At 64.2% G+C, this 55,026-nt stretch carries 54 protein-coding genes (1 of these 54 only partly in view); 13 read left to right on the top strand and 41 right to left on the bottom strand.

Features of this window, described 5'->3' with window-relative positions; translation table 11 throughout:
- The 3 genes from acs to pip all read right to left on the bottom strand — a co-directional run.
- Positions 1-1,968 (bottom strand): acetate--CoA ligase (acs, locus tag ACP153_RS17280; protein WP_424972262.1); only part of this gene is annotated, 1,968 nt, incomplete at its 3' end.
- A gap of 399 nt (positions 1,969-2,367) precedes the next feature.
- Positions 2,368-3,714: an ABC transporter substrate-binding protein gene (locus ACP153_RS17275; RefSeq protein WP_424972261.1), complete on the bottom strand. Its 1,347-nt coding sequence runs from the start codon at positions 3,712-3,714 to the stop codon at positions 2,368-2,370.
- A 62-nt stretch (positions 3,715-3,776) separates the two neighbouring features.
- Positions 3,777-4,763 carry a prolyl aminopeptidase gene (pip, locus tag ACP153_RS17270; protein WP_424972260.1) on the bottom strand — a complete coding sequence of 329 codons (987 nt, stop codon included), beginning with the start codon at positions 4,761-4,763 and terminating at the stop codon, positions 3,777-3,779.
- Between the two features lie 64 nt (positions 4,764-4,827).
- Between pip and ubiG the strand changes: the two genes are divergently transcribed.
- Entirely contained in the window at positions 4,828-5,577 is a 750-nt protein-coding gene (gene ubiG, locus ACP153_RS17265) for a bifunctional 2-polyprenyl-6-hydroxyphenol methylase/3-demethylubiquinol 3-O-methyltransferase UbiG (RefSeq protein ID WP_424972259.1), read from the top strand.
- An 85-nt stretch (positions 5,578-5,662) separates the two neighbouring features.
- Complete coding sequence (locus ACP153_RS17260) at positions 5,663-6,217, top strand: tetratricopeptide repeat protein (RefSeq protein WP_424972258.1); 555 nt, start codon at positions 5,663-5,665, stop codon at positions 6,215-6,217.
- A gap of 53 nt (positions 6,218-6,270) precedes the next feature.
- On the opposite strand, the gene ACP153_RS17255 is transcribed toward ACP153_RS17260, so the two are convergent.
- The 19 genes from ACP153_RS17255 to bchF all read right to left on the bottom strand — a co-directional run bounded on the left by ACP153_RS17255 (position 6,271) and on the right by bchF (position 26,983).
- Positions 6,271-6,864 (bottom strand): VPLPA-CTERM sorting domain-containing protein, encoded by a 594-nt coding sequence (locus ACP153_RS17255; protein WP_424972257.1) that lies wholly within the window; start codon positions 6,862-6,864, stop codon positions 6,271-6,273.
- A gap of 154 nt (positions 6,865-7,018) precedes the next feature.
- Complete coding sequence (locus ACP153_RS17250) at positions 7,019-8,236, bottom strand: glycerophosphodiester phosphodiesterase family protein (protein WP_424972256.1); 1,218 nt, start codon at positions 8,234-8,236, stop codon at positions 7,019-7,021.
- A 91-nt stretch (positions 8,237-8,327) separates the two neighbouring features.
- Complete coding sequence (locus ACP153_RS17245) at positions 8,328-10,151, bottom strand: ABC transporter ATP-binding protein (protein WP_424972255.1); 1,824 nt, start codon at positions 10,149-10,151, stop codon at positions 8,328-8,330.
- Between the two features lie 74 nt (positions 10,152-10,225).
- Positions 10,226-10,609, bottom strand: coding sequence for a c-type cytochrome (locus tag ACP153_RS17240; RefSeq protein WP_424972254.1), 384 nt, complete (start codon positions 10,607-10,609; stop codon positions 10,226-10,228).
- A 100-nt stretch (positions 10,610-10,709) separates the two neighbouring features.
- A complete protein-coding gene (locus tag ACP153_RS17235; protein ID WP_424972253.1) occupies positions 10,710-11,150 on the bottom strand; it encodes a c-type cytochrome in 441 nt (146 codons plus the stop codon).
- 92 nt (positions 11,151-11,242) lie between these two features.
- Positions 11,243-12,457, bottom strand: coding sequence for a 5-aminolevulinate synthase (gene hemA / locus ACP153_RS17230; RefSeq protein ID WP_424972252.1), 1,215 nt, complete (start codon positions 12,455-12,457; stop codon positions 11,243-11,245).
- A 206-nt stretch (positions 12,458-12,663) separates the two neighbouring features.
- A complete protein-coding gene (puhE, locus tag ACP153_RS17225; protein ID WP_424972251.1) occupies positions 12,664-13,449 on the bottom strand; it encodes a putative photosynthetic complex assembly protein PuhE in 786 nt (261 codons plus the stop codon).
- Positions 13,449-14,570 carry a magnesium-protoporphyrin IX monomethyl ester (oxidative) cyclase gene (acsF, locus tag ACP153_RS17220; RefSeq protein WP_424972250.1) on the bottom strand — a complete coding sequence of 374 codons (1,122 nt, stop codon included), beginning with the start codon at positions 14,568-14,570 and terminating at the stop codon, positions 13,449-13,451. The genes puhE and acsF overlap by 1 nt, the downstream gene beginning before the upstream one ends.
- Positions 14,567-14,863, bottom strand: a complete 297-nt coding sequence (locus ACP153_RS17215; RefSeq protein WP_424972249.1) for a hypothetical protein — start codon at positions 14,861-14,863, stop codon at positions 14,567-14,569. The genes acsF and ACP153_RS17215 overlap by 4 nt, the downstream gene beginning before the upstream one ends.
- Positions 14,864-14,865: 2 nt before the next feature.
- Positions 14,866-15,300: a photosynthetic complex assembly protein PuhC gene (gene puhC / locus ACP153_RS17210; RefSeq protein WP_424972248.1), complete on the bottom strand. Its 435-nt coding sequence runs from the start codon at positions 15,298-15,300 to the stop codon at positions 14,866-14,868.
- A gap of 57 nt (positions 15,301-15,357) precedes the next feature.
- Positions 15,358-16,026 (bottom strand): photosynthetic complex putative assembly protein PuhB, encoded by a 669-nt coding sequence (puhB, locus tag ACP153_RS17205; protein ID WP_424972247.1) that lies wholly within the window; start codon positions 16,024-16,026, stop codon positions 15,358-15,360.
- Between the two features lie 23 nt (positions 16,027-16,049).
- The gene (gene puhA, locus ACP153_RS17200; protein ID WP_424972246.1) at positions 16,050-16,820 is read right to left on the bottom strand and encodes a photosynthetic reaction center subunit H; all 771 of its coding nucleotides are present in this window, start codon (positions 16,818-16,820) and stop codon (positions 16,050-16,052) included.
- 24 nt (positions 16,821-16,844) lie between these two features.
- Positions 16,845-18,290, bottom strand: a complete 1,446-nt coding sequence (locus tag ACP153_RS17195) for a PucC family protein (protein WP_424972245.1) — start codon at positions 18,288-18,290, stop codon at positions 16,845-16,847.
- Entirely contained in the window at positions 18,287-18,970 is a 684-nt protein-coding gene (gene bchM, locus ACP153_RS17190) for a magnesium protoporphyrin IX methyltransferase (protein WP_424972244.1), read from the bottom strand. The genes ACP153_RS17195 and bchM overlap by 4 nt, the downstream gene beginning before the upstream one ends.
- 94 nt (positions 18,971-19,064) lie before the next feature.
- Positions 19,065-19,964 (bottom strand): ferredoxin:protochlorophyllide reductase (ATP-dependent) iron-sulfur ATP-binding protein, encoded by a 900-nt coding sequence (bchL, locus tag ACP153_RS17185; protein WP_424972243.1) that lies wholly within the window; start codon positions 19,962-19,964, stop codon positions 19,065-19,067.
- A 31-nt stretch (positions 19,965-19,995) separates the two neighbouring features.
- Positions 19,996-23,583 carry a magnesium chelatase subunit H gene (locus ACP153_RS17180; RefSeq protein ID WP_424972242.1) on the bottom strand — a complete coding sequence of 1,196 codons (3,588 nt, stop codon included), beginning with the start codon at positions 23,581-23,583 and terminating at the stop codon, positions 19,996-19,998.
- Positions 23,573-25,156 (bottom strand): ferredoxin:protochlorophyllide reductase (ATP-dependent) subunit B, encoded by a 1,584-nt coding sequence (gene bchB, locus ACP153_RS17175; protein WP_424972241.1) that lies wholly within the window; start codon positions 25,154-25,156, stop codon positions 23,573-23,575. Before bchB ends, ACP153_RS17180 begins: the two co-directional genes overlap by 11 nt.
- A 58-nt stretch (positions 25,157-25,214) precedes the next feature.
- Complete coding sequence (locus ACP153_RS17170; protein WP_424972240.1) at positions 25,215-26,498, bottom strand: ferredoxin:protochlorophyllide reductase (ATP-dependent) subunit N; 1,284 nt, start codon at positions 26,496-26,498, stop codon at positions 25,215-25,217.
- Complete coding sequence (bchF, locus tag ACP153_RS17165) at positions 26,495-26,983, bottom strand: 2-vinyl bacteriochlorophyllide hydratase (RefSeq protein ID WP_424972239.1); 489 nt, start codon at positions 26,981-26,983, stop codon at positions 26,495-26,497. The genes ACP153_RS17170 and bchF overlap by 4 nt, the downstream gene beginning before the upstream one ends.
- 104 nt (positions 26,984-27,087) lie before the next feature.
- Between bchF and ACP153_RS17160 the strand changes: the two genes are divergently transcribed.
- The 6 genes from ACP153_RS17160 to idi all read left to right on the top strand — a co-directional run bounded on the left by ACP153_RS17160 (position 27,088) and on the right by idi (position 33,612).
- Positions 27,088-28,101 (top strand): cobalamin B12-binding domain-containing protein, encoded by a 1,014-nt coding sequence (locus tag ACP153_RS17160; RefSeq protein WP_424972238.1) that lies wholly within the window; start codon positions 27,088-27,090, stop codon positions 28,099-28,101.
- 43 nt (positions 28,102-28,144) lie between these two features.
- Entirely contained in the window at positions 28,145-29,575 is a 1,431-nt protein-coding gene (ppsR, locus tag ACP153_RS17155) for a transcriptional regulator PpsR (protein WP_424972237.1), read from the top strand.
- A 104-nt stretch (positions 29,576-29,679) separates the two neighbouring features.
- On the top strand, positions 29,680-30,585 hold the full coding sequence (chlG, locus tag ACP153_RS17150; RefSeq protein ID WP_424972236.1) for a chlorophyll synthase ChlG: 906 nt from the start codon (positions 29,680-29,682) through the stop codon (positions 30,583-30,585).
- Position 30,586: 1 nt separating this feature from the next.
- Positions 30,587-31,888 (top strand): BCD family MFS transporter, encoded by a 1,302-nt coding sequence (locus tag ACP153_RS17145; RefSeq protein ID WP_424972235.1) that lies wholly within the window; start codon positions 30,587-30,589, stop codon positions 31,886-31,888.
- Between the two features lie 12 nt (positions 31,889-31,900).
- Positions 31,901-33,085 carry a geranylgeranyl diphosphate reductase gene (locus ACP153_RS17140; protein WP_424972234.1) on the top strand — a complete coding sequence of 395 codons (1,185 nt, stop codon included), beginning with the start codon at positions 31,901-31,903 and terminating at the stop codon, positions 33,083-33,085.
- Positions 33,082-33,612 carry an isopentenyl-diphosphate Delta-isomerase gene (gene idi / locus ACP153_RS17135; protein ID WP_424972233.1) on the top strand — a complete coding sequence of 177 codons (531 nt, stop codon included), beginning with the start codon at positions 33,082-33,084 and terminating at the stop codon, positions 33,610-33,612. The genes ACP153_RS17140 and idi overlap by 4 nt, the downstream gene beginning before the upstream one ends.
- A gap of 136 nt (positions 33,613-33,748) precedes the next feature.
- On the opposite strand, the gene dxs is transcribed toward idi, so the two are convergent.
- From dxs to ACP153_RS17065, 14 genes are all read right to left on the bottom strand, one after another.
- Entirely contained in the window at positions 33,749-35,677 is a 1,929-nt protein-coding gene (gene dxs, locus ACP153_RS17130) for a 1-deoxy-D-xylulose-5-phosphate synthase (RefSeq protein ID WP_424972232.1), read from the bottom strand.
- Positions 35,678-35,871: 194 nt separating this feature from the next.
- Positions 35,872-36,978 (bottom strand): photosynthetic reaction center cytochrome PufC, encoded by a 1,107-nt coding sequence (gene pufC, locus ACP153_RS17125; RefSeq protein WP_424972231.1) that lies wholly within the window; start codon positions 36,976-36,978, stop codon positions 35,872-35,874.
- Positions 36,978-37,970: a photosynthetic reaction center subunit M gene (pufM, locus tag ACP153_RS17120; RefSeq protein ID WP_424972230.1), complete on the bottom strand. Its 993-nt coding sequence runs from the start codon at positions 37,968-37,970 to the stop codon at positions 36,978-36,980. Before pufM ends, pufC begins: the two co-directional genes overlap by 1 nt.
- Positions 37,971-37,973: 3 nt before the next feature.
- Positions 37,974-38,813: a photosynthetic reaction center subunit L gene (gene pufL / locus ACP153_RS17115; RefSeq protein ID WP_424972229.1), complete on the bottom strand. Its 840-nt coding sequence runs from the start codon at positions 38,811-38,813 to the stop codon at positions 37,974-37,976.
- 140 nt (positions 38,814-38,953) lie between these two features.
- Complete coding sequence (pufA, locus tag ACP153_RS17110) at positions 38,954-39,103, bottom strand: light-harvesting antenna LH1, alpha subunit (RefSeq protein ID WP_424966062.1); 150 nt, start codon at positions 39,101-39,103, stop codon at positions 38,954-38,956.
- 14 nt (positions 39,104-39,117) lie between these two features.
- Positions 39,118-39,267, bottom strand: a complete 150-nt coding sequence (gene pufB, locus ACP153_RS17105) for a light-harvesting antenna LH1, beta subunit (protein ID WP_424966063.1) — start codon at positions 39,265-39,267, stop codon at positions 39,118-39,120.
- Positions 39,268-39,389: 122 nt separating this feature from the next.
- Positions 39,390-39,614, bottom strand: a complete 225-nt coding sequence (gene pufQ / locus ACP153_RS17100; protein ID WP_424966064.1) for a cytochrome PufQ — start codon at positions 39,612-39,614, stop codon at positions 39,390-39,392.
- A 14-nt stretch (positions 39,615-39,628) separates the two neighbouring features.
- Complete coding sequence (gene bchZ, locus ACP153_RS17095) at positions 39,629-41,095, bottom strand: chlorophyllide a reductase subunit Z (protein ID WP_424972228.1); 1,467 nt, start codon at positions 41,093-41,095, stop codon at positions 39,629-39,631.
- A 76-nt stretch (positions 41,096-41,171) separates the two neighbouring features.
- Positions 41,172-42,761, bottom strand: coding sequence for a chlorophyllide a reductase subunit Y (gene bchY, locus ACP153_RS17090; protein ID WP_424972227.1), 1,590 nt, complete (start codon positions 42,759-42,761; stop codon positions 41,172-41,174).
- Positions 42,754-42,933: a hypothetical protein gene (locus ACP153_RS17085; protein ID WP_424972226.1), complete on the bottom strand. Its 180-nt coding sequence runs from the start codon at positions 42,931-42,933 to the stop codon at positions 42,754-42,756. Before ACP153_RS17085 ends, bchY begins: the two co-directional genes overlap by 8 nt.
- Positions 42,920-43,927: a chlorophyllide a reductase iron protein subunit X gene (locus ACP153_RS17080; RefSeq protein WP_424972225.1), complete on the bottom strand. Its 1,008-nt coding sequence runs from the start codon at positions 43,925-43,927 to the stop codon at positions 42,920-42,922. The genes ACP153_RS17085 and ACP153_RS17080 overlap by 14 nt, the downstream gene beginning before the upstream one ends.
- Positions 43,924-44,862 (bottom strand): chlorophyll synthesis pathway protein BchC, encoded by a 939-nt coding sequence (gene bchC, locus ACP153_RS17075; RefSeq protein ID WP_424972224.1) that lies wholly within the window; start codon positions 44,860-44,862, stop codon positions 43,924-43,926. Before bchC ends, ACP153_RS17080 begins: the two co-directional genes overlap by 4 nt.
- A gap of 138 nt (positions 44,863-45,000) precedes the next feature.
- Entirely contained in the window at positions 45,001-46,125 is a 1,125-nt protein-coding gene (locus ACP153_RS17070) for a methyltransferase (protein ID WP_424972269.1), read from the bottom strand.
- 9 nt (positions 46,126-46,134) lie between these two features.
- Complete coding sequence (locus ACP153_RS17065) at positions 46,135-47,013, bottom strand: polyprenyl synthetase family protein (protein ID WP_424972223.1); 879 nt, start codon at positions 47,011-47,013, stop codon at positions 46,135-46,137.
- A 111-nt stretch (positions 47,014-47,124) separates the two neighbouring features.
- On the opposite strand from ACP153_RS17065, the gene crtD reads away from it, so the two are divergent.
- Together crtD and crtC are read left to right on the top strand one after the other, a co-directional pair.
- Positions 47,125-48,696 (top strand): 1-hydroxycarotenoid 3,4-desaturase CrtD, encoded by a 1,572-nt coding sequence (crtD, locus tag ACP153_RS17060; protein WP_424972222.1) that lies wholly within the window; start codon positions 47,125-47,127, stop codon positions 48,694-48,696.
- Entirely contained in the window at positions 48,663-49,535 is an 873-nt protein-coding gene (gene crtC, locus ACP153_RS17055; protein WP_424972268.1) for a carotenoid 1,2-hydratase, read from the top strand. The genes crtD and crtC overlap by 34 nt, the downstream gene beginning before the upstream one ends.
- On the opposite strand, the gene ACP153_RS17050 is transcribed toward crtC, so the two are convergent.
- Entirely contained in the window at positions 49,532-50,146 is a 615-nt protein-coding gene (locus ACP153_RS17050) for a LysE family translocator (protein ID WP_424972221.1), read from the bottom strand. The two genes, crtC and ACP153_RS17050, sit on opposite strands and share 4 nt — an antisense overlap.
- Positions 50,147-50,268: 122 nt before the next feature.
- Between ACP153_RS17050 and ACP153_RS17045 the strand changes: the two genes are divergently transcribed.
- Positions 50,269-50,454 carry a PLD nuclease N-terminal domain-containing protein gene (locus tag ACP153_RS17045; RefSeq protein WP_424972220.1) on the top strand — a complete coding sequence of 62 codons (186 nt, stop codon included), beginning with the start codon at positions 50,269-50,271 and terminating at the stop codon, positions 50,452-50,454.
- Here ACP153_RS17045 and ACP153_RS17040 read toward each other — a convergent pair.
- From ACP153_RS17040 to ACP153_RS17025, 4 genes are all read right to left on the bottom strand, one after another.
- Complete coding sequence (locus ACP153_RS17040; protein WP_424972219.1) at positions 50,451-50,903, bottom strand: MarR family winged helix-turn-helix transcriptional regulator; 453 nt, start codon at positions 50,901-50,903, stop codon at positions 50,451-50,453. The genes ACP153_RS17045 and ACP153_RS17040 overlap by 4 nt on opposite strands.
- 70 nt (positions 50,904-50,973) lie before the next feature.
- Entirely contained in the window at positions 50,974-51,459 is a 486-nt protein-coding gene (gene tspO, locus ACP153_RS17035; protein ID WP_424972218.1) for a tryptophan-rich sensory protein TspO, read from the bottom strand.
- 6 nt (positions 51,460-51,465) lie between these two features.
- Entirely contained in the window at positions 51,466-52,554 is a 1,089-nt protein-coding gene (crtB, locus tag ACP153_RS17030; RefSeq protein WP_424972217.1) for a 15-cis-phytoene synthase, read from the bottom strand.
- A complete protein-coding gene (locus ACP153_RS17025) occupies positions 52,551-54,128 on the bottom strand; it encodes a phytoene desaturase (RefSeq protein WP_424972216.1) in 1,578 nt (525 codons plus the stop codon). The genes crtB and ACP153_RS17025 overlap by 4 nt, the downstream gene beginning before the upstream one ends.
- A 113-nt stretch (positions 54,129-54,241) precedes the next feature.
- Here ACP153_RS17025 and grxC point away from each other — a divergent pair, with 113 nt between their 5' ends.
- The gene (gene grxC, locus ACP153_RS17020; protein WP_424972215.1) at positions 54,242-54,499 is read left to right on the top strand and encodes a glutaredoxin 3; all 258 of its coding nucleotides are present in this window, start codon (positions 54,242-54,244) and stop codon (positions 54,497-54,499) included.
- A protein-coding gene (locus ACP153_RS17015) for a carbon-nitrogen hydrolase family protein (RefSeq protein WP_424972214.1) crosses the window boundary here: on the top strand, positions 54,499-55,026 show its 5' portion. Its footprint extends 303 nt past the window's final position; the window shows 528 of its 831 coding nt (coding positions 1-528); its start codon is at positions 54,499-54,501; its stop codon lies beyond the right edge, outside the window. The genes grxC and ACP153_RS17015 overlap by 1 nt, the downstream gene beginning before the upstream one ends.

Raw genomic sequence — 55,026 nt, 5'->3', positions numbered from 1 at the left:
CTTATTCATTCTGTTTTCGATGAGGTCATCGACGACGGAGGGGTCTGCGAGTGTTGAGGTGTCTCCGAGGGCTCCGAAGTCGTCTTCGGCGATTTTGCGCAGGATGCGGCGCATGATCTTGCCGGAGCGGGTTTTCGGCAGGCCCGGGGCCCATTGGATCAGGTCCGGGGCGGCGATCGGGCCGATCTCGGTGCGGACCCAGGTGCGCAGCTCCTTGCGGAGCTCCTCGCTGGGCTCTTCGCCGTTCATCAGCGTCACGTAGCAATAGATGCCCTGGCCCTTGATCTCATGCGGGTAGCCGACCACGGCGGCCTCGGCCACCTTGGCATGGGCGACCAGCGCGCTTTCGACTTCGGCGGTGCCCATCCGGTGGCCCGAGACGTTGATCACGTCATCGACCCGGCCGGTGATCCAGTAATAGCCATCCGCGTCCCGGCGGCAGCCATCGCCCGAGAAGTAGTAGCCCTTGTAGTCGCTGAAATAGGTCTTCACGAAGCGCTCATGGTCGCCGTAAACCGTGCGCATCTGGCCGGGCCAGCTGTCCTTGAGGCAGAGCACGCCCTCGCATTCGGTCGTGGTGATTTCCTCGCCCGTGGTGGGCTCGAGCACGACGGGCTGCACGCCGAAGAAAGGCGTGGTGGCCGAGCCGGGCTTCAGGGCCGTGGCCCCGGGCAGCGGCGTCAGCAGGTGACCACCGGTCTCGGTCTGCCACCAGGTGTCGACGATCGGGCATTTGCCCTTGCCCACATGGTCATTATACCAGTTCCAGGCCTCGGGGTTGATCGGCTCGCCCACGGTGCCCAGCACTTTCAGGGTGCTCAGATCGCATTTCTCGACGAATTCCGGCCCCTTCGCCATCAGCGCGCGGATCGCGGTGGGGGCGGTGTAGAACTGGGTGACCTTGTGCTTGTCGCAGACCTCCCAGAAGCGGGACGCATCCGGATAGGTCGGCACGCCCTCGAACATCACCGTGGTGCCGCCATTGGCGAGCGGGCCATAGACGATGTAGCTGTGGCCCGTGACCCAGCCCACATCGGCGGTGCACCAGTAGATATCGCCCTCATGCACGTCGAAGACGTATTTCTGGGTCATCGCCGCATAGAGCAGGTAGCCACCCGAGCTGTGCACCACGCCCTTGGGCTGCCCGGTGGAGCCGGAGGTGTAGAGGATGAACAGCGGATGCTCGGCCTCGACCTCGACGGGCATGTGGTGGTCGGAGGCCTCCATGGCCATCTCGTTATAGTCGAAATCGCGCCCATCGACCCAGGTGGTCTGACCGCCGGTGCGCTTCACGACCAGCATCTTGACGCTGTCCTTGGTGTGCAGCAGAGCCGCATCGGCGTTGGATTTGAGCGGGGTCTGACGGCCGCCGCGCGGTGCGTAATCGGCGGTGACCACGACCTTGGCATCGGCGCCGTTCACACGGGCGGCCAGGGCGTCGGGGGAGAAGCCCGCAAAGACGATCGAATGGATCGCGCCGATCCGCGCGCAGGCGAGCATCGCATAGGCCGCCTCGGGGATCATCGGGAGATAGAGGATGACCCGGTCGCCCTTGCGCACGCCCATCTCCTCGAGAACATTGGCCATCTTGCAGACCGAGGCATGCAGCGCCTTGTAGGTGATGTGCTGGGCCGGCTCCTCGGGATCATCGGGCTCGAAAATGATCGCCGTCTGATCGCCGCGCGTGGCCAGATGCCGGTCGATGCAATTGGCCGCCACGTTCAGCGTGCCGTCCTCGAACCACTTCACATGCACATCGTCATGGGCAAAGGACGTGTCCTTCACCTTGGTGTAGGGCTTGATCCAGTCCAAAGACCGACCATGCTCCCCCCAAAAACCCTCAGGATCAGAAACCGACAACGCATACATCGCGTCGTACTTGGCGGCATCAATATGCGCAGACGCGGCGAATTCCGCCGGTACTGGCTTCACGATATCACCGCCTTCGATTGGTTTTTGCTCGGTCATCTGGCTCATCCCCTCCTGAGACACTGCGTCCACAATTCCTGACACAGGCGTAACACGCTTTGTGAAGCTCACAACAAGCTCCTGTTTTTGGGCAGTTTTTCTGTGAAGAAATTCCGGCGTGAAGGCCGAGTTTGTAAATTTTTTTGCGCAGCGGTGAATTTGGCTGCAATTCAAAGGGCTTGAGAGAAAAGTCAACGCGGCGAAGGCTTTGCAGCCGCGGATCGAAATATGGCGCGTTGCCGCAGTTAGGGCTAACGCGTCGGGCGCTTAAGTCGCATGTAAGGATTTCTGGGTATGCCCCCCGGAGGAAACCATGTTGATTTCAATCAATCGATTTCGGGCTGGAAACAGTTTTCGGGCAGGGGAAAAGCGAATCTGTCAGGTTCGCGAGACGGTGATTCAGGCGCGCCACCAGCGCTGACCCATGCGGGCATGGCCCGTGGACCAGGGTTGCGCCTGAGGCTCGGGTCGTCCGATCCAGTCCGCAACCACCAGATTGGCCTCGGAGAGCAGGGGCACGTAGTCCCGCTGCGCCGGGGTCTCCGAACCTGTGGTCGGCGCGGTGTCCTCGCCGCCAAAAAGCGACAGCAAGGTCCAGGCATGGGTCGGGCGCGTGGTCAGCCGGGCCACATGGAGGTCCACCGCCTGCCCGGGTTCCGCCAGCCGCATGGGATGGCCGAGCGCGGCCATCTGCTGACCGATCTGGGCGACGAGACGGGCGCCCTGCTCCCCCAGATCGCCATCAATCGAGAGGGTCAGGCCTCCGGGCGCCATCGCGCCGCCGGGCGCGGCCGGTGCCATGGGCATCGCCGCCAGGCACAGACGCGGATCACCGGCTGTCAGCGCCTGCCGGTCGAGCCCGTCATGGAGCGCGGCCATCACCGCGTCCGCGCGTTCCGCGGCACAGCCCACCCCGGGTGAAAAGCGCAGCGCATCCGTGGCCGGGATCGCGATGGTCTGGGCGCGATGGGCCCGTTCCAACCGCTCCGACAAGGGCTGCGGAAGGCGATCCACCACATCCACGCGGCCTTCGGCAAAGGCGCGGGCCCGGTCTTCGGCGCGGGGGATCACAAGGATCTCCACCGTATCGAACCAATTCCCCTGGCTCGTGCGTGGATGCCCGGGCACCCGCTCGACCAGAAGGCGGGATGCTCCGTCAAAGCTCGCCACACGGTAAGGACCCGTTCCTGCACCGCTGCGAAACACCTCCGCAGCGCTGTGGCGGGGCCCCATGATCAGAGCCGGATCGCTCAGCAGATAGGGGAAATCGGCGTTGGCCCGGTGGAGGACGACCTCGAACCGGTGCGGCCCGCGTAGGCGCATCTCGGCGATCAGGCTGCGGATGCCATAGCCCGCATCCCCAGGCGCCTTGTGCAGATCCAGGGACGCAATGGCGTCGGCGGCGTCAAAGGGATGCCCGCTGTGAAATCGTGCCTCGGGGTCGAGGTCGAGCGTCCAGACGCGTCCTGCCTCGGACGGGGTCCAGCTCGTGGCCAGCGCCCCGCGCAAAAGGCCATCGGGCGCGATCTCGGTCAGCGTGTCAAAGGCCAGTCCCGCGCCAGAGACCATCTGGAACAGCCCGGGCCCAAAGCGTGGATCCCAATGGGCCGGGGCCGGCCCGCCGCTCAGCCCGATCCGCAGCCGCCCGCCGCGCCGCGCCCCCGCGGCGACAGGCATGCCCCCTGCCGCAAGCAAGGCGGCGGCAAGACCGGTCTGCAGGAGTTTCCGTCGGGTGCTGTGATCCATGTCTCTCACGCGCGGCAATCGTTACAGGGCCATATAACGCTTTTTCAGATGATTCCGATAGATCACACCGCAGCGCGCCGTCCGTAGCGCAGCCGGTCCATCACCCGCACCAGTTCGGCACTGATCCCCGCCTCCGAGAGCGCATGCCCCGCCAGCGGGATCATCCGCAGATCCGCATGGGGCAAGGCATCGGCGATTTTCCAGGCCGAGGCCGGGGGACAGATCATGTCGAACCGCCCCTGCACGATGGTCACCGGCACACTCGCGATCTTGTGCAGATCGCGCAGGATCTGACCGTCCTCCTCCAGAAACCCCTTGTTGAGGAAGTAGTGGTTCTCGAGACGCGCAAAGGCGCGGGCATATTCCGCCGGGCTTTCGCCGGTCAGGCCTTCGGAATGGATCGAGGCCAGCGCGTTCTCCCAGGCGGACCAGGCCCGGGCAAAACGGGTCTCTTCCATCATGTTGCCGCAGAAGAGGCGCTTGTTATAGGCGCTGATCAGGTCGTCTCGCTCTTCCTCGGGCACGAGGGAGACGAAGCGTTTCCACACATCGGGCCAGAACTGTGCCGCACCGCCGCCATAGAACCAGTCGAGCTCGGCCTCGGTCATCAGGAAGACGCCGCGCAGGATCAGCTGTGTCACCCGTTCGGGGAAGGTCTGCGCATAGATCAGCGCAAGCGTCGCGCCCCAGCTGCCGCCGAACACGTCCCAGGCCGGGATGTCGAGGGTCTTGCGGATCGTCTCGATATCATCGACCAGATGCCAGGTCGTGTTGGACTCGACCGAGGCATGGGGTCGTGACCGTCCGCAGCCGCGTTGATCAAACAGGATGATGCGATAGCTGTCCGGATCGAAATAGCGCCGCATGGCCGGGCTGCAGCCACCGCCGGGCCCGCCATGGAGCACGACCACAGGCAACCCCTGGGGGTTCCCGCATTGCTCCACATAGATCCGGTGACCATCGGAGACGGGCAATACCCTCTGGTCATAGGGATCGAGGGGCGGGTACAGATACTCCGCCGCGCGTTTTTGGCTCGCCGCTCTGCTCATTACTGCCCTATATACAAATCGTCTCCACCCAGCCCATCCTTCGCAAGTTGCAACAGAGAAGTCCATGACAACCGTGACAGATACCGTCGATGCCTCCGAAGTCGCCAAGTTCGAGGCCATGGCAGCGGAATGGTGGGATCCGATGGGCAAGTTTCGTCCGCTCCACCTGATGAACCCGATCCGGCTGGACTACATCACCCGCCAGATCGCCGCGGAATACGGGCGCGATCTGAAGGATCCGGCGCCGCTCAAGGGCTTGCGACTCCTCGACATCGGCTGTGGCGGGGGGCTTTTGTCCGAACCCATGGCGCGGCTCGGGGCGACGGTGGTGGGCGCGGATGCCGCTGCGGGCAACCTGCCCGTCGCGCGCCTCCATGCGGAGCAATCGGGGCTCGAGATCGACTATCGCCACACCACGGCGGAGGATCTGGCAGCAGCAGGCGAGCAGTTCGACGCGGTGCTGAACATGGAAGTGGTGGAGCATGTGGCCAATCCGCAAAGCTACCTGAGCGCCTGCAACCAGCTGCTGAAACCCGGTGGGATCATGTGCTGCTCGACCCTGAACCGCACCCCTAAAAGCTTTGCGCTGGCCATTGTCGGGGCGGAATACGTCCTGCGCTGGCTGCCCAAGGGCACCCATGACTGGCGCAAATTCATCACGCCTGACGAGCTGTTCAAGCTGTTATCCGAGGCCGGGTTCCAGCCCGTGGACAAGAAGGGCTTCGTCTTCAACCCGATCGCACAGAGCTGGTCGATCTCCGAGCGGGATCTGAGCGTGAACTACGTCACCGCCGCCCTCCGCCCCATCGTCTGAGCCTGCGCAAAAAGGGTCGTACGACCAAAGTCAGGGCGACGGACACCCGCCGGGCTGCTACCCTTCTGTGCCAGAGGGGTTTGATATGCGACTTTTGACTCTGACAGTTTCGGCACTTCTTCTCGCAGGCGCGGCGTGGGCGGAGCCCCCGCAGACCGTCGAGGATGACCTCGGGATCCTGAACCCGCAGGATACGGGACGCGAGATGCTCACCCGCAAGATCGAGATGGGGGTGATCGATTCCGTGACCTGCTCGCTCGGCATCAACGTCACCAAGAACGACAATCACGAGCTTGCACGGCAGCTTACCCGGCGTTGCGCCGAGGCGGGCTATGCCAAGGCGATGACCTGGATGAGCCAGCTCGAGAACAACGGGCTGGGCGGCGACTACAACCCGGATGCCTCCGCTGAGTGGGACCGCAGAGCCGCGGAATCCGGCGATACGGTGGGCAAGTTCAACCACGGGCTCAACCTGATGCGCGGCCATGGCACGGCCCGCGACGAGGCGCTCGGGCGCAGCTATGTGGATCAGGCCGCCAAGGAGGGTCTGGAGATCGCCAAGCGCCTGCAGGGCGCGGATTACAACCTCGACGAGGTCACGCCAGACGCGGATAACTGGAAATACGGGCCGCTCTTCTAAGTGACCTGCTGCGCAGGGCCCACCCCCGACGGGAGCGGGCCGTGTTGTAGGTTCTAGCCGCGCTTGCGCCGGACCAGCCCCAGGGCCAGCAACCCTGCGCCCAGCAATGGCAGACCCGCGGGGAGCGGGATCGGCGCGACCTCCTCCCCATTAAACAGAACCTCTCGGATCTCGATCCGCGAGTTGTTCAGCAGGCTCAGCACATCCAGTTCCACTTTGCTGACGCCAAGAACCTCACCGGCGAACTCATAGGTCTCACCCGCCACCTGTCCGACCGGCGCGATGAACACGGCAGAGGTGGAGATCAGCGCATCCGCCGCATCGAAGAAGCGCAGCTGAAACGTCTCGACCCCTTCGGCCAGCACATTGAGATCGTTGAAGAGGGTGAAGCTCTCCAGATTGAACTCTCCGATCAGGTCCAACGTGATGGTGCCCGTGACACCGGTCTGCCCGGCAAAGCCGTTGAAGTTGGAGCTGTCACCATCGGCAATCTCGGCAATGTTCGCGCCGAAGCCTGCGCAGATGGCCTCGCAGATGGGGACATCCGTGGAGGCGGTGATCTGGGTGGGCCCCTCGATCGTGGCCGCGCTGGCGGCTCCAGAGACAAAAGCCAGCAAGGCGGCGGCGGCAATAGGGGCGAAACGCATCAAGTAAACTCCTAAAATCTTCCAAAGGCGAGACTAGGGCCCAGCCACAAACCTGACAAGAATTAGGCGCCGTGCTGCCACAATAGGCAGTGCACACAAAGACAATCCCCCGCCTGTCGCCAAGCGGGGGATGATCGGGAAACGATAGGGTCGGTCAGTCGAGACCCATGCAGCTCGCGTAATAGGTCACGGTCGCGGGCCAGTCGGAAAAGATCCCCTCGACCCCCACATCCTGCGCCAGCACATCGATCAGCTCATACATCACACCATCGCTTGTGGTGAGATCGGAGATCGACTGGTAGTACCAGCCGCCCCCAGCGGCCAGCGGGCCGGAGCGTTCGATGGTCCAGGTGATGATCTTCAGCCCGGCGTCCTTGGCCTCCAGCGCGAGGGTGGAGGGTACGATCCCATCATCCTCGGAAGTGGTCACGAGCATCCAGGTCGGCGGGGCGATGTAGTTGATGCCCATCGCCTTGAGTTCGGCCATAGTGTTCGGCCAGGTGGCGGCATCCATGGGCGAGTAGCCGTCGATGTTGTACTCATCCATCAGATAGACCGCCTGGGCGCCAAACTCGGGCTCGGCCTCGATCCAGTACCGGATATCTTCGAGGTTGAAGCTCTGCAGCCAGACATCGGAGGCCGGGATCCCGGCGGCCTTGTACTCATCCACCAGCTTCTGGGCATAGTCCTGCTGGGTGAATCCGTTGAAGGGCATCTCCACCGAGGGGGTCTTCAGCTCGGGCGTGAACTTCGCGCCGAGGCTTTTGAAGAGCGCGATGGACTCGGCATGGGTCATGATCCCCGTGGGCTCGCCCGCATAGAGATCCGTGCGCCAGCCCGCAGTCCCGTCGAGATAGCCTTCGACCGTGGTGGCGGCGCGGTTGGCGGCGTCCATCTTGGGAGTAAGCGTGCGGAATTCGGCCAGCGTCAGTTCCGAGGTCCGGCACTCCGCCGCGGCCGGGCTGTCGCCATCGGCCGGCGTGAACGGCGTCACGCAGGTCTCGGCCAGTGGCGTGGCGAGGATGTTGGTGGTCGTGTGCAAATCGTTCTGAGCGTGGCGGCAGACCAGCTCCAGATCCGATGTGAAGGTCACGTCACATTCGAGGATCCCAGCCCCCATCCGCGCGGCGGCCACGTTGGATTCCACCGTGTGCTCAGGAAACTGCATCGGCGCGCCCCGGTGCCCGATGGAAAAGAGCGTCCGCTTCGGCTCCTGACCCATGCAGGCAGCGAGTTGATCCTTGAGCGGGCTCTCGACCATCCGATCGATCAGGTAATATGGGCGCGGGCCCAGTTCGATGACATCCGCCATCTCGGCCAGCGCTGGTGCGGTGGCGAGTGCGGTCGAAAGAAGTGTCACAATACGCAGCATTCAAATCCCCTGTCTTGGTGCGACGCTCAGGTTTGAACGCCTCGGTGTGACGGGCAGGTGACGAAGCGATGAAGTCTGAACGACAGCGCTGTTATTTCGAATAGCTTTGCTTCTGGCTCTCAAAGAGTTGGGCATAGAGCCCGCCCTCCGCCAGAAGGGCCTCGTGTGTGCCCTGCTCCACCAACGCGCCGCTTTCCAGCACATAGATCTGATCCGCGTCGATCACCGAGGACAGGCGGTGCGCAACCATGATCGTTGTCTTGCCCTTGGCCAACCGCCCCAGGGCGCGTTTCACCCGGTCTTCGGTCTTCTGGTCGAGCGCAGAGGTCGCCTCATCCAGCAGGATGATTGGAGCGTCCCGCAGGAAGGCGCGGGCAATCGCGATCCGCTGCTTCTGCCCCCCGGAAAGCTGGGAGCCCTTGGGCCCCACGGGCAGATCCCCGCGCTCGGCGATGATCTCGGACAGTTCCGCCGCCTCGGCTGCGGCCTGCACCTCTGCCTCGCTCGCCGTGGGTTTCACGTAGCGGATGTTCTCGGTGATCGAGCTGTTGAAGATCACGATATCCTGCGCCACCACCGAGAAAGCGCCGCGCAGGGCCGCGATCTTGATCTGATCCACCGGAGTGTCGCCGATCCGCACCTGACCCTCTGTGGGATCATAGAGCCGCCCCAGAAGGCTGAGCACCGTAGTCTTGCCCGACCCGGTCGGCCCGACAATCGCCGTCACCTTCCCGCCGCCAAAGGTCAGGGACAGATCCCGGAAGAGTGGCCGGTCGGCCTCATAGCCGAAGGACACCTGGTCAAAGACCAGATCCGCACCGGTTTCAAACTGCTCGGTGGCCTCCGGCGCATCGATGATCGAGGGCTTCTCCTCATAGAGTTCGCGCACCCGGGACAATTGCACCAGCGCGGCCTGAAGCGAGACCGTGAATTGCGCGATCCGACGGCCCGGATCGAAGATCAGCACGAGCCCGATCAGAAACGCGATGATCCCGGCGCCATCCACCTCGAAATTTGCGCTCAGCACCATGTAGCCGCCGCCACCGATCACGAGCATATAGGCAAAGGCCGCCGCGAAATCGATGCAGGGGAGAATCACAGCCTGCGCCATGTTCCGCCGGATCGTCAGGCGGCGCAGGCGCTTGGTGGACACCAGCAGGCGGTCCTGCTCCACGGTTTCCTGCCCGGCGATCTTGACCGTTCGCATGCCCGACATGGTCTCGTCGATGGTCGCGAGATAGTCGCGCATGGCGGTCTCGGTCTGGGCCTGCACAAGCTTCACTTTGCGCGACACGAACTGCATTGCGATGATGATGACCGGCACCACCACCGCCGCGCCAAAGAACAGGATCGGCTGCTGCCACGCGAGATAGATCGACACGATCACAACGGTGGCCACATCGCGGCCCGCCTTGACCGAGGTCTGGCCGACAAACCGGCCGACGCCTTCCACCTGTCCAACCAGTTTCTGGATCAGGGTCGCGGGCGGAGTTTTCTCGAAATAGGCGAGATCGAGCTCCATCAGGTGCTGGATCAGGTCCTGCCGCAGCTTGGCCACTGCATCTGCCGCGATCCACGTGCTCAGGCGGGGCACGACATAGCTCATCACGCCGCGGAAGGCGAAAACGCCGAAGACCGCCAGACAGACCATCACGAGATCTTGGGCCGAGCCGCTCTCGAAGATCACGCGCAGCCCGCTTTCAGTCAGACGCAGGAATTGCTGATAGACCGCGCCCTGGGCGATCACCATGAAGAAGACGAGGATCAGCCAAGGCAGCTTCTCTCGCAGATACCCCTCCCAGAACCAGCGGATATTGGCCTTGTCCTTGGGCGTGAACATCTTCTCCTTTGGCTTTCGGGCCTTGGAGGTCTCGCCGGAGGGCGTCGTCTGCGGGGTCGGGCTGGGCTCTGCCATGGATCGGCTATCGCCAAGGGGCGCGCCACTGTCAAGCCGCGCAAGGTCGCGCCGGGGGCTGGGCGCCGCTCTGCTCAGCGGGTCGCGAGATAGGCGAAGATGTCCCGCGCGGCCTCAGGGCTCGGCACCCGAACCAGCATCAGCCCCCGTGCCCGGGGCTCCCCCAGATAGGCGCGCAGGAACCCCACCGGATCCTGAACATAGGCGGTGAAGTTTGTCTCGTCCCAGACAAGGCCCGCCGCCCCGGCGGCCCGAAGCGCGTCGGAATACCGAACCCCGTCCAAGGCGGCGGCCCGGCGCCCCGCAATCCCGTGCAGGCTCGGCCCCGCGCGCGAGCTCTCTGGCTGCGCCTCGGTCACATGGCAGGTCATGCAGGGGCGAAAGGCGAGGGCGCCGGCCTCCGGATCGCCCTCCATGGCTTGCGCTGGCGCGATGGTCAGCGCCAGAAAACCGGTCACTCTGATCAGAACAGGCACACGCATTCCTCAACGCCCCCTCTCAAACGCAACACGCCCGGCGCGAGGGCCGGGCGTGCAAACCTTGGTCAGATCGCGGCGATTACTCGGCCAGCGACTTAAGATAGGCGTAGAGGTTGATCGCGTCTGCTTCCTTGCGGACCTTGAAGGACATCTTCGAGCGCGCCTTGGCGTCGCCGGAGACTTCGCGGATCTTCGCGGTGGGGTCCTGCACATAGGCCACAAAGGTTGCTTCGTCGAAGACGAGGCCGGCATCGCCCGCAGCCACATGGCCGTCGGAATAGCGGAAGCCTTCGACCTTGCCGGCGGTCGCGCCTGCAACGCCATAGAGGTTCGGACCGGTCTTGGCCGCGCGGCCAGCCAGCGTGTTGCCATCCGCATCCTGAACCACATGGCAGGACTGGCACTGGCGGAACGCCTTCTCACCGGCGGCGGCATCACCGCTCGCGGCGGTGTGGCCATCGGCGAAAGCCGGAGCGGAGAGCAGGGCCAACGTGGCGGCAGCTACGAAAGTCGTTTTCATGTTTCCCTCCCGAGGGGCAAGTTAACCGTATGGCGGCAATACGCCCGAAACAGGCGTGAAGTTCAACCACACTTATGGACTATAGCCCGCTCTTAGGCGACGGCCTGCGCGATCGCGCATTGCTTCCACAAAACTTCGAGAGCGCTGACCAGATGCTGCAGATCCGCCTCCGTGTGGTTCGGCGAAGGGGTGAAGCGCAGGCGCTCGGTCCCCTTCGGCACGGTCGGATAGTTGATCGGCTGCACATAGATGCCGAACTGCTCCATCAGGATATCCGACAGCTGGCGGCATTTGACCGGGTCCTTGATCATCACCGGGATGATATGGCTCGGATTGTCCAGATGCGGGATCCCCGCCCGGTCGAGCATGGCGCGGAACTGGGCCACGCGCTCTTTCTGGGCCTCGCGCTCGACATTGCTCTCCTTGAGGTGCCGGATCGAGGTCTGGGCCGCCGCCGCCACCGCCGGGGGCAGCGCCGTGGTAAAGATGAACCCGCTGGCAAAGGAGCGGATGAAGTCACAGAGCACGGTGGAGCCGGTGATATAACCGCCCACCACGCCAAAGGCCTTGCCGAGGGTCCCTTCGATCAGGGTCACGCGGTCCATCACGCCATCACGCTCGGCGATCCCGGCGCCGCGCGGGCCATACATGCCCACCGCATGGACCTCGTCGAGATAGGTCATGGCGCCGTATTTGTCGGCCACATCGCAGATCTCGGCGATCGGAGCGATATCGCCATCCATGGAATAGACGCTCTCGAACGCCACGATTTTGGGGCAGTTCGCGGGCAGGGCCGCGAGCTTGGCGTCGAGATCCGCCACATCGTTGTGCTTCCAGATCACCACCTTCGCCCGTGAGTGGCGCATACCTTCGATCATCGAGGCGTGGTTGAGCTCATCGGACAGGATCACGCAGTCCTTCAGGCGTGCCCCCAGAGTGCTCAGCGCCGCCCAGTTGGAGACATAGCCCGAGGTAAAGAGCAGCGCGCTTTCCTTTCCATGGAGATCGGCGAGTTCCTCTTCGAGGAGGCGGTGGTGGTGGTTCGTGCCCGAGATATTCCGGGTCCCGCCCGCTCCGGCGCCGCATTGACCGATCACCTCTTGCATGCGCGCAACCACTTTGGGGTGCTGGCCCATGCCGAGATAGTCATTCGAGCACCAGACGGTGATCTGCCGCTTGCCATCCTCGGCATGGCATTGCGCTTTGGGGTGTTGACCGCATTCACGCTCAAGTTCGGCGAAAATCCGGTAGTTGCCTTCGTCCTTCAGCTGATCGAGCTGGGCGGCAAACAAGCGGTCAAAATCCATGGGCGTCCTCACTCCGTCTTATCCGGAAAATCTTACAAGTTAGACACTTTTAGTGTCAATTAAAACTTACACACCCAAAAGTACCGGTTTCACAGAGAAAGCGCGCGGCCAGACAGACCGCGCGACGGCACCCACAGGTTGGACATGATTTGAAGGGTGTATCCGCCACAGACGCCGAATCGCTGCGGCAGGTCAGGGCTGTCGGATCAGCCCTGCTTCTCCTTCGCCGCCGGCATGAGCCAGCGCCAGAGCTTTTCATCGGGGAGGGGCACGACCATCAGCCAATGCTCCAGGAGCGCCAGCGCGGTGAAGACCGCAAGCAGGGTGAAGCCCACCGCGGAGGCCTCGGTCTCGGCGGCGTAGAGCCGCTCGAACCAGCAGGTCATGGCGAAGGTCAGCGCGGTCACCGAATAGGGAAAGAGCCAGTTGATCGGGCGCAGCCGGAAATGGCTGGGCAGATGGGCGAGCGGCGTGGGCAGGAACTCTGTGTTGATCTTCCGCACGCCGAGAAACAGGTTCAGCTTGGCGCTGATCCGGGCCACGAAGAGGACCGCGAAGGTCCAGAACCCGAACTTGTTCTCCGCCCCCCAGGCGGTGATCCCCATCACGATGACCACCGTCAAGAGCAGCATCTCATGATAGGCGATGGTGCCCCAGGCGCGGAAGAACCGCTCCCATTCCGGGCAGCCCTTGGGGCAGACATAGCTGTTCGGGCCGGTGATCACCCCGGCCAGAAACGCATGCTCGATCCAGCCCCAGAGGAGGAGGGCCGAGCCAAAGGCGATCCAGACCCCGGCCACGCTGGGCTGCGTGAGGGTGCTGGAAAATCCGTAGATCCCGACGAAGAACGCCGGAGCCGTCAGGATCACCGACCGCAGATGGGCCTGGGGCCCCCGGCGGTCGGCGTTCTTCACGATGCACAGGATCGCCCCGGTGGCGAACCACCAGACAAACATGGCGCATAGCGCGACGATCCAGGGCGATGCGAACATCAGTAGGCGGGCTCGAGACGGGTGTCCGCGGGCACGTCATGCTTGATCGCCGGGATGGTGTAGAGCGACACGAAGGCCAGCGCCGCACGCGCCCCCGCCGAGGCCTTGCCAAGCAAGCCCCCGAGCCCGCCCTTTTCATTGGCCGCCGCCATATCGCGGGAGGCTTTCTCCATCCGCTTGAGGTTCGGCATCCAGCGCGGGTGATCGATGTCTAGGGTGATCGGGTAGATCTGCTTGGAAATCTCGGAGGTCTTCTTGAACACCTCCTGCCCGTACCAATCCGTATCCACGCCCAGCGCCTCATGGAAGGCGGGCCGCTGGTGATCGCGCACATACATGGTCGAGTAGACCGCCGTCAGGAAGAACTTGATCCAGAGCACATTGCGGCCCCGGGTCAGCTTCGGATCGCTCTTCATCAGAAGGGCGAAGGCCTCGCCGTGGCGGAACTCGTCATTGCACCACTCTTCGAACCACTTGAAGATCGGATGGAAGCGCTTGTCCGGGTTCTCCTGCAGGTGGCGGAAGATCGTGATGTAGCGCGCATAGCCGATCTTCTCGGACAGGTAGGTCGCGTAGTAGATGAATTTCGGCCGGAAGTAGGTGTATTTCTTCTGCTGGGTCAGGAAGCCAAGGTTCACCGCGATGCCCGCCTCGCGCAGGGCGTCATTGATGAAGCCCGCATGGCGTGCCTCGTCCCGGGCCATAAGCTGGAAGAGCTGGGTAATGTCCTTGTTGGACCCGCGGCGCTTCATCTCCTTATAGAGCACGCAGCCCGAGAACTCGGCGGTGCAGGAGGAGATCAGGAAGTCGATGAACTCTTTCTTGAGCTCGGGTTCCATCCCGTCCCAATCGACCGTGTCCCAGTCTTCGTTCTTCTTGAAATGGCCCTTGTTCGGGTCGCTCACCATCTCGGCGATGAGCGGATCCCACTCGTCGCGGATGTCTTCGACCGAGATCGCATCCATCTCGTCGAAATCCGTGGTGTAGAAGCGCGGTGTCAGCAGAGTGTCCTGCATGGCCACATCGGTGGCCTTCTCGGACGTCATCTGGTCGTCGACGACACCGTGGTTGGAGACGGGAGAGTGATGGCCGTTCAGGCGCTCCGGGGTCTGGACGTTCATAGCGTGACCTCCTCAGAGAAAGAAAATTCGCAAAGTTCGATGAATTCGAGATCGCCGGTCATCCGCGTCCAGAGACGCTCCAGACCGCTGGCGCGGGTGATGACAGCGGTGCGGTCCTCGGACACGACCTCGCCGTAGGGGGCCATGATCTCGGGGCCCTGGACGAGCACTTCATCGCCCGGATAGACCACGGCGCCATTGTTGAACTTCACATGGGCCGACAGCTCTTCGAAGCGGTGGCTGATGGAGACCGTGCAGGGTGCCGTCTCCCGTGTCTTGGTGAACAATCCCATGATCAACCCTCCTTTATCGGGGTGTAGAGCAGCCGCTCGAAAGCGGCGGTGTTATCCTTGCCAAAGCCGATCAGCTGGGCTTCCCAGCCAGTGGCATCGTCGATCAGCGCCAGATGCCCGTCCTCGTAACGGACGATGCGCACGGGCGCGGTCTCGGCCACACCGACCTTCATCCGCTCGCGGGCGAGCGCGCGGGTCATGCCGGCGATGAAACCGCCCTCCTGCGGGCTGAGATCGGCGATCAGGCGACCTTCGCCGTCGAGCACGCGGGCCGCGCCGCTCATCTCGCCGAAGATCTGGATTTCACGCTGCTCCAGGATCGGTTGATCCGGGAACTTGGCCTCAAGAGGCCTGTCCGTCACGCGCGCATAGGCGACGATCGCCAGGCACGCGAGCACCAGGAACAGCATGGCACGCAAGAGCAGCGTCGGGATCATCTCCCTGTCGCGCTTTGCAAGCTCATGGGTTGCGGGGTCGTTCATCGCGAAGGGTCCTTATTCTGCGGGCATCGCAACCGCGCCCGATGCGGTCTGCGCATCAGCGGTTTTCGAGCCGGTTTCAGAGGAGGTCGATTTGAAGACAGCGGATTCCGCTGCCTCCGCGATCAGGCCAGCGACACGGGCCGCATCCGGAATGCAGCGCAGGGCCGGTTCCGGGTTGCGGATATGCCAGGGGCGGATATGGGGCCAGCAGTTGAGATAGCTCATCCGCGTCTCGCCCGTCAGTTTCAGGGCGATGGTCCCGGTGCCGGACTTGCGCAGGTCGAGGTCAGCCGACCCGATCCAGCGATAGGGAAAGTTGTAGGTGATCGTCAGGGCCGCACCGATCCGCATGGCGATCCGGCGGTTGGTGACGGTGTAGACGGTGGTCACCGCCTGGGTCCAGGCGATCGCGGTCAGGATCACACAGACAATCAAGCCGAGGATCAGGAAGGGCACAGAGCCCTTGATGCTCGTCAGCGTGTCGTATTGCGCCATGAGCGCCACGGAGCGCCAGGCACCGAGGAACACGAAGTACCCCATCACCCATTTCAGCGCGAGACTTTCCTTGGCCAGGGCCCACCAGTTCGGTTTGCCCTGCCAGAGGATCACCTCCCCCTCCGGGGGAAGTTCAGGGAGCCCTTCAACAGGCTCAACATGGAAATCGTCGTGATGGTCTGTCATCGCGAGAGGCTCCCTTTTTGGTCTTAGAGTTGCGGCTCGAGGCGGGACTCATCGGCATAAAGGGTGCCGCCCGCGTAGTAGCCCATGATCTTGTCTTCCTCGAGCAGGGTGACCTGATGGGAGGACTTGGTCTTGGGCACGCCCTTGAAGTGCTTGCCGTAGATCGAGCGGATCTTCACCCGGTCGGACTTGATCCGGACCATCTCGCGCGGGACGAGGCGCTTGCCATCTCCCCAGGCCGCGTCGAGCTCGATCTCGAGGAAGCGGACGAGCTGTTCCGCCTCGTCGATCCACATGTCGGAGATCAGGCCGACGATCTCGTCATCGCCCGCCTGCACCGGCAGGCCGCGCGGATCGATCCCCGCCGAAACGCTGAAGCCGTCTGCCGCAGACATGGGCACGATTTTCGGGTGACCATGGGCGTCAAGCTCGGGCGTGTCGCGCCGCGCCGCCCAGCTGGCCGGTCCCACACCATCCGTAAGGGGGTCGCCCGTGGGCTCCATCGGAAACCCATTGCCCTCGGCGGTCTTGCGCAGGGCCAGATTCTCGCGCCGCTGGAAGTCCTCGCCGGGCAGGGTCAGCTCGCCCCGGCCATGCTGGAGCTTGAAGGTCTTCTCCTTCGGGAGCGGGAACGGGCCCTGGTTCGCGGCGGTCTCGCCATCATCATCCTCGAGGGGGTAGCCCTCGCGCATGTTCTCGGTCTGCAGATAGTAGATCAGCAGCGCAAAGAACCCGTAGAACAGCCAGATCGACAGGCTGGCGAGGTCAAAATTGCCGAAGAATGTCTCTTCCATGGAGGTATCCTTTCGTATCCGGCGTCAGGTCGGGAAATCGGCGAGCCCGATCTTGCCGGTCTCCCCTGTTGGATGGTCGTTACGGGTCGATGCTCGGGTCCGCACAAGCGGGCCGAGCGCGATAAGAGTGATGAAGATCAGGCCGATCTCGATGTGGTAGACCACCGAGTAGCCCGTGGCCGGGTCGTTGAGCGCCTCGCCCCAGGCACCGGTGCTGACGGCCGCGTTGATCGTGTCGCGCAGGGTCCCGCCCAGCGCCACGCCAACCCCTGCCGCCGTGGCCTGCGCCGCACCCCAGGCGCCCAGTGCGAGCCCGCGCCCGGCGAGCCCTTCGGCGGGCAGGGTCATGGCCGCAGTCAGCGTCGCGACGGAGAAGAGCCCGCCGCCCAGACCGATCAGGCCAGCGCCCGCAAAGAAGAGCGCGTCGGAGTTCATGGGGGCCGCAAAGATCACCGCCGAGAAGGCCAGCAGCCCGATCAGCAGCCCGCGCCCGCCCATGCGGAACGGGTTGATCCCCGCCGCAAGCCAACGCGCGGCCATGGCAAAGCCGATCAGCGCCCCTGCCGCCCACATGGCCGTCAGAAAGGTCGTGGCCGACACGCTGAGCCCCAGGATCTCGCCGCCATAGGGTTCCAGCAGCACGTCCTGCATGTTGAAGCCGAGGGTTCCGAGGAACACGACCACGAGCAGACGACCGGCGCGCCCTCCGGCAGCGAAGTCATCCCAAGCCGCCCGGAAGGACGGTCGCGGCTCGGCGCGCTCTGCCGCACTGAGCGGAACAACAATCTCCTGCTTCCAGAGCGCGATCAGGTTCAGGATCAAGGTCGCGCCCGCCGTGGCCTGCACCACCTGGATCAGCTTGATCGGAGTGAAATCGCGCAACAGCCAGCCGATCACCACCGCCGAGACACCCATCCCCACAAGGAACATCACATAAAGGAGCGCCACGACCCGGGGCCGCGTCTCATCCGTGGCCCGGTCCGAGGCGAGCGCCAGACCCGCGGTCTGGGTCATATGCAGGCCCAGCCCGGTCATCAGGAAGGCCAGTGCGGCCAGCACCTCTCCGGCAAAGGGGATTTCGATATAGACATCGCCCCCCAGCACCAGCAGGCAGGAGGGCATGACCGCCAGCCCCCCGAACTGCCACAGGGTGCCGAACCACATATACGGCACCCGCTTCCACCCGATGGCGGATTTGTGGGTGTCCGAACGGAAGCCGAGGATCGCCCGGAAGGGCGCCACCAACACAGGGATCGCGATCATCACCGCCACCAGCATCGCCGGCACCGAAAGCTCGACGATCATGACGCGGTTGAGCGTCCCCAGCAGCATGACCGTGGCCATGCCGACCGAAACCTGAAACAGGCTCAGGCGCAGCAGCTGACCGAGCGGGAGCTGTTCGCTCGCCGCGTCGGCAAAGGGCAGGAACCGCCCTGCCAGCCGCTTTGTTTGCGCCTTGGTGATGATCATGCCCGGTACTCCAGACAGGTGGAAATGTAGAAGCCCGAGGTCACACGCTCGACCTCGCGCAGCTGGCCCTCCGCGCCCTTCTGCATGGCCGCTTTCGCGAGCTTGCCAGGGGCGTGGGGGATCATGACGGGGGAGCGGTCGCCGCGCGGAAAGAGCTTGCCGACACTCCAGAATGTCATCAGGAACGGCGTGCGCGGGGCCACGGTGAAGATCACCGAGCGGCGCACGCGGGGGCAGAACCGTGCCAGCGAGGCGCCGATATCCTCCGCCTCATAGTAGATCAGACTGTCCATCGCGACGACATGATCGAAATCACCCAGCTCGGGATTATGCATGTCACCGGAGGTGAAGGTGACCTGATCGCGATAGGCCTCCGGCAGGCGCTTGGCGGCGATCTCGACCAGGCTGGGCGAGATGTCGATGGCCACGACCTCGGCCCCGCGCGCGGCAAGCTCGGCGGTCATCTGACCTGCGCCGCAACCCGCATCGAGCACGCGCTTGCCCGCCAGATCCTCTGGCATCTGGGACAGCATGATATCGCGCATCCGGTCCCGGCCCGCCCGCACGGTGGCGCGCACCTTGGAGACCGGCGCGTCCGAGGTCAGACGCTCCCACGTCTTGGTGGCGGTCCGGTCGAAGTAATCCTCGACCCGGTCAAGGGTTTGGTCATAGGCCGCCATCAGCGCGTCCTCCTCGCGGGGCTGAACGCGCAGGCGCGGCCCTGCTGCACAGGACCGCTGACCTTGGGAAACAAGAGGTGCACACCCAAGCCCATCAATCGAACCCCAGCAGCTCAAAGATCTCGCGATCGGGCAGCGGCGCGGGGGCCAAGGGCTCGGTCCCGTTCCACAGGGTCTCGGCCAGGCGGATGTATTCCTTCTGCACCGCGACGATGTCCTCCTCCGCATCCATCTCGAAGAGCGTCTTCTTCTTCAGGCGCGAGCGGCGGATGGCGTCGAGATCGGGCATATGGGCGATCCGGTTGAACCCGACCGTCTCGCAATAGCGATCCACCTCGTCGGTCTCGCGGGACCGGTTGGCCACACAGCCCGCCAGACGCACGGAGTAGTTCTTGGACTTGGCCTGCACCGCAGCGATGATCCGGTTCATCGCGTAGATGCTGTCGAAATCATTCGCGGTCACGATCAGCGCGCGATCCGCATGTTGCAGGGGAGCCGCGAATCCACCGCAGACCACGTCACCAAGCACGTCGAAGATCACCACATCGGTGTCCTCGAGCAGATGGTGTTGCTTCAGAAGCTTCACCGTCTGCCCCACCACGTACCCTCCGCAGCCTGTGCCAGCGGGCGGCCCCCCTGCCTCCACGCACTTCACCCCATTGAATCCTTCAAAGACGAAGTCTTCGGGCCTCAGCTCCTCTGCGTGGAAATCCACCTCTTTCAGGATGTCGATCACCGTGGGGACCAGACTTCCCGTGAGGGTAAATGTACTGTCATGCTTGGGGTCGCAGCCGATCTGCAGCACGCGCTTGCCAAGCTTGGAAAAGGCCGCTGACAGGTTCGAGCTGGTGGTCGATTTGCCGATCCCGCCCTTGCCATACACGGAAAAGACCTTGGCGCCCTCGATCTTCATCGAGGCGTCCTGATGCACTTGCACGGACCCTTCGCCATCCTGGCCCTTCAGGACCGGGGGTGCTCTATCCAATGGACTCATGTCGTCGTCCCTTTCTGTTGCGGCCGCGTGGTCATTCCGCCGCGATGTTGATGCCTTCGAGCGCGTCCTCGATCTCGTCCGCTGCATCCTGCAGGGCGGCGAGCGTATCGGCGTCCGGTTGCCAGTAGTCCCTCTCGAACGCCTCGATGAGGCGGTTCGCCATACGGGCGCTTGCCTGCGGGTTCAGGTCCGCAAGTCGTTTGCGCATCGCGTCGTCCAAAACGAAGGTCTCGCTCAGGCGCTGGTAGACCCAGGGCTCCACCTGACCCGTGGTGGCGGACCAGCCGAGGGTGTTGGTGACCTGCGCCTCGATCTGGCGCACGCCCTCATGGCCATGCTTGAGCATGCTCTCGAACCATTTCGGATTGAGGCTGCGGGAGCGGGTCTCGAGCGCGACCTGATCCTTGAGCGTGCGCACCTTGGCGCTGCCTCGGGTCTGGTCGCCGATATAGACCGCCGCCTCATCGCCACCCTTGGCGCGCTTCACTGCGCGCGCAATGCCGCCCAGCGTGTCGAAATAATGGTCCACCGTGGTGACGCCGAGCTCGACGGACTCGAGGTTCTGATAGGCGATATCCACGTCGCGCAGGGTCTTCTGCAAAAGCGCAGGGTTTGCCGCCGATTTGCCGGAGCGGCCATAGGCAAAGCTCTTGCGCGCCTCATAGGCATCGGCCAGCTCGTCTTCCTCGCCAAAGGCGGAGCTATCGACCAGCGCGTTCACATTGGACCCATAGGCCCCTTCGGCATTGGAAAAGACCCGCAGCGCGGCGGTTTCCAGATCGCAGCCCATCTCTTCGGCATAGGCCAGCGCGTGGGCGCGGACATAATTCCACTCCACCGGCTCATCCTCGGCGGAGGCGCAAAGATAAGCAGCCTCGGCCAGCATCTTGGTCTGAAGCGGCAGAAGATCCCGGAAGATCCCCGAGAGCGTCATGACCACATCGACGCGCGGACGGCCCAGCTCGATCAGCGGGATCAGTTCCGCCCCGCAGAGCCGACCATAGCCGTCGAATTTCGGACGCGCGCCCATGAGCGCCAGCGCCTGAGCGATCGGGCCACCATCGGACTTGATATTGTCCGAACCCCAGAGCACCAGCGCCACCGAGCGCGGCAGGGTCTCATGGGTGTCCAGCAGCAGCTCCGCCTGCTTCGTGCCGTCCTGCATGGCAAAGGCCGTGGGCATCCGGAACGGATCAAAGGCATGGATATTCCGCCCGGCCGGCAGCACCTCGGGCGCGCGGATAAGATCGCCCCCCGGCACCGGCGCGATATAGCGCCCGGACAGCGCGCGCATGAGGCCATCGAGCTCGGCATCCTGCTTGAGAAGCTCCGCAATCCGCGCCCGGGCCTCGGCATCCTGACCGGGCATCACGTCCAGATGGGCCTCGATCTCGGCATCCGTAGGCACCCGCCCGACCACATGCAGGCCATCAGGGATCAGCGCATCCTCGGTCTCAAGAAGCTTGAGCCAGAGCGTATCCGGGTCCGAGCCGTCCAGATCCACCGCCTCGGCCTGCTGGGCGATCAGGGCGGCAAGCTCATCCCGGTCATCCTCATCCGGCTCCATGGCGCGGAAGCGGGCGAGGCTGTCCTTCAGCTCCGCGAGCCCCTTATAGAGACCCGATGTCGCCAGGGGCGGCGTCACATGGGTGACCGTCACCGCGTTGGATCGCCGCTTGGCCAGCGTCGCCTCGGACGGGTTGTTCGATGCATAGAGATACACATTCGGCATCTCGCCGATCAGCCGGTCCGGCCAGTCGCGCGCGCCAAGCCCCGCCTGCTTGCCGGGCATGAATTCCAGCGCGCCGTGCATCCCGAAATGCAGCACGACATCGGCGGCATAGGTGGTCTTCAGCCACATGTAGAACTGGGTGAAGGCATGGGTCGGGGCAAAGCCGCGCTCGAACAGAAGGCGCATCGGATCGCCCTCATAGCCGAAGGTCGGCTGGACCCCGACAAAGACATTGCCGAACTCCTGCCCGAGGATGAACACCCCGCGCCCGTCCGACTGGATCTTGCCCGGCGCGGGGCCCCAAACCTCTTCGATCACGGCGAGCGGCGGCGTATTGGCGACGATATGATCCGCGCTCACATGGGCGGCGACATTCGCCTCCTGCCCGTATTGCTTGGCATTCCCCTCCAGCACGGCGGCGCGCAACGCATCGACGTTTTCGGGCAGCGCGACGCTGTAGCCTTCGGCCTTCATCCGGGTGAGCGTGTTGAACAGGCTCTCGAACACGCTGAGATAGGCCGCCGTGCCAATCGCGCCCGCATTGGGCGGGAAGCCGAAGAGGACGACCGCGACCTTCTTGGCCGCATTCTCACGGCGGCGCAGGCGGGCCAGGCGCAAGGCCTTCTCGACCAGCACGTCGATCCGCTCCATGCAGGGGGCCATGGCCTTGACGTCATTGGGCGCCACGCATTGGTACTGGCACCCGGTGCAGCGGTCCTTGCCATGGCGACCCGCGAAGACGGTGGGATTGGTCGCCCCGTCAATCTCCGGCAGGGCGATCAGCATGGTGGTCTCGACCGGGCCCAGACCGCTGGGCGCAGCGGCCCATTGACCGAGCGTCTGGAACTCCAGCGGATGCGCGGCGAGATAAGGAATATCGAGCCCGGTCAGCACCTCGATCGCCGCGTCACTGTCATTATAGGCCGGTCCACCAATCAGCGAGAAGCCGGTGAGCGAGACCATGGCGTCGATCTGCGTCGCGTCCTCCGGGCGGAAATAGCGCGCAATGGTGGGACGGGCATCGAGCCCCCCGGCAAAAGCCGGGATGACGCGGATGTTGCGCGCCTCAAACGCGTCGATCACCGCCTCGTAATGGGCGCTGTCCCGGCTGAGGATGTAGCTGCGCATCATCAAGAGGCCGACAGTGGCCTCAGGCTGGGTCGGGCCCGGCAGTTCCGCGATATCCGTAAAGACACGATCCGGATGGGCCGGGTGGAACAGGCCCACTTCCGGGTATTCGACGGGCGGCAGCGCCTTGACTTCGGACCAACCCGGACGGGTGGCATAGGCGCTGATCAGCATGCGGAGCATCTGCTCGGTATTCTCGTCCGAGCCGTCGAGCCAATACTGCATGGTCAGGAAGTAATTGCGCAGGTCCTGCGCCTTGCCCGGCAAGAAACGAAGGATCTTGGGCAGGCGCCGCAGGATCTTCATCTGCCCCTCGGAGGAGGAGGTCTTCTTCGTCTTGGGCTTGAGCTTTTTCAGGATTGCCATGGCGCCCGAGGCGGGCTTCGACAGATCCACATCCCCCATGCGCGTGAGGTTCACCAGCGCCTGATCGGCAATCACGCAGACCATGGCATCGCAATGATCCCGGCGGGCGTGCAGGTCGGGCAGGATCGCCTGGATCTGCTCATCGAGGAAGATCAGATTGACGACCACGATATCCGCTTCGGCGATGGCCGCGCGCGTGGCTTCGAGGCTCGCCGGGTTCTCCGACCACTCGCCAGCCGCATGGACCGAGACCTTGAGCCCCGGAAAGTCCTCTTGCAACGCCGCATTGACCCGCGCCGCAGGGCCCAGCACATGGCTGTCCAGCGTGATGATCACGAAGCGGTAAGGCTTCGGACCATGGGGCTGGGGGGTCAGGGCGCCACTATCGAGCATAATGCGCCTTTGCCTCGTAAAGCGTGTCGACGCTGATTTCCGTCACACCTTGCTCGAGGGCGTATTTCTCGGTGTTGCGCTTGGCCTTGCCGCGCACGAAGAACGGGATCTTCTTGAGCTCTTTCTCCGCATCCGCAAGCCACACCGCGACATCGCTGCCAGTGCCCTGCGGCGCCGGATCCTCTTTCATTGTTCCCGAAATACTCCGGGGGGTCTGGGGGGCTGGCCCCCCAGCCGGTTCAACCTCGTCCAACGGTTTCGGCGCATGGCCCCCGTGATGGGACGGACCCGCCGCGTCGTGGAACTCGAAATCCTCGCGGAACATGGCCAGCAGATGCTCTTCGAGCCCCATGACCAGCGGATGGATCCAGGTGTCGAAGATGACATTCGCGCCCTCAAACCCGACCTGCGGGGAGTAGCGCGCCGGGAAGTCCTGCACATGAACCGGGGCGGAGATCACAGCGCAGGGGATACCGAGGCGCTTGCCGATGTGACGCTCCATCTGGGTGCCAAGGATCATCTCCGGCGCGGCCTCTTCGATGGCGGCCTCGACCTCGAGATAGTCGTCGGTGATCAGGGGTTTGAGGTCGAACTCCTTGCCCAAGGCGCGGATATCGCGGGCAAATTCACGGTTGTAGCAGCCGAGACCGACAACCTCGAAGCCCATCTCGTCTCGGGCGATGCGGGCGCAGGCCTTCACATGGGTCGCGTCCCCGAAGAGGAAAACACGCTTGCCGGTCAGGTAGGTGCTGTCGACGGATTTGCTCCACCAGGGCAGACGGAGGCGGCTGTCATCGGGTTGCGCGGTCAGGCCGGTGAAGTCCTGGACCTCGGCGATGAACTCCCGCGTGGCACCGACGCCGATGGGCACGATTTTCGTGTAGGGCTGGCCCAGCTCCCGCTCGAGATATCGGCAAGCCGCTTCGCAGGTCTCGGGATAGAGCATGACATTGAAATGCGCCGCGCCGAGCTGGGCGACCTCCGAGGGGCTGGCGCCCATGGGAGCAACCACATTCACGTCGATGCCCATTTCGGAGAGGAGCCCCGTGAGCTCTTCGACATCGTCGCGATGGCGGAAGCCAAGACCGGTCGGGCCCAGGATATTGCAGGACACGCGCGCGGTTTTCTCAACCGGCTTGGCGAGCGCGCGGACGATCTGGAAGAAGGTCTCGTCGCAGCCGAAGTTCTCCTTGCGCTGATAACTCGGCAGCTCCAGCGGGATCACCGGGATCGGCATGCCCATGGTCTCGGCCAGCCCGCCCGGATCGTCCTGGATCAGCTCGGCGGTGCAGGACGCCCCGACAATGATCGCCTCGGGCTGGAACCGCTCATAGGCGTCGCGGCAGGCATCTTTGAAGAGATAGGCCGTGTCCGCCCCAAGATCGCGGGCCTGGAAGGTGGTGTAGGTCACGGGCGGGCGGTGATTGCGCCGCTCGATCATGGTGAAGAGGAGATCCGCATAAGTGTCGCCCTGGGGCGCGTGAAGCACGTAATGCAGGCCTTTCATCCCGGTGGCGACGCGCATCGCCCCCACATGGGGCGGGCCTTCATAAGTCCAGACGGTGAGCTTCATGACTGGCCTCGCGTCGTGAGTATTTGCGGAACAATGATTGGGACGGCGGCGCGAGAGATCATTCAGCGGCCTCCAGCTTCAGGAGGTCGCGGCGCCGGATGGGGCGCGCGAAGAGCCCGGCGAGATCGCCTGCCTGCTCGTAAAAATGGACCGGCGAGAAGACGAGCTCGATGGCCCATTTCGTCGTCAGGCCCTCGGCCTCCAGCGGGTTGGCGAGGCCAAGACCGCAGACCGTCAGGTCCGGGCGGGCGGCGCGGCAGCGGTCGAGTTGCTTATCGACATCCTGGCCTTCGGAGATGGTCGGCCCGCCTGCGAGCAGGTCGAGATCAGCGCCGACAAGGCCCTTGTGGATATAGGGCGCGCCCACTTCGATCGCGGTCATGCCGCATTCGCGGGTGAGGAAACGCGCGAGCGGGATCTCGAGCTGGCTGTCCGGGAAGAAGAAGATCGACCGGCCTTTGAGGGTTTCGGCCGCGGCTGCGATGGCCTTGCGCGCGCGGGCACGGGGGGCGGCGGTCACCGCCTCGAAAGTCTCGTCCGAGACGCCGAACTCATCGGCAATGGCGCGGAGCCAGAGGGTCGTGCCCTCTTCACCGAAGGGGAAGGGCGCGTCGATGCGGCGGGCGCCGCGGCGCTCAATGGCCGCACAGGTCTCCCCCAGGAAGGGCTGCAGGGCCGCATAGACCGTGTTCGGGCCCAGGCCCGGGGCCTCATCCGCGCGGTGGGCGGGCAGCACGCGGATCGGGCCGATGCCCATCTTGGTCAGCAGGCTCAGCGCCTGATCTTCCACCACATCGGGCAAGGCACCCACGAGCAACAGCTCGCGCGCCTCGGTTTCGGGCAGGACGGGCACCATGGATTCAAGACAGGCATCCTCGCCCTGGGTGAAGGTCGTCTCGATCCCGGAGCCGGAATAGTTCAGCACCCGCACATGGGGCGCGAATTTCTGGGTCAGACGCTCGGCGGCGCGGCTCAGGTCGAGCTTGATGACCTCCGAGGGACAGGAGCCCACGAGGAAGAGCTGTCGGATGTCCGGACGGCGAGAGAGCAGGCGCTCCACCTCCCGGTCAATCTCATCCTGAGCATCGGCGAGGCCCGCGAGGTCGGTTTCCTCGAGAATAGCGGTGCCGAACCGCGGCTCGGCGAAGATCATCACGCCCGCAGCCGACTGCAGCAGGTGCGCGCAGGTGCGCGAGCCGACCACGAGGAAGAAGGCATCCTGCATCTTGCGATGAAGCCAGATGATGCCGGTGAGACCGCAGAAGACCTCGCGCTGACCACGCTCCTTGAGGATGGGGGTGTCCCGGCAGCCGGGAGAGACCTCGGACAGGGGTTTGTTCATGCCATCGCCTCCGATTGCAGGCGTGCCATGCGAAGCTTCCAGAGAAACTGCCCCGCATTCACGACATAGGTGACATAGGCGGCCAGCGCGATGACCATCTGCCCATCCGGGGAGACGGTGCCGCTCAGGAGCGCCCAAATATAAAGAGTGTGCAGGGCGATGACGACGAAGCTGACGACATCCTCCCAGAAGAAGGCCGGGGCCAGAAGGTACTGTCCGAAGACCACCTTTTCCCAGATCGCGCCGGTCACCATGATCGCATAGAGAAATGCGGTTTTGATCAGGATCGAGATCGTCGCGATCACATATCCCTCGCCGGTCAGCATGTAGCGCAGCACGAATGCGAGGGAGACCACAAAGGCGACGAATTGCAGCGGCGCCAGAATCCCCTGAATCAGTGTCCAGACAGTCTCATCGCGGCGTTTTTTCTGCTCAGGCGTGTAGAGCCCGCCCTTATTTTCTTGGGTGTTCGGACCGGTCGGCATCCGACGACTCCCCCTCCGGCAAACGATTGTTCACTCGAATTTACATATGGGGAGTTGCAAGTGTCAACTTAAACTTACACAATACGACGCAACCAGTGAGACGAATGACGAAGAGCGATTCGCCCATGAAGGATCATATATACAAAGGAAAAAATGCCCGCGACTCAGGCGTGGACGCCGAGGTTGCTGCATTCCGGGCGCTGGTGTCCAGAAACTTTGACAATTCCGGCGTTCTGACAGATACTGGGCCCGGGTTAGCGTCTGCCCCGGATGCGCTTAGAGAAGATCTCAATACCGAGGGGCAGAGCGGGGTTGCTGTGGACAGCGCTTTCGAAACTGCAGGATCTGCGCCGAGCGGATCCAACATCCACCTCTCTCCGGCAGAGGTGCAAGCGCTCGCGTCGCGGGCGCTCGACGTGCTGGCCAATGACCCCGAGGACGTCAACTCCGGCGCACCACTTGCGCAGCTTCTGGCCCTGACAGAGGCCTATATCGCGCTCGATGAGCAATCCCGGCACGACCTTCTGGCGCGCATCATGAAGCGCGGGGTGAGTTCCCGGGACGTGATCGAGGCGATCATCCCGGCTGCGGCGCGCTATATGGGCGAGCTCTGGGCGTCGGATAAACTGAGCTTTGCGGATGTCACCATCGGCACCGCCCGGTTGCAGGAAACCGTCCGCACGATGGGCGTGCGCCGCATCGAACGGCTGGACCCGGACCCCGAAGGGCCCTCGGTCATGCTGATCGTGCCGCGAATCGAGCAACACACCCTTGGTGTCTTCGTGGTTGCCGAGCAGTTCCGCCGCCTGGGTGTCCGCGTGCATATGACATTGGGAAACAACCAGGCGGAGATCTTGCGTCTGGTGCAGATACATCACTTTGCGATGGTTGGGGTCACCGCCTCATGCCGCAGAACGCTTGCATCGGTGCGCGATTTGGTCAAAACAATTCGCACCGGCGTGCCGCGCATCGTTCCAATTGTGGTGGGTGGCCCTGTTACCGAATCTGGCCTCGATATCGTTGGGATGACCGGGGCCGACTACGTAGCTGCAAGCGCCGAAGAGGCGCTACGGCTTTGCGAGATCGAGACGAACCAACAGCGAAGACTTGAATCGTAACCGTGCAGATCCCGGAGAGGACCCGGGGCGACAGGAGTGATTGATGAACACGCGGGAAAGAGATTTCTGGGATGACCGGTCGGCGCCGCGCATTGCGCCGGAGCATTTCAATGAAATCGTCGCCACCGCAGCAGACCTCGCCATTGTTCTGGACCTCAAAGGCACGGTCCAATCGCTCGTCGTGAACCCGCTCAACCCGACCATCGGACGGCTCGATCACTGGCAAAAGCGCGATATTCGGGACTTTTTGGCCGAGGACAGCCTGTCCAAGCTCGAAAAACAACTGGCCGCCTATCGCGAAGGCGAGGCGCCGGCGACGGATGCGATCGAGGTCAACCATTTCGACAACGCGAATTGGGAATTCCCGATCCGCTATACCCTGCACCGCACGGGCGACAATGATCTGATCCTGATGCTGGGCCGTGATCTGCGCCCGGTGGCCGAGCTTCAGCATCGGCTGGTCAAGGCGCAGCTTGCGCTGGAAAAGGATTACGAGAACCACCGCGATTACGAGACCCGCTACCGGGTCGTGATGGAATCGACCCGCGATCCGCTCGTGATGGTCGATGCCTCCAGCGGTCGGATCACAGATATGAACTCGGCGGCGGCCCAGGCTCTGGGGGCCGAGGCGGATGCGCTGGTGGGCAATCTCTTTGGTCATGAATTCGACGGCATGAAGCGCGGCGAATTGCTGGACCAGATGATGGCCTCGGCAACCTCCGAGAGCCGCAAACAGGTGCGCGCCACGACCAAGCGCTCCGGCAAGGAGCTGGAAATTCAGGTGCGTCTCTTCCGCGCCTCCGGTGACAAAACATTGCTGTGCCGTCTCGAAGGAGCCGGCGCGCAGGAAGTCATTGGCGAGGAGCTGAGTGAGATCTTGTCCCTACTCTATCGCGAGGGGTCGGACGCGGTGGTCTTCACCGACCCGACAGGCGTCATCCGCAACGCCAACGAAGCTTTCCTGAACCTCACGGATGTGGGGCAGGTCGGGGATATCAAGGGCAAGTCGCTGGGGGATTTCCTCGCCCGCGGCTCGGTCGACCTGAAGGTCATGATGGACAATGCCTCGCGCCACGGGGCAATGCCGATCTATTCGACCCGGCTTGAGAGCGCCTATGGCTCGCAGCTCTCGGTTGAGATGTCGGCCACACATCTGGAGGCGCGCCATAATGGCGGCTTTGCTTTTGTACTCCGCGATGCCTCCCGGCTCGAAGTGGTCCGTGACGCCACGCCCATGGCGGGCGCTGTGTCGGGCGAGGCGATGCAGAACGTGATGGAACTGGTTGGCTCCGCGCCGCTCAAGGACATCGTGTCGGCCACCACGGATGTGGTCGAAAAGATGTGCATCGAGACCGCCGTGGGCCTGACCCGGAACAATCGTGTGGCCGCGGCCGAGATGCTCGGGCTGTCCCGGCAGAGCCTCTATGTCAAATTGCGCAAATACGGTTTGCTCAATAAGGGCGGCGAAGACTAAGCGGGCGGCAGAGGCCCGCTTCTTCTCGAAAAAAACCGGTGTAAACCCTGCCTGACAGTCTGTCCGGGCTTGCTGCGACTCGCGTTGTCGTGTTTGATTGACACATGAGTGTCAGCGTCGATTTACAGCCCCGCAAACTGCCCGAGCCCTCTGCGGCTCTGGAGCTGATCAAACCCATCACATGGTTTCCGCCGATGTGGGCCTATGCCTGCGGTGTGGTGGCGAGCGGGGCTTCGATTTCGGCCCATTGGGGGCCGCTGGTTCTGGGCGTGTTGCTCGCGGGGCCAATTGTCTGCGGCATGAGCCAGGCGGCCAATGACTGGTGCGACCGGCATGTGGACGCGATCAATGAACCGAACCGCCCGATCCCGTCCGGACGGGTGCCCGGGCGCTGGGGCCTCTGGATCGCTCTGGCCATGTCGGCGCTCGCGCTGCTCGTGGGTCTGGCCCTGGGACCCTGGGGGTTCGGGGCAACCGTGGTCGCGGTCCTCGCCGCCTGGGCCTATTCCGCCGAGCCGGTCCGGTTGAAGAAATCGGGCTGGTGGGGGCCGGGTCTTGTGGGCCTCAGTTATGAGAGCCTGCCTTGGTTCACGGGCACGGCGGTGATGGTCACCGGCGCGCCAAGCTGGCCCATTGTCATCGTTGCGATCCTGTATGGAATCGGCGCCCATGGCATCATGACCCTTAATGATTTCAAGGCGCTGGAAGGTGACCGGCAGATGGGGGTGAACTCCCTGCCCGTCACGCTCGGCCCCGAACGCGCGGCCAAGATCGCCTGTCTCGTCATGCTGATCCCGCAGCTCGCGGTGATCGTGCTTCTCTTCCACTGGGGGCTCGGCAACCGGGCGCTGGTGGTGACAGGCCTCGTAGTGCTGCAGCTTTGGGCCATGCGCGAAATGCTCGCCGACCCGCGGGGCAAGGCGCCGTGGTACAACGGGACCGGCGTTCTCTTCTACGTCACGGGGATGATGGTCACGGCCTTCGCCCTGCGCGGGATCGGAGGCGTCTGACATGCTCGGCTGGATCTCGATCATCCGCATGGGGCTCGTGCAGCTCTGCCTCGGGGCGATTGTCGTGCTGACCACCTCGACCCTGAACCGGCTGATGGTGGTGGAGCTCGCGCTCCCCGCCGTGCTGCCCGGTCTGCTGGTGGCTTTGCATTACAGTATTCAGATCACGCGGCCCCAATGGGGCTATCGCTCGGATACGGGCGGCAAGCGCACGCGCTGGATCATCGGCGGAATGGTCGTTCTGGCCGCAGGCGGGATGAGCGCGGCTTATGGCGTCGTCCTGATGGAGACGGCCTTTGTCGCAGGTCTGCTTGTGTCGATCCTCGCCTATGCGCTGATCGGCGTGGGGGTTGGCGCCTCGGGCACCTCGCTGCTGGCGCTGCTGGCCACGGCCACGGATCCGCGCCGTCGTGCGGCCGCCGCCACGATCACATGGCTGATGATGATCGCCGGGATCGCGGTCACCGCCGCGACCGTGGGCAGCTTCCTTGACCCCTACTCCCCGGCGCTGCTGCTGAAGATCGTGGCGATTGTCACAATCGGTGCGGTGGTCCTGACCAGCCTCGCCGTCTGGGGCATCGAGGCGCGCGTGACCGTGCCCGAAGCCGAGAAGACGCCCCTGCCCTTCATGGACGGGCTGCGCGAGGTCTGGGCCGAACGCAAGGCACGCAACTTCACGATCTTCGTCTTCCTGTCCATGACCGCCTATTTCATGCAGGAGTTGATCCTCGAGCCCTATGCCGGTCTCGTCTTCGCCTTCACACCCGGCCAATCCACCTCGCTCAGCGGGGCGCAGAACGGAGGCGTGTTCCTCGGTATGGTGCTCGTGGGCGTCTGCGCCACGGGGTTGCATCGCGGCTCGCTCCGCGCCTGGGTGATTGCGGGCTGCATCGGCTCCGCTGGTGCCCTGGCGCTGATCACAGCGCTTGGCCAGATCGGGCCAACCGCGCCGCTGGTGCCCGCCGTCGTCCTGCTGGGCTTTTTCAACGGCATGTTCGCCGTCGCCGCCATCGGATCCATGATGCAGCTCGCCGGCGAGGGCCGTGAAGCCCGGGAGGGCACGCGCATGGGCCTTTGGGGGGCCGCGCAAGCCATCGCCGCAGGCTTTGGCGGTCTGGTGGGGGCCGCGAGCGCGGACCTCCTCCGGCAGGTCCTGCCCAATGACGCCGCAGCCTTCGGCTCGGTATTTCTGTTCGAAGCAACCTTGTTCCTCGTTTCGGCCCTCATGGCCTGGCGCGTGGTGGACAAGACGCGCAAGACACGTGCCCCGCAGACCGGTGGCGCGTTGGTTCCCGGGGAATAAGGGGGAGATGGAATGACCTATGATGTGATCGTTGTGGGCGGAGGCCCCTCGGGCGCCACGGCTGCCGAGGATCTGGCCCGCGCGGGCAAGAAAGTCGCGCTGATCGACCGTGCGGGGCGGATCAAGCCCTGTGGCGGGGCGATCCCACCGCGCCTGATCCAGGATTTCGACGTGCCGGACAGCCAGATCGTCGCCAAGATCAACACCGCGCGCATGGTTTCGCCCACGGCGCGCCATGTGGATATCCCGATCGAGAACGGCTTTGTCGGCATGGTCGATCGCGAGTTCTTCGACGAGTTCCTGCGCGAGCGGGCCGCCAAGGCCGGGGCCGAGCGCCATACGGGCACTTTCGTGCGGATCGAAAGGTCCGAGCAGGGCACATGGGTCGTCTATCGAGACAAGGCCACGCGCGAAGAGGTGTCCCTGCGCACCAAGCTGATCATCGGCGCGGATGGCGCGCGGTCGGATGTGGCCCGGGCCGAAGTGCCCGGCGGCGACACGATCCCTTACGTCATCGCCTATCACGAGATCATCAAGGCCCCCGAGGGCAAGTCCGAGAATTACGATCCCAAGCGCTGCGATGTGATCTATGACGGCGTGGTCTCACCGGATTTCTATGGCTGGGTCTTCCCGCACGGGAAATCCGCCAGTGTTGGCATGGGCACCGGCGTGGATGGCACGGACCTCAAGGCCGCCACGCAGCTTCTGCGCGAGAGCGCGGGCCTCACGGAGTGCGAGACCATCCGCAAGGAAGGCGCGCCGATCCCGCTCAAGCCCTTGGACAAGTGGGACAATGGCCGGGACCTCGTGCTGGCCGGGGATGCGGCGGGCGTGGTTGCGCCCTCCTCCGGTGAGGGGATCTATTATGCCATGGCCGGGGGCCGGGTTGCGGGTGAGGCCGCGCTGGAATGTCTGCGCACGGGGCAGGTCAAGGCACTCGCCAAGGCGCGCAAGCGCTTCCTCAAGGAACATGGGACAGTTTTTCGCGTTTTGGGCGCGATGCAGGATGCCTATTATCGGTCGGACGAGCGCAGGGAGCGGTTCGTCTCGCTCTGCCATGACGTGGATGTGCAGCGTCTGACCTTCGAGGCTTATATGAACAAGAAACTGGTGCGCGCCCGGCCTATGGCGCATCTCAAGATCGGGGTGAAGAACCTGGCCCATCTGAGCGGCCTGATCTCGCCGGTATCGGTATGAGGGATTTCGTTCCCGCCTGGGTCGACGGAGCGCTAAGTCCCGTAGGCAAGCTGGAGGCCCATCAGCGCGGCCTCAAACACAAGGCGGTGTCAGTCTTCGTGATGCGCGGCACCGAGACGCTGATCCAGCGGCGGGCCCTGTCGAAATACCACACGCCGGGGCTTTGGGCGAATACCTGCTGCACCCATCCGCTCTGGGATGAAAGCCCCGTGGATTGCGCCATGCGCCGCCTGAAGGAGGAGCTCGGGATCACCGGGCTCTACCCGGCACATCGCGATCGGATCGAGTACCGGGCCGATGTGGGCAATGGGTTGATCGAGCATGAGGTGGTGGATCTCTTCATCGCTGAGGCCACGCCGAACATGGTCGTGGATCCGAACCCCGAGGAAGTGTCGGAATATGCCTGGATGGATCTCTTTGACCTGAGCGCCGAGACCAAGCGGCGCCCGGAGAAGTTCACGCCCTGGCTGCGCATCTATCTCGCGGAGCATTCAGAGCGGATTTTCGGAGCGCTCAGCCCGAGTTGAACGGATACCGTCGACTGGAATGACAAAGCCCGGTGCGTCTTGCGACACACCGGGCTGATTTTTTGCCTCCGGCGGGGATATTTAGAGACTTAAGACAGACAGCGCGCGAGGGGGTCCTGCGCGCTGCGCTGTCAGGTCAGGCGGTGGTCGCTTCGAGCAGCGCGGTTTCCGCCCCCATCAGGTGCAAGGCCTGTCCGGCGATATGGCCGGCGGTCAGCTTGGCATCTGCATACATATCGTCCGGGCTTGCCTGGTCGATGAAGCGATCCGGCAAGGTCATGGTGCGCACTTTCAGGTGTCCGTCGAGCCGCCCGGTCTTGGCCAGATAGTGGAGGACCATGGCGCCAAAGCCGCCTTCGGACCCTTGCTCCACGGTGATCAGCGCCTCGTGGCTGTCTGTCAGATCGGCGATGAGCTGCGTGTCGAGCGGCTTGGCAAAGCGGGCATCGGCCACGGTCACCGAGAGACCCCTTGCGTCGAGCTCTTCGGCGGCTTTGAGGCATTCCGACAGATGGGCGCCGAGGGAGAGGATTGCAACCGAGCTGCCCTCCCGGATGATGCGCCCCTTTCCGATCTCAAGAAGCTGGCCACGCTCCGGCATCTCGATCCCGACGCCCTCGCCCCGCGGGTAGCGGAAGGCGATGGGGCCGTCATCGAAGGCCGCCGCGGTGGCCACCATATGGACAAGCTCCGCCTCATCGGCGGCGGCCATCACGGACATGTTGGGCAGGTTGGACAGGTAGGCCACGTCATAGGCGCCCGCATGGGTGGGGCCATCCGCGCCCACGAGACCAGCGCGGTCAATGGCGAAGCGCACGGGCAGGTTCTGGAGCGCCACGTCATGGACGACCTGGTCATAGCCGCGCTGGAGGAAGCTGGAATAGATCGCGCAGAAGGGTTTCATCCCGCCCGCCGCGAGCCCGGCGGCAAAGGTCACCGCGTGCTGCTCGGCGATGCCCACATCGAAGACGCGCCCCGGAAAGCGCTTGCCCATGATGTTCACGCCCGTCCCGCCCGGCATGGCCGCCGTGACCGCGCAGATCCGTGCGTCCCGCTCGGCCTCCGCCGTCAGGGTCTCGCCGAACACCTTGGTATAGGCGGGCGCGTTGGGCGCGGATTTCTTCTGCTTGCCCGTGGCCACATCGAACTTCGCCACCCCGTGATAGCAGTCATCGGACAGCTCGGCAGGGGAATACCCCTTGCCCTTCACCGTACAGGCATGGATCAGGATCGGTCCGCTGGCCTTTGCCCGGGCAGCACGCAGCACTTGCAGGAGCTGCGGCACGTCATGGCCGTCGATCGGGCCGATATAGTCAAACCCGAGCTCTTCAAAAAGCGTGGCGGAGGAGCCATGCTCCCCGGTTACGAGCTCCCGGGCCCGTTGGGCGCCCTCACGCAGGGGGCCGGGCAGGCTGCGCTCAAAACCCTCGGCAATGTCCTTCAGGGCATGGAGCGGGCCGGTGGAGGCCAGATCACTGAGATAGGTCGACATGGCGCCCGTGGGCGGGGCGATGGACATCTCGTTATCGTTGAGAATGACGAACAGGCGGCGCCCCTCATGGCCCGCATTGTTCATCGCCTCATAGGCCATGCCCGCGCTGATCGAGCCATCACCGATCACGGCAATCGCATCGCCCGTCGCTCCGCCCAGATCGCGCGCGGTGGCAAAGCCCAGCGCGGCGGAGATCGAGGTCGAGCTATGGGCTGCGCCGAACGGATCGTACTCGCTCTCACTGCGCTTCGTGAAGCCCGAGAGGCCCCCCTTCTGGCGCAGGGTGCGGATGCGGTCGCGGCGCTCGGTCAGGACCTTATGGGGATAACACTGATGACCCACATCCCAGACCAGCTTGTCGAAGGGCGTATTAAACACCGCATGGATCGCCACGGTCAGCTCGACCACCCCGAGTGAGGAGCCCAGATGGCCCCCGGTCTCGGACACGGCCGAGATCACCTCGGCGCGCAGCTCGTCCGACAGGGTCGCAAGTTCACGATCCGTAAGGGATTTCAGGTCGGCGGGGCAGGCCACCCGGTCAAGGGTCGGGGTCTGGGGGCGGGAATTGGGCATGGTCGTCTCCTCCTTCGCGGTCTGGTGCGAGATCATGCGCGAGCGGTCTCGCGCGGACCGATCCGGGGGCGCCAATGCCGGTCAAGCGGCGCCGGGTGGATCGGGGTGGACCGACGGTCGAGCCTGCGGGTCCGGAGTCCGGGCCCCCTCGCGCAAAACACGCTCAGGGGCCCGGCGGGGGAAGGCCGTGAGGCCTATTCGTAGGCGGGCGGACCCGAGGTCGCGAGTTCCGGCCAGTCGGTGATCACGTTCAGACCCTGCAGCGGGCGCTGATACCCCTTGTGGCAGGTCTTGCACGCCGCCTTGGGTGCATCCGCATGGAGCGGACCGAGGCGTTCGGGCGGATAAACCCCTTCGAGCGGCACGAGGTAGTCGTTGTTCAACTCCTGCACCATCTGGATCCCGAGGCTGGCCGTGGCCCATTGCGGGGTCACTTGCGCGCCATCGTAGAAGGCCCGGCTGTTGTGACAGAACACGCAGTTCCGACCCAAGGAGTTCGAGAAATAGTTCATCAGGCTGAACGTCCGCTCGGTATCCTGCCAGGTGGGATCACCCGGCTCGTGCTGAACACGGCTTTCGAGATCATGCACGGCGATGGTCTCGTAGTTCAGCAGGTACTGCTCCAGAGCATCCGAAGGCAGCGAGGTGAACTGCGACTGGGACGTGGCGCGGTTCTGCACCGAGGCCCAGCCCGAGGTGTTCTCGTTCACCGGATCGATCCGGAACCAGATATCCGAGGGCACGTTTTCACCGCGGTGACAGGTGTAGCAATTGACCCCGACAACCTCGACGGCATTCACATGCCCATCCCAGTTCTCGTTAATGTTCTGGGTCATCTGGATCATGCTGCGGGCAACGACCTTGGTATAGAGGTCATCATCCGCATATTCCCCGTCATCCGCACCGGAGTGGCAATAGGCACAGCCCTGCTCCGGCGCGACCCATTGGGTCATCGCGTTCATCAGCCGGTTGAAATTCGCATCCGTCAGATCGCCGAGCACCTGGACATTCGCGTAAATGTCCCCGGCGAGCTCTTCTCCCTCCTCCGGAATGAAGGGCTCGTCGGTGTAGTAGTCTTCGATCGTGGGATCCGGCTTGGCCAGATCCATGTCGAACTTGGCCACCTTCATCCCGATCCCGCGGGGACCGGTCTGCATGCTGTCCGTCGCCAGGGGTTGCCCCCAGCTGACGAAGAGGGCTGCCAGGAACACCGCGCCACCTGCAACACCGACGATAATGGCCGGCTTGTAGATATCCGTGGGGTTCTTCGCATTCCACTCAGAGAACCATTTGGGGAACATCAGTTTGCCTCCTCTTGGCCAATGAAGCCCTCATAGGTGGTGTAGGCCTCGTACCCGTAGTCCTGGGTGTAGTCGGGCGCGAAGTTGTGCTCGACGGCCCAGAGGAACCAGTTGTCTACCACGGTGCCGGTCAGCAGGATCCCGATCCCGCCGGTGATCGGCGTGAGAACGGCGAACCACCAGGCCCAGCGGTGAATACCTTCCATGGTGGCGTTGAAGCCCATGGTCCAGCGCCAGAAGAGACCGGCCCGCTCGGATGCTGTGCCGCGGTCATAGATCTGCTCCAGCTCGCGGTCGCCGCCGAAACGGGTAACCGCCAGAATGGTCGCGCCATGCATCGCAAAGAGCAGGACAGAGCCATAGAGGAACACGATCGAGAGACAGTGGAACGGGTTGTAGTAGAGGTTGCCGTAGCGGATCGAGAAGGCCGTGGTCCAATCGAGATGCGGGAAGATCCCGTAGGGCACTGCTTCGGACCAGGATCCCATCAGGATCGGGCGGAAGAGACCGAGCACGAGGAAGAGCCAGATCGCGGCGGCAAAGGCCCAAGCCACATGCTTGCCCATCTTGTGCATCTCGGCGAGCTGGTAGGACCGCACCCACCAGGCCAGCACCGACACCAGGAGGAAGAAGCTGGAGATGATGTACCAGCCCCCGTCATCGAGCGGCGGCATGCGCAGCCCGTATTCCGGCGAGGGCGGCTCGAGCGCCAGCCAGAAGAGCTGCCGGATGAACTCCGGAATGCTGTAGCCGACCTGGCTGAGCATGTTGAAGCCGACAATGTTGAACCACAGGGTCCCGGTGATCAGGCTGATGACGCCAAACCACCCCAGATAGACAGGCCCGAGCTGGGCGTTGCCGATCCAACCGATGAGCTGCGAGAAGGAGGTCCCCTTCGTGCGCAATTCGGTCATGTTGTTTTCGTTGTCGACGCCGAGCTCTGCGGGGCCCTGCACTTGGACTTGGGTGAAAATGTTCTGATATTCGGGCATCGCTTACATCCCCACTTGGCTGGGCCAGATCGGCAGCTCGAGCCACCAGTTCCACCACTCGGGCCATCCCTTGGTCCAGACGGGACCGGAGATGATGATGCAGACGGCGGACCAGAAGCCAGCGTTCAGCGCCAGAAGCAGACCCACACGGTGGATGCCCAGGGTGCCGATCGAATAGCCGATGAAATCGCGGAAGAAGGTGTCTTCGTTATCCGGACCTTTGACTTCCTCTCCCTTGGGCGGGTTTGCGGCGGACAGAACCAGCGCCCCGTGAAGAGCCAGCGCAAGGGTCGTGGTGAAGAAGAACGTCACCGCGATCATATGGGCCGGATTGTAGTGAAAGTGCAGATAGGCGTAGCCGGTATTGGAGACCCAATCGAGGTGGCTGAAAATCCCGTAGGGGAAGCCATGTCCCCAGGCGCCCAGAAGGAGCGGCCGGAACACCACGAGGGTCACATAGGCAAAGATCGCGAAGCTGAAGGCCACGGGCACATGCAGGCCCATGCCGAGCTTCCGGCAGATCTCGACCTCACGCAGCGCCCAGCTGACGAATGCGCCGATGGCGCAGAAGGTGATGATCTGCCACAGACCGCCTTCCATCAGGGGGGCCATGCCGAGGCCGTATTTCAAGTCGGGGGGCGCGATATGGATCAGCCAGGGGTTGAAGGTGCCCTGTTGGGACGCTCCCCAGAAGATCATTACCGTGCCTAACAAGGCGAAAAATGCTGTCGTGACTCCGAAAAAGCCCACGTAGAACGGGCCTACCCAGAAGTCGAACAGATCGCCGCCGATCAGCGTCCCTCCACGGACGCGATACTTTCTCTCGAAGCTGAGCAAAGCCATCGTCTGTCTCCGCAAGTGGCGGCTGCTGTGCTGGTCGCGCTCAGCCGTCAGTTGTCATTGTGGTATTCATATGCTGCGGCCGATCCGGGGGTCCGCCCGCAGCAAACTCATGGGGTCCCTGGTCAGAGACCCGGTCGCGATCACATCGCGGCCAGTTCAAACCAGTTGAAGTGCTCGGTGCTGAGCAGGACGAGGTGAATCATCGCCGCCAGCAGGAACAGGAACACGCCCTGAGCCACGAAGACGCGGCGCGGGTCGAAGATCAGCCAGATTTTGTAAAACTTGGACATGTTTCAGTGCTCCCTTAGAACCAAGGACGCCAGATGAACGTGGCGAGATGAGCGACAATGGCGACGGCCGAAAACAGCCAGAGCCCGCTCATGTAAACCGAATGCAGCTCTTGAGCCTGCTCATCGGTTAGACCTGTGAAGGACAGGTCGGATTTATCAGCCATGTGCATTCCTCCGGAAAGTTATTGCTGATACCGCGAACCCCGCGGCCGGGCCCCGGCAAGGGCTCATCCCCTGCCGGCATATCCAGCCCTCGCGAGAGGGCCGAAACTCGGGACCTTTCGGCTCACGCCGAAAAGATCATGGGCGTGATGATCCGGGCCTGGGTCCAGGCGCGGGCGATCGGCCCTTTTTTCTGAAAGCTGCCGCTCTTGATCGATGCCAGGGTCCAGCTGAGGATCGCGACCGGAATTGCGGCGGCAAAAATGATCGCAAAATAGGTGTAAAACTCGGCCTTCGGCATCTTGTGGGCGCGGTGCTCCACCGGTCCGTTCGTTGTCTGGTCCGCCATTTTCGTTCCCTCCCTTAAGTCGCGTCCTCAAAGCCCGCAGGTTGCAGGGCCTTGACGGTTTCAATCACCACCCGTTCGTCGCCTTGCTCCAGCGCGGCCTTCTCGGCGGCATCGCGCAGGGTCTTGGCGGCGGAGATACGGGTCAAAATCGGGTGCTCGGCGACGATCCGGTCCAAAAGCCTCTGGGCGTCCTCATCCCAGGGGAAATCGCGCCGGAGCGTCGTTGGTGTGGCCGCCGCACTGTCCATCTCGCTGCCCAGCGGCAGGATGTGGAAGAGCGCGTCGAACAGGCTGTTGCAGACCTCCTGGATCAGGTAGGTCGCGCCCGCATAGCCCATCATCGGAGTGCCCGTGGCGCGCCGGATGGCGGCACCGGGGAAGCTTGCGGGGATAAAGGCCGGTTTGGGCCCAAAGCCGCTGGCCATCTCGGCCAGATACATCTTCTCGTTGATCGAGCCCATGACGACCAGCGGACGCTTGGTGTGCATCATCTCGCGCACCTCGTCATTGTCGGTCTTCTTGCCCGCAACCCGCCCCACGGCAAAGGCGCAAGGCAGGCCCATATCCGTCTCGAGGAAGTTGCGGATCCCGCGGGCATAGGTCTCGTTCGCCACGATGGCGAAACTCGCCGTGGCAAAGAAGTCCTGCGTCACCGAACGCCATAGATCCCAGACCGGCTTGATCGTGGAATGCTTCTCGGTCTCGATGAAGGGCTCCGGATCGAGATCCAGCAGCTCTCCAAGGGTCCGCAGGAATTTCGTCGTGCTCTCGATTCCGATCGGCGCCTGCAGATAGGGCTTGCCGAGCACTTCACAAAGGCCCCGACCAAACTCGCGATACATGCAGATATTCACATCCGCATTCACGAGGTTCCGCATCTCGGCCAGATGGGCGCCCAGCGGATGGACCATGTTGATCTCGGCCCCGATCCCCTCGACCAGCCGCCGGATCTCGGCGAGATCCGAGGGCATGTTGAAAGTGCCATACATGGGCCCGAGGATGTTCACCCGGGGCTTGGCCCCCTCCTCGCGCTTCTTCTCCGGAGGCATCCGCCCCTTGGTCATGCCGAACTCGGTGAAGATCCAGGTCATCGCCCGATCGGCGGCCTCCCATTGATCCTCATCGATGGTGCGCGGCAAAAACCTCTGAATATTCGTGCCTTGCGGGGTCACGCCTCCGCCGATCATCTCGGCGATAGACCCTGTAACCACCACGGCTGGCAGCGCCGGGTCGAGCGTGCCCCAGGCGCGCTTCATCGCGCCCTCGGTGCCATCGCGGCCCAGCTCCTCTTCGCCGAGGCCGGTGGTCACAATCGGCAGCTCGTGTGGCGGTAGCGCGTCGGTATAGTGCAGCACCGAGGTCACCGGCAGGTTCTCACAACCCACCGGACCGTCGATCACCACTTGCAACCCCTTCACGGCGGTGAAGGCATAGACAGCGCCCCAATACCCGCCCGCGCGGTCATGGTCCTGGATCAACATGGGGCACCCCCCTTCATTGTTCCAAAAATACTCCGGGGGAGGCCGAAGGCCGGGGGCAGAGCCCCCAAATCCAAGTTCAGCATTTGACACCCCCATTCGCCGCGACGCGGGCCTTCTCGGCACGCTCCAGCTTCTTGAGGTTGGTCGCGCGGAACTCGGGGCGGAGGTTCGGATCCCCCTCCCAGACACCGGCGGTGTCGCCATGGCCCACGCCCTCGAAGAAAGCGCGCATATGATCCATCCGGTCCTTGTTGCCCATGGCCGCATTCACGACCTGCGCCAGGGATCCGGCGCCCATCACGCCCATCAGAGGCCGCGCGGAAATCAGATTGGTAAAATAGAGGCTCGGGATGCCGAGCTCCTTGCCCTTCTGCACCACCGGGGTGGTGCCGATGGCGAGATCGGGCTGGATTGCCTCCATCGCCGCGCAATCATCCTCGAGCGAGGCGCGATACTGGACCTTGACGCCGCGCGCCTCCAGCCAGTCGCGATCTGGTTCGGACCATTTGGTGCGCGGACAGGCGGTGCCCACATAAGGCACCTCCGCCCCGGATTCGATCAAGAGACGCGCCACCAACAATTCCGAGCCTTCATACCCGGACAGGGTAATCGTGCCTTTGATGGGGGTTGCGGCGAGCGCGCCCTTGATCGCCGGGAGGAATGCGTTCTGTGCCTCGGCGATCTTCTCGGCAGAAACGCCGAAACTGTCACCGATCGCGGCCAACCAGGCAGCCGTGCCGTCATGGCCCACAGGGGCCGAGCCGACAACGGACCGCCCGGCGGCTTCGAACTCTCTGATAGCACTCGTATAGAACGGATGGATTGCGGCGGCCGTCCCACAATCCAAGGCAGAATATAGCTCGCGCCACTCACGGCAGGGAACGACCGGACCTGCCGCCAGACCGAGTGGCGCGAGCATTTGGCCAATCCCAATGGGATCAGCCGGGAACATCTCACCGAGCAGAGCTACGGTGGGACGGTCCGCCTTGCCCGAAGCCGGGGCCTGAACAGGTCCGGCTTCGATCTCTGCACGGGCGTAATTCAGCATCGCGCCCGCGAGGATGTCTTTGGCTTCGGCATGGGTCGGCACGCCAAAACCGGGCACATCAATGCCCACGATGCGCACGCCGTTGATCTCGGACGGAAGCAACCGCAAGGGCACCCCCGACGCGGTCGGAACACAGAGGTTCGTCACAACGATGGCATCGTATTTCTCCGGGTCCGCCATCTTGTGAACAGCGTCCCGGATGTCCTCGAACAACTTGCCGGTCACAAGCGTCTCGGAATTGAAGGGGACATAGCCGACGGATCGGCGCGCCCCGTAAAAGTGGCTCACGAAGGTCAACCCATAGACACAGCAGGCCGAGCCCGAGAGCATCGTGCCCACGCGCCGCATCCGCAGCCCCACGCGCAATGAGCCAAAGGCCGGGCACATGCTCTGGGGTTTGTCATGGGGACCCTGCGGGTAATCCGCAGCATACTGGTCGAGGATCTCGGACATGCCGGAAGCGCGGGCCGCAGCCTCCATCTGCGCCCCGGGCGCATGGCAGCCCATCCCGTCGGGCGTCGCAGTCACGCCTTCGGGCACCGGCTCTCGCGCGGTACCCTCATGAATTTCGACCTCATCCGCACTGTCGTAGCGGGTCTCGAGCGGGGGTTTATCCATCGCATCCCCCTTTCGGCAGTGCTTGGTGCGCCACCGGGCAGGTGGGCACCGAAGCGGGGAGCGGGGGAACAGGTGTTTCGGCGAAACACTGCGCGACGGCCTCGGGCAGCTCGGCGAGACGCGCGAGGCCCTGGTCCAGATCATCCATCTTGGCCATGTCAAACATCGTCATAGACCACTTCGAGGGACTCTTTGGGCTTGGCATTCTTGCCGCGCATGTCGGCATCCGTTGCGGGCTCCAGCACGAAATCCGCGCCGGTTTCCTCGGCCGAGAAGAGCTCCAGAAGCCCGTCCTGGCTGAGCGCCACAGGCCGCAGGGGCGGCGCCTCGGCGACGTTCTCGCCAAGCGCGGCAAACAGGTCGCCCCAAGGCCCGGCCTTGGTGCCAACGATCTGGTAATTCGCGGATTTCTTGCGCAGGTCCTCGTCCTGCGGGATCGAGGCCAGCACCGGGATGTCCACGGCCTTGGCAAAGGCCTGCGCCTCGCCGGTGCCGTCATCCTTGTTGATCACAAGGCCCGCCACGCCGACATTGCCGCCGAGCTTGCGGAAATACTCCACCGCCGAGCAGACATTGTTCGCCACATAGAGAGACTGCAGGTCGTTGGAGCCTACGAGTATAACTTTCTGGGCCATATCCCGAGCGATAGGCAGACCGAAACCGCCGCAGACCACATCGCCGAGGAAATCCAGGAGCACATAGTCAAAGTCCCAATCGTGGAACCCGAGTTTTTCCAGAAGTTCAAAGCCATGGATAATCCCCCGTCCGCCGCAGCCACGGCCCACTTCGGGGCCACCGAGTTCCATTGCGAAGACACCGCCGCGCTTGAAGCAGACATCACCGATGCCGACCTCTTCGCCCGCGAGCTTCTTCTGGGTCGAGGTTTCGATGATCGTCGGGCAGGCCTTGCCGCCAAAGAGCAGCGAGGTCGTGTCGGATTTCGGGTCGCAGCCGATCAGCAGCACGCGCTTGCCCTGCTCGGCCATCATGTGGCTGAGATTGGCGAGGGTGAAGCTTTTGCCGATGCCGCCCTTGCCATAGATCGCGATGATCTGGGTCTTCTTGGTCGGTTCGCCCTGGGGCACTTCGAGCGTCGGCTCCTCGGCCGCCTCGTCGCGCAGGCGCTGGTCGTAGTCTGGTTTCAGGTTCGGGATATCGAGAGTCATGCGGTCGCACTCCAATCCAGGATCATCTTGAGGCAGGCCGGGTCTTCGAACGCCGTCTGGTAAGCGTCTGCACAATCGGCTGCCTTTGCGGTGTGGGTGATTAGCCCCTCTAGCGAGAGCGCCCCGGAATCGATCAGGGCGCGGGTTGCGATGAGATCATCGCGGTCCCACTCAGCGGCGATGCGCAGGCGGGCTTCTTTCATGAAAGCGGGCGGGAACCGGAAGGAGATCTGGTCGTAGAACCCGGCGAGCACGATCTCGCCCCCCTTCTGGATCCGCATGATGAGGCTGGCGATCAGGTCCGCATTGCCCGACGCGTCATAGATCGAGCGGTAGTCGCGGCGCGTATCACTGTCGGGATGGATCACCTCATAGCCCTCGGCACCGCCCTGGCGGGCCGGGTCAATCTCCCAGACCGTGGGCGCGGGCGCGCCAGCGGCAATGGTCAGACGGGCGAGCAGACGGCCCAGCACGCCGTGACCCACGATCAGGTCCGGCACGGATTTGTTGAGCCCGGCCATGGAATGCCGCGCGGTCGCGGCCAGCGCCAGAAGCGCGCCCTCGGCTTTCAGGTCCGTATCGATGCGCACCACGCGGGCGGCATCGGAGACGAGCATGTTGGAGGCCCCACCAAAGAGCCCCCGCACCTCGCCATAGCAATTCGCACCCGGCACAAAGACCCTGTCCCCGGGCTTGTAGGTCGTGTCAGGCCCGGCCTCGACCACTTCACCCGCGGCCTCGTAGCCGGGGATCAGCGGGAAGGAAAAACCCGGAAAGGGCGGCATGTTGCCCGTCCAGAAGAGCTTTTCGGTGCCTGTGGAAATTCCGGAGTGGTCAATGGCTACGACGATGTCGGTTTCCGTGGGATCGGTCAGCCCCACCTCCTGCAAGCCGAGCGCGCGCGGTCCGGTCAGTACGACTGCTGTGGCGTCCATGGTGAAGTTCCCCGTGTTCTAGGCTGCGACGCGTGAGTGGACTCAATGTCGCAGTTCGTAGCTGAGTGTAAGATTACGCTTACAGCTTTATATGTCAACTAAATTAGACACTCGGAATACGGGTGTATGCGGTGCGCCTTACGCCGCTTTGGTCGCGGTCACGACACCGGTCACAAAGGGCCGATACGTCTTGTGAGATTGCACCTGCTGGAACCCCGCCTGGGCGAGGTGCGCCTTGATTTCCTCGGCCGAGCGGGCTTTCCCGGTCTGCATGGCCATGGTGTAAAAGGCGAAATAGGCATCCCCCACCCGGGTGGGATCGGCCCCGCCCGCCATGGGTTCGGACACGATCACCCGCCCGCCCGGGGGCAGCGCGCTATGCACTTTTCCCAAAAGGCTCGCGACCGTCGAATCGGCATGGTCATAGAGGACCCGCACGAGGGAGATCACATCCGCCCCGCCCGGCAGCGCCGGGTCATCGCGGAAAGACCCACCGCGCATATCCGCGCCCTCCGGCAGCTCCGCACCCGCCACGACAGCGGGCAAATCAAAGAGGCGCAAGCGCAGCTCCGGATACTCGGCCCGCACCGCGCGCAGGAACGCACCCGTACCACCGCCCACATCCATCAGCCGGTGGGCGCCATCGAGGCGGATGGTCCGCAAAGTCTCTTCGGCCACCAGCCCCTGACTGTCGGCCATGAGCTTGGAATACCGCTCGGCGATCTCCGGATCATTGGTGCCGCTCTGACCAAAGACATAGGGCCAGAATCGCGCGAGCTCGGTCTCGGTCCCGCCCTTCAGGAAGGCCAGCGGATCCGCGAGGTCGCGGTAGAGCACGTCATGGTGTCGAATCATCTCGGAAAGTCCCGGCACCCCGGGCAGCGCCGCGCCCAGGCGGCCCAGCTGATAGTCGCCGTCCTTGCGCCGTTTCAGCAGCTTGAGCGCAGTGGCGGCCTGACACAGCGCCTCCATCTGCCGGGGCTCGAGCCGCGTGCGCGCAGCGAGCCGCCAGGCAGGCAAGGGCTCTTTGGCCAGAAGGGCCGGCATGTCGAGACTGACAAAGGCATGCAGGACCTGGCTGTAAACAAAGCCCGACACCAGATCGAAAAGCGCTTCGCCATCCTTCCGCGCCAGGCGGCGCGTGCCGGGCATCGCGCTGGCCCAGGATTGAAAGGCCGGGGATCCGGCGAGGTTCACCCACCAGCGATAAAAGGCGTTCTTGTCCGGCAGGAAAGAGAACCGGCTATAGCTGCCGGAGGACATGGTCATGGGTCAGGCCGTGCGTGCGCTGGCGATGTTCGGAATGACCGGGGTCAGACGCTCGGCGGTTTTGCGCACCATCTCGCAGAGGGCGGCCTCGCCCGGGCAGGACGGGATCGATGAGATCGCCCCGGACAGAATGTCGTCGAGACGGCGAATCGCCCCCTGAACGCCCAGTTCGGTCACCGCGTTCGGACGCGCATGGATCGCGTCCTGCCCCGCAGGCTTGCCGAGAGTTTCTTCGTCATAGAGCGCGTCACGCAGATCATCGGCCACCTGGAAGGCCTCGCCGATCCGGGCACCCAGCTCGGTCCAGGCCTCGGGATCCTCGCCCGCAGCCGCCGCGCCCATGCGGGTGGCGGCCGTAAACAGCGCCCCGGTTTTGGCCCGGTGATAGGCCGACAGGTCCACCACCGGCTCACTCTCCCAGGCCTGGCCCGCGCAAATGCCATGGGGCATGCCGGAGAACCGCGCGAGCTCGCGGATCAGTTGTCCGCCACGGGCTGCGTCCTGCATGGCCGCGACGCCAATCTCCTCAAAGGCCATGATGATCAGGGTATCCCCGGTCAGCACCGCCAAAGGCTCGGAAAACGCCCGGTGAATTGTCGGCTTGCCCCGGCGGATATCGGCGTCGTCAAAGGCTGGCAGGTCGTCATGCACAAGGCTGCCGCAATGGATCAGCTCGATCGCCGTGCAGGCCGCATCCGTGAGCCCCGGCGCATCGTCGCCACAGGCCATGGCCACATTGAGGCAGATCGTCGGACGGATCCGCGCGCCCCCGGGTTTGACCGCATATTCGAGCGCCGTAGCCAGCTTCGGCGGACAGGAGCCCGCGCGGCTGCGGATGAGGGCCACATCGAGGGCAGCTTCAATGCGCGAATTTGGGGTCATGGTCGGCTCCAGGGCAGAATGTCACTTGCAAATGACACAAGACTGTAAATTACACTGGACAGTTTGCGGCGACCTGTCAACAATCAAGGTCAGGAATTCAATGGACCTCTTATGTATAGCATATCGGACAAGGTGATTGTGATCGGCGCGGGTATGGGCGGGCTGGCCTCGGCCATCCGGCTGGCCCATGCGGGCTGCGATGTCACCCTGCTCGAGGCGCAATCGGGTCCGGGCGGCAAGATGCGCACCCTTCCCAGCGCGGCGGGTCCGGTGGATGCGGGGCCGACGGTGATGACCCTCCGCCCGATCTTCGAGGCGCTCTTCGAGGATGTCGATGCAGAGCTCTCGGACCACGTGACGCTCCATCGCGAGACCGTGCTGGCGCGCCATTGGTGGTCCGATGGCAGCACGCTGGATCTGTTCTCCGACGCCGCGGCTTCCGAGGAGGCCGTCCGTGATTTCGCCGGTCCGAAAGAGGCCAAGGCCTTCGCCGCGTTCAGTGCTCAGGCCGCCAAGCTCTTTGCCGCCTTCGATCAGCCCATGATGCAGGAGCCGAGCCCGGATCTGGCAGGGCTCACCCGCCATGTGCTGACCCAGCCCGCGCTGATCCCGGCCATGGGGCCTCTGACGACACTGGCCAAGAGCCTGTCAAAACGGTTCCGCGACCCGCGTCTGCAGCAGCTCTTTGGCCGCTACGCCACCTATGTGGGCGGCTCGCCCTATGCCGCCCCCGCCGTGCTCGCGCTGATCTGGCAGGCCGAGGCGCAGGGGGTCTGGCGGGTCGAGGGGGGCATGCACGCGCTGGCCCAGGCCCTGGCGGGGCTCGCCGCGCAGAAAGGCGCGACCTTGCGCTATGACAGCCCCGTTGCCCGGATCGAGACGCAATCGGGACGGGTCGCAGGGGTGCATCTGGCCGATGGGACGCGCCTCCAAGCGGATACGGTGGTCTTCAACGGCGATCCGCGCGCGCTGCATCTGGGTCTCCTTGGCCCCGCGCCGCGCCCGGCGGTGCCTGCGCCCGGGGTGCGGGACCGCTCGCTCTCGGCCTATGTCTGGTCCTTTGCCGCCACACCCTCGGGGCGCGATCTGGTCCATCACAACGTGTTTTTTGCCGATGATCCGCAGGTCGAGTTTGACGCGCTGGCCGCAGGGCAGATGCCCCCGGACGCCACGCTCTACATCTGCGCCGAGGATCGCGGGGCCGGGCTCACGCCCAAGGGCCCCGAGCGGTTCGAGGTCATCATGAACGGCCCGCCGGTCCTGAACGAGGCCGGCGCGGAGACGGACGAGGAGGAGTTCCGCAAATGTCAGACGCAAGTGTTCAACCGGTTCGCGGCCATGGGGCTCAATTTCTCGGAGCGGCCCGGGCGCAGCGCCCTGACGATGCCACGGGACTTCGCGCGCCTGTTTCCCGGGTCGGCCGGATCCCTCTACGGACGGAGCCCGCACGGGTTGATGGCGGCATTCCAGCGCCCGCAGGCGCGGACCAAGCTGCCGGGCCTCTACCTGGCGGGGGGCGGCGCGCATCCGGGGGCGGGGATCCCGATGGCGACCCTTTCCGGGCGGCACGCGGCAGAGGCGATTCTGCAGGACCGAACTTCAACATCGACGTCCCGGCGGATGGCTACGCCTGGTGGTATATCGACGGCATCAGCGCCTGCGGCACCCGCGCGATCTCCATAATCGCGTTCATAGGGTCGGTTTTCTCGCCCTGGTATCGCTGGTCCGGGCGGCGCTCGCCAGACAACAACGTCTGCATCAACGTGGCGACCTATGGCCGTGGCGGACGCTGGACCATGACCGACCGGGGTCGCGACGCCCTGCGCCAGACCGAGGACAGTTTCACAGTCGGGCCCAGCGGGCTCAGCTGGGATGGCACGACCCTCACGGTGGATATCAACGAGGTCTCCACCCCCCATTGCCAGCGCGTGCAGGGCACGGTGAAGATCCATCCCGCCGCTGTCACCGGGGTCGAGGTGCCGCTGACGGCGGATGGCGCGCATATCTGGCGCCCCTTTGCCCCCACAGCGGAGATCGAGGTCGATCTGGGCCGGTCCGGCTGGCAATGGCGCGGGCATGGCTACTTCGATGCGAACTTCGGGACCCGCGCCCTGGAGGCCGATTTCGGCTATTGGACCTGGGGGCGGTATCCGACCAAGGCAGGCACGGCGTCCTTCTATGATGTGGCCCGGCGCGATGGCACGGATCTGGAGGTCGCGCTGAGCTTTGACCGCACCGGCGGTGTCTCGGTGATGGACGCCCCGCCCAAGACGCGGTTCCGCCGCTCGAACTGGCTGGTCAAGCGCGAGACGCGGGCCGATCCCGGCACCACGCCGCGGCAGGTCAAGGCGATGCTGGACGCGCCCTTCTACAACCGCTGCGGGGTGGAAACGACCTTGCATGGCGAGCGGGTCTCGGGCGTGTTCGAAGCGCTGGATCTGGACCGGTTCCGGGGACCTTGGCTCATGCCGATGCTCGCGGTCCGGGTCCCCCGCCGCCCGGGCTGGAACTTCGGCGACTAGCGCTGGCTCGGCGCAGGGCTGACCAGCAGGAGCGCTCCGAACACCATCATCATCGCACCCGAGCCGCGCTGCATCCATGTCAGACGCGGCCCTGCGACCCGTGCCGCCGAGCGTCCGGCAAGTGCGTAGGCGGTAATCGCCACGACCTCGAGCAGGAGGAAGCAACCGCCCAGCAGGGCGTAGCTCTGCCAATAGGCCTCGGTTGCCACGAATTGCGGGAAGAAGGCTGCGAAAATCAGGATCGCCTTGGGATTGCTGAGCGCGACCAGCGCCTCGGCGCGGAAGGCCCCTGCGGGTGTGGCGCGCGCCGTCTCTGGGTCGAGCCGGACCCGCCCGGCCCCGCGCCAGATCCGCCAACCGATCCAGATCAGATAGGCCGCACCAATGAGCTTCACCGCCTGAAACACCGCCGCCGAGGCCGTCAGCAAGAGGCCCAGCCCCATGGCGCTCGCCGCGATCATCGGGACAAAGACCAGAAGCCGCCCCAGAGCCGCGCGCCCGGCAAAGAGCACCCCACCCTGCGCCCCATGGGTCATCGCCAGCAGGTTGTTCGGCCCAAAGGCCAAATTCAGGGCAAAACAGGCAGGAATGAAGATGAGCCAGTCGATCATGGGGGCCTCCTGCAGCGATCTAGGCGGAGTTTGGCGCCCATGGCAAGCGTGCCCGTTGGCCCGGCCCGTGCGATCCGCTACACCCGGGTCAACCGGGATTGAAACGCGAAGGAGACAGGGCGATGGGCATCGAAATAGCAGGCCTTGGCGGGTTCATCATGCTGGTCTTGTCGATCTGGGCCATCGTATCGATCGTCGGGTCCAATTCCAGCACCGGCGCCAAGGTGATCTGGTGCCTCTTCGTGCTGATCCTGCCGCTTCTGGGCTTCATCATCTGGCTCTTCTTCGGGCCGCGCGCGCGGCGCTAGGACTTGTCCCGCCAGGCTGTGGCATTGGCCTCGATCCGCGCAAGCTGCGCAAAAAGCGCCTCGGTCTCCGCCTCAGAAAACCCGTCCAGAAGGACCGCGTTGACCTCCTTGTAGATCTCATGGGTCTCGCGCAGCGCCGCGCCCCGCGCAGTGACATCCACGGTGACAGCCCGGCGATCCTCGGTGCTCTGTGTCCGGGTCAGGAGCCCGCCTGTGATCATACGATCCACCAAACGCGAGGTCGCGGGCGGCGCATTTCCGGTCAGTTCCGCCAGCGCCTTCACCCCCAAGGGCCCGTTCAGCCACAGGCAATTCAGCACCGCCCATTGCGCGAGGCTCAGATCATGGGGCGCCAGAAGCTGGGTGCAGACAGCATTCCCCGCCCCCGCAGCGAAGTTCAGCGCACGGCCGAGGGACCTCGGCACGCGGTAGGGATCGGGATCGCTCATATCGGTTTTCATGTAAACTATTGCGGCGTAAGCGAAGCCTATACGGCAATCAAGGGCGAGAAAACCGGCCTCAGCTCTCCACCGGGCGCGCGGAGGCAGCCTCGGGGTTCAGTCGCCAAACGGCACCGTTCAGCGAGGCCGCGATTGTCACCCAGAGAAGATAGGGCGCCAGCATCGCGCCCGCGATGGGGTCAAGCTGCCAGGCCGTGACCATGGCGCCGAAAACCGCGATCCACAGGAAGACAATGACCACCATCCCCGCCTTGATCCGCTGCAACCCGAAAAAGATCGGGGTCCAGAGCGTGTTGAGCGCGATCTGGAATGCCCAGAAAGCCATGGCCATCGCGCTCCCTTCCAGGGGGGCGACCCGGGCGGCGGCCCCGGCGATCAGCAGGTAGAGCAGCGACCAGACCACGGGGAACACCCAGTTCGGCGGGTTCCAGGCGGGTTTGCGCAGGGCCTCGTACCAGCGGCCCGGCGGAAACATCGAGCCGGTTGTCGCCGCCGCCGCGCAGGCGCCGAGAAACACGGTGAAGAGAAGCCAATCAAATCCCATGAAGGGTTAACTAGATCGGCTGCCCGCCGGTTCTAGCCCGCGCATGGCGCGATCCCGTGCCTCCAACTGCGCGAAGAGGCCCAGCAGACTGCCCGACCGTCCCTCACCCCAGGCGGAGCGATCCGCGCTGCGCGCCCCGGCCTCGACCAGAAACGCGGTTTCCGGCAGGGGTGTGGCATGGAGGACCGCCGAGCGCGGCATGACCATGGTCACACCGCTGCGCAGCACAGCAAGCGAGAGCCAACCCAGTTTCTGCGTCTTGGAGGTATGGGCCCGCCGATTGATATTGTCATAGTTCGCCCGCGCCACCTCGGTCCCGATCCCGGCATAGATATGGCGCGCGGCAAAGATCCCCGGACGGGACCCCAGCGGCAGAGCCGCAACCCCGGCCTCGGAACGGTCATAGAGACGCCGCGCCTCGGCCAGCAGACGACGCGTGACCGTGGTCAGCGCCTCGGATGTGGTCGGGTTGGCGAGAAAGGCCTCCGGATCGAGCCCCTCCTCGGCCATCATCGCGCGGGGCAGATAGAGACGGCCCTCGGCGGCATCCTCCCCCACATCGCGGCAGATATTCGTCAGCTGCATCGCCACGCCCAGATCGCAAGCCCGCGCCAGCGCATCCGCGTCGCGCACGCCCATGAGCACGGTCATCATCGCGCCCACCGCTGCCGCAACCCGGGCGGAATAGGCGCGGACATCCGAGAGGGTGTCGTACTGACGCTCCATCGCGTCCCAGGCGAAGCCCTCGATCAGGGCCTCGGGCAGGGTGCGGGGCATGTCATGGGCCTCGATCATCGCGGCAAAGGCCCGGTCCGCGCAGGCATTTCGCGGTGTCCCGCGATAGGCGAGATCCAGACGGTCCTTCAGATCCAGTACCGCTGCGGGCTTTTCCTTGTGATCATCCACCGCATCATCGGCGAGACGGCAGAAGGCATAGAGCGCCAGCGCCGGGTCCCGAACCTTGGTGGGCAGGAGCCGCGAGGCCGCATGGAAGGACAGGGATCCATGGCGGATCGCCTCCTTGCAATGCTCCAGATCCGCCGGGCTGTAGCGCTGCGGCAGATCCAGATCGGCGGGCGTCGCGTCGAGGCTCATTCCGCAGCCTGCTTGAACGGCGCGGCTTCCACCGGCATGGGCGGCGCCATGGGCACCATCTTGGCCAGAACTTCGGCCGAGCTGATCACCCCGGGCACACCCGCGCCCGGATGGGTGCCGGCGCCGGCGAGAAACAGCCCCTCCGCCTCTTCCGAGACGTTATGGGGCCGGAACCAGGCCGATTGCAGGATACGCGGCTCGATCGAAAAACCAGAACCGTTGGGCGAGAGATAGCGATCGCGGAACGTCTCGGGCGTGAAGACCACCTCGGTGGTGATCCGGCGCGAGATCCCGGGCATGGTCCTTTCCAGCTCGGCCAGAACCTTGGCCTTGTAGCGGGGAGCCTCGGCCTCCCAATCCACGGGGTTGTCATGGCCCAGATGTGGCACGGGCGAGAGGACATAGAAGGTGTCATCCCCCTTGGGCGCCACGCTTGGGTCCGTGAGCGACGGGCGATGCAGGTAAAGGCTCATGTCATCCGCGAGCCGCCCATTGATGAAGATGTCCCGCAAGAGACCCTCATAGCGCGGGCCGCTCAGGATCGTGTGATGCCCCACATCGGGCCACTCGCTCGCCGTCCCCTTGGTGCCGAAATACCAAACGAAGAGGCCCATGGACCACCGCCGCGATTTCAGCTTGGCCGGGGTCCAGCGCTTCTTGGGCGCGCTCCGCATCAGGTGGTCATAGGTATGGCCCGCATCCGCATTGGAGACGACCACATCCGCATGGGCGACCTCGCCACTGTCGAGGCGGATGCCGCGCACCTTGCCATCGGTGACGAGAATCTCATCCACGGTCTCTCCGAGCCGCAGCCAGCCGCCTTGCTCGGCCACCACATTCGCCATGGCCTGGGCAATCGCCTGTACCCCGCCCATGGCGTAATGGACGCCGTATTCCTTCTCCAGGTGGCTGACCAGCGCATACATGGAAGTGACATTCATCGGATCGCCACCGATGAAGAGTGGATGGAACGACAGCGCCATCTGCAGCCGCTTGTCCTTCACCCGGCGCTTGGCGAGGCCGAGGATCGACTGATCCGCGCGCAGCATGGCGAAGGTCGGCAGAACCTTGATCGTCTCCCAGGCCCGGTGCATGGGCTTGGCCACCATCCCCTCGAACCCGACCACATAGCGGCGATGAGCGTCCTTGAGGAACTTGTGATACCCTTTCAGATCCCCCGGCGCGAGGCGCTGGATCTCGGCCTCCATCGCCTCGGTGGATTGGCGCGCCTTGAGGCTGGAGCCATCGGGCCAGCGGATCTCATAGAAGGGATCCATGGGCTTGAGCTCGACATCCTGGTGGAAGTCCCGCCCGCAAGCCTTCCAAAGATCCTCATAGACCTGCGGCACGGTGATGATGGTCGGACCGAGATCGAAGCGATGCCCGTCCTGACTGATGGAAGAGCCGCGCCCGCCGGGCATATCGAGCCGGTCAAAGACCGTCACCGCATAGCCCTTGGCCCCGAGCCGCATGGCCGCGGCGAGCCCGCCCAATCCGGCGCCTATGACAATGGCGCGTTTGCGGGGGCCCGAGATGGCTTCGGCGGCGGAGATCGGATCGACTCGTGTCATCATGGTTTGACGATATAGTTGTCCAGTTTAATTGACAACATCCGTGTCAACCGGAGGGATCTTTTCTGTCCTGCACTCCCCGCCTATATGAGAGGGAACCTATTCCGGAGACCCCCATGCAACCCGTTGAAATCTATACCTCGCCCCTGTGCGGCTTCTGCCATGCGGCCAAGCGCCTGCTGTCCCAGAAGGGCGTGAGCTTCGCCGAGGTCGACGTCCTCGCCGCCCCCGCCCGCAAGCCCGAGATGATCCAGCGCGCCGGTGGCCGGACAAGCGTGCCGCAGATCTTCATCGGCGAGACCCATGTGGGTGGCTGCGATGACCTCTACGCGCTGGAACGGGCAGGCAAGCTCGACCCGTTGCTGGCAGGCTGATGCGCGCCGCGCTGTTGCAGATGACGTCGGTTGATGATCCGGCGGCCAACATCCTCCAACTGGCGGGCCTCGCCCGGCAAGCGGTGGCGGAGGGCGCAGATCTGCTGCTCTCGCCGGAGGTGAGCAATTGCATCTCCAACAGCAAGAGCCACCAGCGCGCGGTCCTTCGGCCCGAGGCCGAGGACCCCATGCTCGCCGAAATGCGCGAGTTTGCCGCCAAGGAGGGGGTCTGGTTTCTGCTCGGCTCCCTCGGCCTTCTGACCGACGACCCGGATGGGCGCTTTGCCAACCGTTCGATCCTGATCAACGCGCAGGGCGAGATCGTCGCGCGCTATGACAAGATCCATATGTTCGACGTGACCGTCTCCGAGGCGGAGACCTATCGCGAAAGCGACGGCTATCGCCCGGGCACTCAGGCTGTGGTGGCCGAAACGCCCTTTGGTCGGATCGGAATGGCGGTCTGCTATGACCTGCGCTTCCCGCATCTTTTCCGCGAATTGGCGCGCGCCGGGGCCGAGATCCTGACC

The sequence above is a fragment of the Dinoroseobacter sp. S76 genome (assembly GCF_049801095.1).
In the GTDB taxonomy this organism is placed as follows: Bacteria; Pseudomonadota; Alphaproteobacteria; order Rhodobacterales; family Rhodobacteraceae; genus Dinoroseobacter.
Note: the sequence above shows the minus strand (reverse complement) of the source record. Positions and strands in the feature narration are given on the sequence as shown.

Excerpts from the sequence above, each read along its gene's own strand:
- ACP153_RS17180 (WP_424972242.1), bottom strand. The coding sequence starts at position 23,583 with ATGCTCGATAGTGGCGCCCTGACCCCCCAGCCCCATGGTCCGAAGCCT.
- puhB (WP_424972247.1), bottom strand. The coding sequence starts at position 16,026 with ATGACAGACCATCACGACGATTTCCATGTTGAGCCTGTTGAAGGGCTC.
- ACP153_RS17045 (WP_424972220.1), top strand. The coding sequence starts at position 50,269 with ATGGGCATCGAAATAGCAGGCCTTGGCGGGTTCATCATGCTGGTCTTG.
- ACP153_RS17145 (WP_424972235.1), top strand. The coding sequence starts at position 30,587 with ATGCTCGGCTGGATCTCGATCATCCGCATGGGGCTCGTGCAGCTCTGC.
- bchZ (WP_424972228.1), bottom strand. The coding sequence starts at position 41,095 with ATGTTGATCCAGGACCATGACCGCGCGGGCGGGTATTGGGGCGCTGTC.
- pufA (WP_424966062.1), bottom strand. The coding sequence starts at position 39,103 with ATGTCCAAGTTTTACAAAATCTGGCTGATCTTCGACCCGCGCCGCGTC.
- bchY (WP_424972227.1), bottom strand. The coding sequence starts at position 42,761 with ATGGATAAACCCCCGCTCGAGACCCGCTACGACAGTGCGGATGAGGTC.
- ACP153_RS17140 (WP_424972234.1), top strand. The coding sequence starts at position 31,901 with ATGACCTATGATGTGATCGTTGTGGGCGGAGGCCCCTCGGGCGCCACG.
- ACP153_RS17275 (WP_424972261.1), bottom strand. The coding sequence starts at position 3,714 with ATGGATCACAGCACCCGACGGAAACTCCTGCAGACCGGTCTTGCCGCC.
- bchF (WP_424972239.1), bottom strand. The coding sequence starts at position 26,983 with ATGCCGACCGGTCCGAACACCCAAGAAAATAAGGGCGGGCTCTACACG.
- puhC (WP_424972248.1), bottom strand. The coding sequence starts at position 15,300 with ATGATCCCGACGCTGCTCTTGCGTGCCATGCTGTTCCTGGTGCTCGCG.
- ACP153_RS17160 (WP_424972238.1), top strand. The coding sequence starts at position 27,088 with ATGACGAAGAGCGATTCGCCCATGAAGGATCATATATACAAAGGAAAA.
- pip (WP_424972260.1), bottom strand. The coding sequence starts at position 4,763 with ATGAGCAGAGCGGCGAGCCAAAAACGCGCGGCGGAGTATCTGTACCCG.
- bchC (WP_424972224.1), bottom strand. The coding sequence starts at position 44,862 with ATGGACGCCACAGCAGTCGTACTGACCGGACCGCGCGCGCTCGGCTTG.
- pufQ (WP_424966064.1), bottom strand. The coding sequence starts at position 39,614 with ATGGCGGACCAGACAACGAACGGACCGGTGGAGCACCGCGCCCACAAG.
- ACP153_RS17085 (WP_424972226.1), bottom strand. The coding sequence starts at position 42,933 with ATGACGATGTTTGACATGGCCAAGATGGATGATCTGGACCAGGGCCTC.
- ACP153_RS17050 (WP_424972221.1), bottom strand. The coding sequence starts at position 50,146 with ATGATCGACTGGCTCATCTTCATTCCTGCCTGTTTTGCCCTGAATTTG.
- crtD (WP_424972222.1), top strand. The coding sequence starts at position 47,125 with ATGTATAGCATATCGGACAAGGTGATTGTGATCGGCGCGGGTATGGGC.
- ACP153_RS17025 (WP_424972216.1), bottom strand. The coding sequence starts at position 54,128 with ATGATGACACGAGTCGATCCGATCTCCGCCGCCGAAGCCATCTCGGGC.
- puhA (WP_424972246.1), bottom strand. The coding sequence starts at position 16,820 with ATGGAAGAGACATTCTTCGGCAATTTTGACCTCGCCAGCCTGTCGATC.
- ACP153_RS17070 (WP_424972269.1), bottom strand. The coding sequence starts at position 46,125 with ATGTCCTCCGGCAGCTATAGCCGGTTCTCTTTCCTGCCGGACAAGAAC.
- acsF (WP_424972250.1), bottom strand. The coding sequence starts at position 14,570 with ATGAACGTCCAGACCCCGGAGCGCCTGAACGGCCATCACTCTCCCGTC.
- ACP153_RS17245 (WP_424972255.1), bottom strand. The coding sequence starts at position 10,151 with ATGGCAGAGCCCAGCCCGACCCCGCAGACGACGCCCTCCGGCGAGACC.
- ACP153_RS17170 (WP_424972240.1), bottom strand. The coding sequence starts at position 26,498 with ATGAACAAACCCCTGTCCGAGGTCTCTCCCGGCTGCCGGGACACCCCC.
- ubiG (WP_424972259.1), top strand. The coding sequence starts at position 4,828 with ATGACAACCGTGACAGATACCGTCGATGCCTCCGAAGTCGCCAAGTTC.
- ACP153_RS17235 (WP_424972253.1), bottom strand. The coding sequence starts at position 11,150 with ATGAAAACGACTTTCGTAGCTGCCGCCACGTTGGCCCTGCTCTCCGCT.
- pufM (WP_424972230.1), bottom strand. The coding sequence starts at position 37,970 with ATGCCCGAATATCAGAACATTTTCACCCAAGTCCAAGTGCAGGGCCCC.
- ACP153_RS17260 (WP_424972258.1), top strand. The coding sequence starts at position 5,663 with ATGCGACTTTTGACTCTGACAGTTTCGGCACTTCTTCTCGCAGGCGCG.
- ACP153_RS17195 (WP_424972245.1), bottom strand. The coding sequence starts at position 18,290 with ATGATCATCACCAAGGCGCAAACAAAGCGGCTGGCAGGGCGGTTCCTG.
- chlG (WP_424972236.1), top strand. The coding sequence starts at position 29,680 with ATGAGTGTCAGCGTCGATTTACAGCCCCGCAAACTGCCCGAGCCCTCT.
- crtB (WP_424972217.1), bottom strand. The coding sequence starts at position 52,554 with ATGAGCCTCGACGCGACGCCCGCCGATCTGGATCTGCCGCAGCGCTAC.
- ACP153_RS17250 (WP_424972256.1), bottom strand. The coding sequence starts at position 8,236 with ATGCTGCGTATTGTGACACTTCTTTCGACCGCACTCGCCACCGCACCA.
- pufB (WP_424966063.1), bottom strand. The coding sequence starts at position 39,267 with ATGGCTGATAAATCCGACCTGTCCTTCACAGGTCTAACCGATGAGCAG.
- ACP153_RS17065 (WP_424972223.1), bottom strand. The coding sequence starts at position 47,013 with ATGACCCCAAATTCGCGCATTGAAGCTGCCCTCGATGTGGCCCTCATC.
- idi (WP_424972233.1), top strand. The coding sequence starts at position 33,082 with ATGAGGGATTTCGTTCCCGCCTGGGTCGACGGAGCGCTAAGTCCCGTA.
- dxs (WP_424972232.1), bottom strand. The coding sequence starts at position 35,677 with ATGCCCAATTCCCGCCCCCAGACCCCGACCCTTGACCGGGTGGCCTGC.
- ACP153_RS17040 (WP_424972219.1), bottom strand. The coding sequence starts at position 50,903 with ATGAGCGATCCCGATCCCTACCGCGTGCCGAGGTCCCTCGGCCGTGCG.
- puhE (WP_424972251.1), bottom strand. The coding sequence starts at position 13,449 with ATGTTCGCATCGCCCTGGATCGTCGCGCTATGCGCCATGTTTGTCTGG.
- ACP153_RS17080 (WP_424972225.1), bottom strand. The coding sequence starts at position 43,927 with ATGACTCTCGATATCCCGAACCTGAAACCAGACTACGACCAGCGCCTG.
- ACP153_RS17255 (WP_424972257.1), bottom strand. The coding sequence starts at position 6,864 with ATGCGTTTCGCCCCTATTGCCGCCGCCGCCTTGCTGGCTTTTGTCTCT.
- bchL (WP_424972243.1), bottom strand. The coding sequence starts at position 19,964 with ATGAGTCCATTGGATAGAGCACCCCCGGTCCTGAAGGGCCAGGATGGC.
- hemA (WP_424972252.1), bottom strand. The coding sequence starts at position 12,457 with ATGGATTTTGACCGCTTGTTTGCCGCCCAGCTCGATCAGCTGAAGGAC.
- ACP153_RS17215 (WP_424972249.1), bottom strand. The coding sequence starts at position 14,863 with ATGGGATTGTTCACCAAGACACGGGAGACGGCACCCTGCACGGTCTCC.
- ppsR (WP_424972237.1), top strand. The coding sequence starts at position 28,145 with ATGAACACGCGGGAAAGAGATTTCTGGGATGACCGGTCGGCGCCGCGC.
- bchM (WP_424972244.1), bottom strand. The coding sequence starts at position 18,970 with ATGGCGGCCTATGACCAAACCCTTGACCGGGTCGAGGATTACTTCGAC.
- bchB (WP_424972241.1), bottom strand. The coding sequence starts at position 25,156 with ATGAAGCTCACCGTCTGGACTTATGAAGGCCCGCCCCATGTGGGGGCG.
- pufC (WP_424972231.1), bottom strand. The coding sequence starts at position 36,978 with ATGTTCCCCAAATGGTTCTCTGAGTGGAATGCGAAGAACCCCACGGAT.
- pufL (WP_424972229.1), bottom strand. The coding sequence starts at position 38,813 with ATGGCTTTGCTCAGCTTCGAGAGAAAGTATCGCGTCCGTGGAGGGACG.
- grxC (WP_424972215.1), top strand. The coding sequence starts at position 54,242 with ATGCAACCCGTTGAAATCTATACCTCGCCCCTGTGCGGCTTCTGCCAT.
- tspO (WP_424972218.1), bottom strand. The coding sequence starts at position 51,459 with ATGGGATTTGATTGGCTTCTCTTCACCGTGTTTCTCGGCGCCTGCGCG.